Here is a 57,671-nt window from a genome sequence, read left to right as displayed (position 1 = left end):
CGTTACCATCGACGAGCTGCTTTCGGGCGACGAGCTAATCACACTTGCCGTTCGTGAAAACCGATCGAACCTTGAAAAAGTATATGGCTTGATCCGAGGCATATTCGACATCATGGCGCTTTGCTTTATTTTTCTGCCGCTCTACGGCAAGCCGTACGGCGGCTATATTTACGCCGTCAATCTGCTTTCCTTCACCGGAACCACGGGCACATTTCTGGTCACTTATTGGGCCGTCTTTTTCATCCTGATCGGCCTTGGGCTGGCGCAGTTGGCCTTTGCCTATTGGGACCGGCCCGTTTGGCGGGGGCGCGCGGCCAAATGCTCCATCGTTTTTCACGCCGTGGCCATCTGTCTTTTTGCCGCGACCCGGGAACCCTATGTCACCCTTCTGCTGTTCGCGTTTTTTGCCGCAAAGGCATGGATATTGTGGAAGCAAACCCAAATCAAATTATCCTGAATTCCTGTCAAAAGGCCCTGACACAAAACGTGTCAGGGCCTTTTGAGGATTGTGACGGCACGTTTCTTGCCTTTTCCCCTGCCGTGCCACCATAATGGGAGCAGTACTTGCAAGTCGTTTCATGCCGCTAAAAGAAAGGAATATCCATTATGCAAAAGAGATCTACAAAATATTTCATCCTTGCCAGCGTACTATTTTTGTGCTTCGCCCTATTTACCGTGATCGTCGCCACGGTCGACGTACAGCCAATCGGCCCGCAGCAGTCCACGGTAGGGCTTGCCACAGTCAATCAAGCCGTGTTTACGTTTTTCGGTGTGAACCGACTGTGGTATGACGCGACCGACTATCTGGGTATCGCGGCCATCGCCACCGCGCTTGGCTTTGCGATAGGCGGGCTGGCGCAGCTCATCCGGCGCAAAAGCATCAAAAAAGTCGATCCCCGCATTTTGCTGCTCGGCGCGTTTTATGTTGCCGTGCTGGCGTTCTATGTGTTTTTTGAGCTTTGCGTCGTCAATTACCGGCCGGTCCTGCTGTCGCAAGCGCTTGAGGCTTCTTATCCATCCTCCCACACCATGGTCGTCGTTTGTTTGATGGGCGCGGCCATGCTGCAATTCCAGCATGTTCTGCGCAACAGGAAAGGATGGCTCTTGGCCGCGGAGACCGTTTCCGCGTTGGTGATCGTCATAACGGTCGTGGGCAGGCTGCTGTCCGGCGTGCACTGGTTTACCGATATTGCGGCGGGCGTTCTGCTCTCGGTCGCCTTGCTCGCGCTCTACCGCGCCGCGCTGCAATACATAGAGGAACGCGCGGATACCCCAACCGATCCGCAAGAATAAATACCGGAGCCGCTGAAACGTTACGCTTCAGCGGCTCCGGCATTGTAGTGAAAAGTGATTTGTGCTTATTCAGTGGTTTGCCCTTTATCCGCGGTCCCCAGCAACAGCTTGGCGAACTCGGCGCGGGTGAGCACGGCGTTCGGCGTCAGCTTGCCGCCGGAACCCGCGATCAGCTCCTCCCGGACACAGAGCGCGGCAGCCGCGCGGCGCTCCGCGGAAAGGTCGGCCGCGTCCGTAAACGGCGTGAGAATCGCATCGACCTCGTTCGCCTCGGGCGCCTTAATTTCTCTTTTGAGCAGCAGGTTTGCAAACATCTGCATCGCGTCCGCCCGGGTAACCGAAGCGTCCGGCGTAAAGCCCTCTTCCAGTCCAGTAAGCAGGCCCGCGTTCGATACCGCGGTCACTTCGTCCGCATACCACGCATCGGCTTTCAGCGTGGGCAGCAGTTCCTTCGGCGCTTCCAACTTCTCCAGCCGCACGACCGTCGCGCACATCTCCGCGTAAGTGAGCGGCTGATCCGGCTTGAACGTTCCGTTCGCGCCCTGCATCAGGCCGCGGTCCACCACCTCGTCCACAACAGCGGATGCCCAGTGGGTCTTTGGCACGTCGGAGAAGCGCGGCTGATCCGGCCGGCGGTAAGGCGTTTGCAGGGCCATCCAGCATTCGCCCTCGCGGTCGACCACGTCCGCAAGCTGTTCAAAGGTAAGCAAGTAGGTTTCCGTGTAAGCGCGGCGCGTGTCGCTTTGGTATTCATTATAATAGTAGGTCACGCCCTTGGCGCTCATTCGCGGATAGCTGTATAGGTAGATCGGGTGATCATCCGGCAGCAGATCGCGCACCATGTCGCTATAATCACCGATCAGCAAGTCGGAAATTTTGTACTGCTCGCCGGTGTTCAGGTCAAACGCAAGGGAGTTGTTCCAGATCGAGGAGCCTTCGCCCTTGCCGCTGACGCAGTTGGCCGAAACGACCAGCACGGTTCCTTCCAGCGAAACGCCGTAGGTGCCTTCCAGCGCGTCATATTCCGCCGTCACCGAAGGGCCCTTGAGGAAGAAATCGCGTATGGCGGTGTTAATCTTTTTCTGCATAGCCGCATCGGGCAGGCCGTCTATTTCCGGGAAGGAAACATTCCAGCCGTGCTCGCTGCCGTCCGCCTGATAGCCCATGAATTTCTCATAGTGCACGGTCTTGGCCACCAAACCCTGCCCCAGTTCAAACGAGGTGGGCGGTGTAAACAGCACTTGCTCGGTCTCCAAATTGATGTAGCGCACTTCGCCGTCCTGCGTTACGCGGACGACCTTGTCGGAAAGCAAAAGCGGGTCCTCCGCGTTTTTCAGGCTTGCAAAGTAGCCGCCGCTTTTACGGAAAAAGATCAGGCCGCCATCCGCCATACCGTGCCACGATAAGCCGTAGCGCAGTTCCTTGAACCCGCCCACATAGGACGCGGTGCGGTACGCCACATTGCCGTCCGCGTCCACCGCGGCGGCGGAGCCGTCCTGACTGCGGGCGGCGTACAGGCCCTCGCCCATATAGGATAGGTAGTAATAGGTGGGCTCAGTCTTGAGCTTGCCGTTCACGTCGATCATGCCCCAGCGGTTGATCTGGCGCACCATGGCCGCGCCCTCGTGAAACTCGGAAATTTCAGCGTACAGGAAATCGGTCAAATATCCTTTGGAAAGCGAGTAGAGCGCGTATGTTGTGCCGCCGGATACCACGATCGTATCGGTTCCGTAGATCGACATATAGGTCGGCATGATCTCGGCGGGCAGGCGGGCGATCTCCGCGCCGGTCGTGTCGATCACGATATAGGCGTTGTCCTCTGTTTGCACCAGCGCGCGGCCCTCTGAAAAGACGCCCGCCTTCTTGTAAGCGCCCTCAAACGCTTCTTCCCCATCTTCCTTCACATAACGGTAAAGGCCGGAAGCCGGGCTCTTGCATTTTAATAGGCCGTCGGCAAAGAAGCCCTCCGCGCCTACATAGGTGCCGATCTCCTTGCCCTCCACGGTGTAATAGACGCTGCGGTCGCTATAACGGTAGGCGGCGGCGTCCGCCGAAAACTCCACCGATACCGGCGACGCGGTGTAGGGCACGACCAGACGGCCCGTGCGGTCGATCAGCGCGGTCTGCCATTTGTTGTCCTCTACGGCGGCTAGGCCGCATTCCGCGAAATCCCCCGCCGCGTTGTAGGCAAAGGGCAGCACCGTTTGCCCGGCTTCGTCCAGATAGCCGTAACGCGTAACGCCGTCCATATCCGTGCGGGCGGCGGGAAAGACCGACCCCGCGGCCGACGCGCAAACGACCATCGTCAGCATTGCCGCGCAGGCGGCAACTAATTTCTTCAACATTTCCGTATCCATCCTTGGGTCAATATTGTATATCTTGTATGTATATCAAAATTATATCCTTTCGCCCGTCCGGCTACAATAGAATTGCAAAAAGTGTAACAATGGTGACACATGCAGCGCCCTTTTAAGGACTTTGCCCGGCTTTACTTTACCAGAATACTGTGCTAGAATATATTGACTATCAGGCCGATGGAGGGGAGGCGGGCCGCATGGAAAAGACAGAAAAAACGCTCAGGCGGCTATTTCTCGTGCTGTTTACGCTGGCGGCGGCGTCCATTATTCTGCAAAACGGCGCGGTGCTCGCGTTGGCGGCGGCTGTTGGGCTTTTCTATGCCTGCCGCAAATGGGAGATCCCGCATTTTACGCTGTTTTTGCTTGGCGGCGGCGTTCTGCTTCGCGTTTGCATCGTGCTGCTGCTGCGCCCGCCGATCGAATCGGATTTTTCAGCGCTCTACGCCGCCGCATCGCAGGCGGCGGCGGGCGATTTTTCGTTCCAGACCCAGCCGTATTTTTCCATGTGGGCGTATCAAAGCGGCTTTGTCGCGTGGCAGTCCCTTTTTCTGCGCCTGTGGAACGATCCAATGTGTATCAAGCTGGTCAACTGTGTGCTTTCCGCCGGTACCGTGGTATTCCTCTACCGGCTGGCGCTCGATCGGGTGCGCGCGGAAGCGGCGCGCGCGGCGGCCCTGCTGCTCACGCTGTTTCCCGGCGCGCTGCTGCTGCCCACCGTACTGACCAACCAAATCGCATCCGCCTTTTTCCTTGTGCTTGCCGCTTGGCTGCTGACCGGGCGGGACTGCACGCGCCTTGGCTTTTGGCGCTACCCGCTCGCCGGGCTCGCGCTGCAATGCGGCAATCTGCTCCGGCCGGAAGGCATGATCCTGCTTGTCGCGGTGCTTGCTTGGGCGGTGTTTCGGCTGCTCACGCGAAACCGTGCGGAACTGACCAAACAAATCCTTTGCGGCATGCTCGCGCTGCTGGCCGTTTATGGCGCGGCGCACGCGGCGGCTGACGCCGCGATCCGTGAAAGCGGGCTCAACCGCAATGGCCTGCACAACGGCAATCCCCTATGGAAGGTGGTAACGGGTCTCAACCCGGAAACAGACGGCGCCTATTCCGACAGCGACTGGGCCCTGCTCGAAGGCACGATGCAGGAAGGCGCACCCACCGAGGAAACCGAGCGGCTGGAAAAGCAGTTGATCTACGACCGGCTCACCGCTTCGCCCAAAACGCTGATCAAGCTTGTCTATCATAAGATCAATCGCCTTTGGGTAGGCGACGGTCTGGTTTGGATGCTTGGGCCGTTTCTCACCCAGCCGCAGCTCACATGGTATCAGCATCCGGCGGCGATCTTGACCCGGCAGGCGGATCGGGCGCTGTTTTATCTCGCCTTCACCCTGTCGCTTATCGGTCTGCTGCGCCGGGGGCGGCGCTCGGCGGACGAGCTTTTACCCTATTTTATCGTTTTCGCCGCGTTTTCGGCGCTGTTGCTGGTCGAGATCCAGCCGCGCTACGCGTATCTGCCGCAGTTGTTTCTCTTCCTCGCGGCGGCGGGCGGTCTGGACGCACTCATGAAAGGTGTGAAAAAACATGGATGAAAAAAAGCCCTTGATCTCGCTTGTCGTCCCCTGTTATAACGAGCAGGACGCGCTGCCGCTTTTTTATCAGGAAACCAGCCGCGTCACCCATGATATGAGCGAGGCTGATTTTGAATTCGTCTTTATCGACGACGGCTCGAAGGACGATACCCTATCCATCCTTCGTGCGCTCGCGGCGCAGGATTCGCGCGTGCGCTTCGTTTCTTTTTCACGCAACTTCGGCAAGGAAGCGGGCATGCTGGCCGGTTTGGAAGCGGCAAAGGGCGACTATGTCGCCCTGATGGACGCCGATCTGCAAGACCCGCCCGCCCTGCTGCCCGCCCTGCTAAAAGCGGTGCGCGAGGAAGGGTACGACTGCGCCGCCACCCGGCGCACCACCCGCAAGGGCGAGCCGCCTATCCGCTCGTTTTTCGCGCGTCGGTTTTATAAGCTCATCAATAAGATCTCTGACGCGGACATTGTGGACGGCGCGCGCGATTACCGGATGATGCGCCGCACCGTGGTGGACGCGATCCTCTCCATGCGCGAATACAACCGCTTTTCCAAGGGAATATTCGGCTGGGTGGGTTTTAAAACCAAGTGGATCCCCTTTGTCAATGTCGAACGTGTGGCGGGCGAAACCAAGTGGTCGTTCTGGAAGCTGTTTCTTTATTCGCTGGAAGGGATCATCGCTTTTTCCACCGCTCCGTTGGCCATTGCCTCGGTCGCGGGCTTTCTGATGTGCTTGATCGCGTTCGTGCTCATTGTGTTCATCGTCATCCGCACGATGCTTTGGGGCGACCCGGTGGGCGGCTGGCCCAGCATGATTTGCATTATCCTGTTTTTGGGCGGCATTCAGCTTTTCTGCATGGGCATTCTGGGACAATATCTGGCAAAAACCTATTTGGAAACCAAAAAGCGTCCGGTCTATCTGGTGCGTGAAACAGAAGAGGGCGTGAAATGAACAAACTGATCGACAAAAAGCTTTTGAAATTCCTGCTCGTCGGCGTGGTCAATACGCTGGTCGGCACGGCAATCATGTTTGGGCTTTATAATCTGGCGCACTGCTCCTACTGGGTCTCTTCCGCCGCCAATTATATCCTGACCAGTATTTTAAGCTTTTTCCTCAATAAGTATTTTACCTTTGGCAACCGGGAAAACAGCGTGTCTCAGGTTGTGCGCTTTGCGCTCAATATCGCGGTCTGCTATGTGCTCGCCTATGGCATTGCCAAGCCGCTTACCCTGTACCTGCTCGCCGGGGCCGGCACCGCCGTGCGCGATAATGTTTCCATGTTCGTGGGCATGTGCCTGTTCACCGGCTTCAACTACCTCGGCCAGCGTTTTTTCGCGTTCCGGGAGAAGGAAGCACGGTAAGCGTACCCCAAACTATGGATGCAAAAAATACCTTTTTCATGCGCATCCTTCACTAGATCCTCAAACTGAAAACCAATTTATAAAAACGGGAAATGAGTAGCATGTCATAACCCGAAAATATAGCATGTAATAGGCATTTAAGAAAACAGTTGATCTTTTATTGCATTTAATATATAATTACTATATTAGATTCCAAAGAGGTGAAATACTGTGCGAAAGAAAACTGAGTTGTTAACCAAAGGTGAAGAAAGTTTGATGGAATTATTCTGGTCAGCTGAAAAATCATTAACAAGCATGCAAGTCGCAGAAATGACAGATGAATTCAATGATAGCTATATTCACAAATTACTAAAATCCTTATTAGCTAAAAAAATCATTAAAGTCGACGGACTTGTTAGCTCAGGTAAGCAATATGCTAGAGCATTTACTCCCATTTTATCAAAAGAAGAATATGCTGCACGTGTGATGTATTCGTTAGGAATTAGAGATCAGAAGGCGCTTGCTAAAGTTGCGGTTGCAATGGTAAATAAGTCGGAAGATAATGATATCAAGGCTCTTGTGCAAGAATTAGAATGCATTGTTGATAAGCTAAAGGAACAATAGTGCAAGGAGACAAAGTGACACTAACATATTTCTCATTTTTAATGGCAGTTATTTGGAGCAGCCTTATCATTATTTTGTTATATATTAGTCGAAAAAAACGACTCTTAATAAAAAGTTTTGGTATTTCAACACTATTAGCATTATATTGGTTCTGCACCGTTCGGCTACTAATACCCATTGAGCTGCCTTTTACAAGAATTGTAGAAATCTCATGGGGAGTCAATAGACTTTGTAAAATGCTATTTCAAGATAGTGTTAGTATATTAGGTTTTGATATACCTATAGCCCATATTTTTCTTTTTATATGGGTATTTGGAAGCGTATTTTCTTCTGTGAGATGGATAAACCAATATTTGCACGCAAAGAAAAGACTATTATCTTGTAATAATAACTATAGCAAGCGAGACTTTGACACACTTTCACAAATTGCTCAACAATTTAACAGAAAGCTAAAAGTAACTGTGTGTAGAAATCCAAGTATAACTATTCCTATGGGCATTGGCATTTTAAAAAAGACTATACTTCTACCTAGATTTCACTATTCCGATTCCGAGCTGCATTTTATTATATTACATGAATATACACACTTTCAAAACCGAGATATTATTGTAAAACTATTAATACAATTATTTTGCAATCTTTTTTGGTGGAATCCAATAGTAGGTTTACTCAAAAGAGATTTAGATCAAGCATTAGAAATAAAATGTGATTTATCAGTAACTGAAGGCTTGAGCAAAAGCGAAACAGCACAATATTTACAAACTATCGTTAATACAATGCAGTATGCTGACGGTAATTATAAGCAACCATTGGAGCTCGTCGCAACACAACTATTTAACCGGAATAATCAAGCAGAAATCTTAGAAAGATTTAAAATTGTTGCTGCAAGTCAATCAAAAGGCCAAAAGTCTAGATTCTCGCATTTGAGCGGTATCACTGTATTAAGTTTAATAATTTTGCTGTCATACTCATTTCAGATACAATCGAGCTTTACACCACCGGATAATGAAATTTCAGAAGAAAATGAAATGACTCCAAGCAATACTTTTCTCGTTGATAATGAGGATGGAACGTATAGTATTTTTTCAGAGCTTGATGGAAACGACCATGCCAAGACAGATAATTTGAATATCATATATGATATGATAAACCAAGGTTTTAAAGTAGTACATAAAGGAGCATGATGATTTTGAAAAAAAAAGTTCTTATTTTGTTATTAGGTGTTATGATGGGGAACCTTATCTTTATCCCGCAAGCGACCGCTATAGATATCTCCAATTCTGTGCGTGTATGTTATGAGGAAAATAACGATATTCAAACACGTGCCGATGTTATTATAACAAAATATAGAGTTCACAATGGAAAACAGCAGTATAGACGCTGGAATAGGACTATGGGGTATTGGGTCGATTCAAGTTGGATCGATATATAATTTAGAATATCTAAAATTAACGCTCGAGATGATAATATCTCGAGCGTTAATTTATTGCTTCTATAAAATAAGAGTTGACATTCACGAAATTGGCGTTATAATAAGTATATCTAATGTATAAAAAGTATATTAGATATATAAAAATAAAAGGAGAAAAACTATGAACAAAAACATTGTACGACTAGGCGCTATTGCATTGGGGACCTCTCTTCTTGTTCCCACGGCCTTTGCCGCAAATGAAGCACTACCTACCAATGAGGCTGAATCGCCTGCTGCATATATTGCAGAAAGCAACGTAGCAAATACTGATAATAGCAAGTTTGATTTTGTTGTTAGCGAGAACACGGATACTGCTGATAGTAGTATTGAACCTCGATGGTTGCTCACGAAGAAATACGAAGTGACCGGTAGTGACGTTAATGTTAGATCTGGAGCGGGAACAAATTACAAAATTGTTGGTACACTCCAGAGAGGTGATATCATAAAAGTAAAGTCTATTGATAATGGCTGGGCCAAGTTTAAGTATGACGGTGTCTATTGTTATGTATCCTCAGATTATATTCAGGAAGCCTGATAAAACTAATCTCATAGACTACAAAGGCGCTACAAATGTAGCGCCTTTGGATAAACTCAGCTGATGATAAAGCTTACGACCACTCAAGTCAAGGGAATCGCACTGATTAGTATGATCATTGATCACACTGCAAGCGTTTTTTCTACAGTGCTACCAAAATGGATTGTATCGAGCGGCGAGTTTATTGGTGGTTTAGCCTTTCCGTTGTTCGCCTATCTTTTGGTGGAGGGATTTTATCGAACCAGAAATTTTAACCGATATCTGCTTCGCTTAGCGTTGTTTTGGTTAATATCTATAATACCGTTTCATCTTGCCTCTAATGCGGTATTGACATATCCATTAGGATTAGATTGGACATCTATTTTCAACAATGTTCTTTTTACATTGTTTTGTTCATTGCTAATGCTGGGGTTGTTAGGCAAAACTACAAACAAGATCAATTACTTTTTCATTGTTATAGTATTCGCTCTCGTTACTGCTCTATCCGATTGGGGCGTTATCGGTATCGGAGTTACTTTTTTGTATTATTGTTTCCACCAAAAAAAACAGGCAATTTATATAGTACCCTTTTTTATATCTTGCTATAGGTTAATTCATGCTATATGCGAATTTTATATACTGGGATTTAAAGCGGTATCACCTAATCTTATAAACGATACTTTCGTTTATTGTCTATCCTACTTTTTTACTATTCCAATTTTACAAAGTATCACACAAACTGCTCAAAAGCCCAGTCGTTTTTTCCAGATAGCTTGTTACATCTTTTATCCTGTACATTTACTAATTCTATTTTGGATTGCACAGCTATTAAAAACAAAAATCTTTTAAGATTGAAGGGATTTTAAAATGAAAAAATTATCAAGCCTAACTTTAGTCGCCTGTATGTTATTTGCTTTCACATGCTTTGCATCTGCACTTGAATCGGAAAACCCTGTTGTGCTTTCCGAGGCGACTAGAGACGACACGATATCCAACGTATCAAAAGAAAAATTGCTTGATATAAGTTATGGCGACTATAACCCGTCAGATAATCAGTTAGAAATAGATGATTACATGACAGCAGATAGCAAAGCGAGATCTAGTGATATACCATCCTACTCGTCAATCTGGGATTTAAGTAGCGATGGCAAATATGTTGGAAGTTTTAATTTTTCTTATTATACATACTCAAATAAAAACTTCACCAATGTAAGCAAAATCTCTATTTCCACCAATGCTAGCACAACCGAAACCGATCTTATGACCTCTTCTACTTTTACAACAACATTGTATAAGAGAACTCTGCTGGGAAGTTCTACGGTCGGCTCCTTTAAGAGCAAGAGAGATGGATCGTCAACTGGCAGTTTCAGTGTCAATAAATCTGATCGGTATTTTGTGGCTTTGGAAAAGGCCAAAGATGGTTGCTATACCAGTGGAACTCTCACCGTCTCATAATCAAGATATATTAATGATAAAAAAATTATTACAAGGAATTTGGACAACTGCTTTTATTGCAGTAGCCTGTTATATCTGCTATTTGTCAATTTTGCCTACCTTCTTCTTTTCAATATTCGGTTTTTGCTTGCTAATTATAGTGCTTCTGGCAACAAATATGTTGATGTATATAGCCGATAAAGATATTTATAATGATAAACTAAAAAAAGTTTCCATTATTATATGGATCGTTATCAGTTTTATGTTTGTCTTTGATCAGTTATTTACAGATGCATCTGCCGTAACTCTGAGAGTAAATAGTTCTGAACTATCGTTCTCTCAGTATGCAATGTACTATATTAATCTTCAACCTGGCAAAATCATTCTTTCTTGGTTTACAAACCAAGAACTTAGCTCAAATATAATTAAAAATGTAATTATTTTTATTTTACCGAGTTTTTTATTATCTAAAAATTTTCAATACCTATCTAAACTGAAAAATTTCTTAATAGTTGCTATAGTCGGTTCAATAATTATTGCTGTATTAAGATTTTTATCCCACTCCGGTGGACTGTTTCTGGATCAAATAATGCTCTGGATATGCGGCACAGTAATTGGATATTGTTTAAATTTGATATTGCTTAAAATTTTAGATGCAAGAAAGCAAACTATTAGCATATAGTAAAAACACAAAAGTTCGATCCATCTCATAAACAACACCACCGGTGCAGCAGTGCCAGTGGTGTTATTTTGTTAGGTGCAACATAATCTGTCTCTCTGTATACAATGACCTTTGGTTAGTAGTGGATGACAATTATGCGCAACACCACCCAAAAGAATAGTGCGTAACATTACAAAAAATAGGTTACAAATTATAAGGAATGTTTATTAGTCATAGAACATTTAAGTACTGTTATTATAGTAGTACCAGCATTGAAATGTCCGATATAATAAATTTTACCATAGTAATTATATTTATATTAGATTTTTCCGCCCGGCGCGAGCGCTTCGCGGGCGAATTCGATAAACGATTTAAGCGCCGGGTGCTGTCCCAAGCTTTTGTAATATACGCCAAAGGAGACCGGGTTTTTCTTTTCAAACGGAATATAACGCAGCGCGGGATCGCGCAGCTGCGGCAGATCGGGCAGGAGCGTGCATCCAACGCCCGCCTTTACCAACGTCATGGCGCACTCATTATCCTCGCAAAAGTAGACCTGCGAAGCGGGACGCGCCCCGGCGGCTTCGTGCTGCAAAGCGGACATGGCCTGCGGATTGCGGCGCGGATCGAACAGGATCACGCAACCTTCATGGATATCCGCAAACGTGGCTTGCGCACGTTCCGCGAGCGGGTGCTCCGGCGATACGACCAGCGCCGCTTCGGCCCGGGCTAATTCGCTAAAACGGCACGCGGCGTTCTTTTCCTTCCAGCCCAGCACCGCATCCACCGAACCGTCCTCCAAATGGCTGCGCATGACCGATACGGGATCATTTTTCAGCACCGGGTGCAGGTTGGGATACGCCCGCATCAGCCGCCGCAATACCGCGGGTAAAAACCGCGTTTCCCCCGGCGTACGGCAACCGAGGATAAAAGGCAGCGTCTCTTTTTCGGACCGGTGCCTCAGCCGCATTCTCGCCGCCTGCGATATGCCCAGAATGCTTCTGGCGTCGCCAATGAACAGATACCCCTCTTCCGTCAGTTCGACGCTGCGGGTCGTGCGGTGGAAAAGTTCGGCTCCCAGCTCGCTTTCCAGCGAACGGATCTGGTGCGTCACAGCAGGCTGTGTGATATGCAGCGCTTCCGCTGCGCGCGCAAAATTCAAATGCTCGGCCACGGCCAAAAAGCATTCCAACTGAACGGTATTCATTGTCGGCCCTCCTGTTATTAATTTATTTTCTTTATTAATGATAACGCATTTGAATTTCCCTTGCAAGAAAAAGCGCGGTAAAATATAGAAGAGAGGATATCGCCCGGGCGCTATGCCCGGCACTTTTAGGAGGTACAAATGAATCAAAATACCAATGGCTATTTGGCAACCGAACGGATCGGCAAGCTAATGCTTCGGTTTTCCATTCCCTGCATTCTGTCGCTGCTGGTCTCGTCGCTTTACAACATCGTCGATCAGATCTTCATCGGCTGGGGCGTGGGCTATCTGGGCAACGGCGCTACCAACGTCGTTTTCCCGGTCACGGTCATCGCGCTGGCGCTTGCCCTGCTGGTGGGCGACGGCTGCGCGGCCTTTCTCAGCATCTGCCAAGGCAGGCAGGACGCGGAGGGCGCGCATAAATGCGCGGGCAACGCGGTGGTCGTTATCGTCGCGGCCAGTGTGCTGCTCACGGTGTTGCTGGCTGTTTGCAAGCAGGGCGTGCTGCAAAGCTTCGGCGCCACAGAAAACAATCTTGCCTATGCAAGCGAGTACTACGATTATATTTTAATCGGCATTCCCTTTTTCATGTTCGGCAATGCCATGAACTCGCTCATCCGTTCGGATGGCAGCCCGCGCTTTGCCATGCTGTCCACGTTGGCGGGCTGTTTAATCAACGTCGTTTTGGACCCGATCGCTATTTTCGTATTGCATTGGGGCATGCGGGGCGCGGCGCTTGCCACGGTCGCGGGGCAGATCGTTTCCGCGTTGCTGGCGGTCTACTATTTGCGCCACACCAAGGCGTTCCGGCTGAAAAGATCCAGCTTCCGTCCCTCCGGCCGTATGATGGGGCATTTCCTGCCCCTCGGCATCAGCAGTCTGCTCACGCAGATTTCCATTGTCATAATCATGGCGGCGATGAACAACATGCTGGTCATTTACGGCGCGCAGTCCAAGTACGGCGCGGATATCCCGCTCACCGTGGTAGGTATTGTGATGAAGATCTTCCAAATCGTGATCGCCATCGTGGTCGGCATCGCGGCGGGTTGCCAGCCGATCGTGGGCTATAACTACGGCGCGGGCTACGGCAAGCGCGTCAAGCAGTTGTTCCGCACCATGCTGGCGGCCGAGATCATTGTCGGCGCGGTCGCCATGCTGTGTTTTGAATGCTTCCCGATGCAGATCATCGGCATTTTCGGCAGCGAGGATGGATTGTATAACGAATTCGCCGTGCTGGCGTTCCGCGTTTACCTGTGCACCATCGTTCTGTGCTGCATTCAAAAATCGATCAGCATCTTTCTGCAATCGCTGGGCAAGCCGCTGCTGTCCATGGGCCTTTCCCTGCTGCGCGATTTTGTTTTAAGCGTGCCCCTCGTGCTGTTGCTGCCGCGCGTTTTCGGCGTTTATGGCACGCTCTACTCCGCGCCGGTGGCGGATATCGTTTCCTTTATCGCCGCGGCGGCGCTTTCCGTGTATATCGTGCGCCACCTGAACAACCATACGCCCGAAGGGGTGGCCGCGCAAAGATCCGGCCATGCCGCTGACTATACAAAGCCGGTCAACTGCTAAATTTTATGTCGTCAAACACAAAAGGGGCTGTAAAATAAGTTCTCACAAATGAATAGAAAACTGTTGCAAAGCGAAGAATGCTACCAATTTTGTCATTCTGAGGAGCGAAGCGACGAAGAATCTCGTGCCAACGCGCGGAAGTTACGCTGGGAACGCGCGTTCGCGCGAGATTCTTCACTTCGTTCAGAATGACATTTGGGTACTCTTCTATTTTGCAACAGTTTTTTACAGCCCCTTTTGGCGTTATGCTTCATTGAGAAATGCCTGCACGTCATCCGTTCGGATATCGATGTAGCTTTCATTATCGCTCGTACGCACCAAACGAATGTACATGGGCGCCTCTGTTTGACTGCCGCCGCCGATCAGCAAGTAGAAATCATCATCGATCGCATAATGCAGGATGTAAAGCCCGCTGCCAATCTCTTCGCTTTCATATGCCGCGAAATCGTCCCACGAAAGGTTGCTTCCCTTTTCAGCCAGTTCGGTCACCCGGTCCAGCGTCAACACATCACTTTTCTGCTTTTGTTCCTTGGTGCAGCCCGCGCAAAGGAGCAGCAGCCCTAAGGCCATTACCAATACACAGCGTTTTTTCATCAAAGCTTCTCCTTTGGTTTTTTTCCTAAGCCCATTCTAACATATTGCTTCGTGCGCGCCAACCGTTTGCCAAAAAGCGCTCCTCAAAAAACTTGAGGAGCGCTTTGGCTATTTATTGAACTTTAGAAGTCTACTTCTTCATCGTAGAAGCAGCACTTGAGCAGCTTTGCCATCTGCTCCGCATCGATGCCGCGCGGGTTGGAACCGGTGCACGCATCGTCCACGGCGAGCTGCGCCACGGTGGGCAGCTTGTCGAGAAATTCCTTCTCGTCGATGATGCCGCCCTCATAATCGCGGATGCAGGACGGAATTTCAAGCGCCTGATTCATCTTTTTCAGGTGCGCGATCAGCGCGTCCACCAGTTCATCCGTCGAACCACCGGCAAGGCCTAAAAACTTTGCGATCTTCGCATAGCGTTCGGCCGCGGCGGGCTCCTTGGCGTTGAACTTGATCACCTTGGGCAGGTACATCGCGTTTGCGCAGCCGTGCACGATATGGCCGCCCGAGTAGGCCGCGCCGGTCTTGTGCGCCATTGAATGCACAATGCCGAGCAGCGCGTTAGAGAACGCCATACCGGCCAAGCACTGTGCGTTATGCATGCGGTCTCTGGCTTCCATATCGCCGTTAAAGGAGGCAACTAGATCGTCGCTCACCATTTCGATGGCGTGCAGCGCCAGCGGATCGGTAAAATCACAGTGCAGCGTGGATACATAGGCTTCGATCGCGTGCGTCATTGCGTCCATGCCGGTGTGCGCGGTCAGCTTTTTGGGCATGGTCTCGGCCAGCGAAGGATCGACGATGGCAACGTCGGGCGTGATATTAAAGTCGGCCAGCGGGTACTTGATGCCCTTCTGGTAATCGGTGATGACGGAGAACGCGGTCACCTCGGTCGCTGTGCCGGAGGTGGACGAGATCGCGCAGAACTTTGCCTTGGTGCGAAGCGTCGGGAAGTTGAAGGGGATGCAAAGATCCTCGAACGTTACGTCCGGATACTCGTAAAACGCCCACATGGCCTTGGCCGCGTCGATCGGAGAGCCGCCGCCGATGGAAACGATCCAATCCGGCTCGAACGCGCGCATCGCGGCCGCGCCCTTCATCACGGTTTCCACGGAAGGATCGGGCTCCACGCCCTCAAACAGCTTTACTTCCATACCGGCTTCTTTTAAGTAATCCTCTACCTTTTGCAGAAATCCAAAGCGCTTCATAGAGCCGCCGCCCACTACGACGATCGCCTTTTTGCCGGAAAGCGTCTTCAGCGCTTCCAGCGCGTCTTTGCCGTGATACAGGTCTCTCGGTAATGTAAATCTCGCCATACTTTTACACTCCTATTCAGTCGTTCGGTCCATCGGTTTAATTGTTAATTAACTAACGATCTAACACTAACATATTTCAAAAGCATTTTCAATCCATTATTTTAATGTCCAATAAATTTAATTGTTTGTTCACAAATTCAGTGTGTGGGCCGCCCCGTTCCGCGCTCTGTTCACATCACGCCGATGACCGGCGTGGCCCCCTTGGCAATGGATACCTTTTCGATATAGGGCACGTGGGCGTATACGTTTGCCGTGGTGGAAATATCCGAATGCCCCAGCCAATCTTGTATTTGTTTCAGCGAAAAGCCCTGTTGCAGCAAAATGGTCGCCACCGAATGACGCAAATCGTGAAAGCGAATGCGCGGCAGCGCGGCCCCGCGGCACACCCGCTCAAATTCCCGGGTGATATAATCGGGCCGGAGCGGCACGCCGTTTTCGTGGCAGCAAACGTAATCGCTTTTGTGGTAAGCCTTGCCCAGCCTGCGCCGGTTTTCGTTCTGCCGCCGCCGCAGGTCGCTCAAATACCGCTTGAGCGAATCCGAAAGCGGCAGGGTGCGGTAGCTTGATTTGGTCTTTACATTATCGGCATAGATCACGCGCCCGCCCGACTGCACCGCCGTGTGGTTGATGATCATCGTGCGCGCGCGCAGGTCGACCGCGCTCCACCGCAAACCCGCGGCTTCGCTTCGCCGCAGTCCATAGGTTGCGGCAAGAACAAACGCCGCCTCCGCCGGGGAATGCAGCGCCGCCGCGATAAACACGTTGATCTGCGTGCGGTTATACACCTGCCCCCGGAACGCGCGGCGCTTGGGCAGCATCACGTTATCCGCCGGGTTCAGCGGGATAATCTGAAGCGATACCGCATATTTCATACACTTGTGCAGAATCGAATGAAACTTGACGATGGAGGTCGGCGAAAGCCCCTCCGCGAATTTCTGGTTGACGAATTCCTGAAAATCCGCCGGCCGCGCGGTGGCAAGCGTCACCTTACGCGCGCCGAAAAACGGTAGAATGTGTTTTTGATAAATATAACGGTACCCATCCATCGTATTTTCGCGCACCTGCGTTTCCATCAGCGTCAGCCACCGGTCAAAAAAAGTGACCAGCATCGTGCTTGATTCCTCGGAATACCGCAAACGCATCAGCTCCTCAGGGCGCAGAACGAAGTGGATACAGCCATCCTCCTCATAAATTTTTACTTTGTCCATGTTGTCATTTTACCTCACTTTATGTTGTTTTTTGTCGAACGTGACAAAATTAATTGTAGCATAAATAGCCTAATTTATCGCACGGACAAAGGTATTTTTTCAGCGTCTCTATTGGCATTTTTACTTACTGCCCAAAAAACGCTGGTCCTATTTATGCAATATTCCGCTTCTGTTCGGTCAATCTCACAAACTCGCGCAAAACCCCTTGCATTGACACACAGATATTGTATAATTTACATAGTGGCATTGCGCCAAATAAATGGATGAGGTGAACAGCACATGGATTATATGTCGGAATACAGCCGCTGGCTGAGCCGTCCGGAGCTGACGGCGGAGGAACGCGCTGAGCTCACGGCCATCAAAGATAATAAGGAAGAGATCGAAAGCAGGTTCTTCGCGCCGCTTTCGTTCGGCACCGCCGGTTTGCGCGGCGTACTTGGCGTGGGCCTATACCGCATGAACCGCTTTACCGTCGGTCAGGCAACGCAGGGCCTTGCCAATCTGGTCGTCGCGGGCGGCAAACAGCAGATGGAGCGCGGCGTCGCCATTGCGTTCGACAGCCGCCACTTCTCGCCCGAATTTGCGCAGCAATCCGCCTGCATTCTCGCGGCAAGCGGCATCAAGACCCTGCTGTTCGATGAACTGCGCCCCACGCCCGAGCTGTCCTTTGCCATCCGGCACTATGGCTGCATCGCGGGCATCAATATCACGGCCAGCCATAACCCCAAGGAATACAACGGCTATAAGGTCTACTGGGAGGACGGCGCGCAGCTGCCCCCGCAGGAAGCCGACATGGTCGCCCGCGAAATGGCCGCGACCGATCTGTTCACCGGCGTGCGCACCGGCGATTATGACGAATTCGTCAAGAGCGGCATGATCCGCATCCTCAGCAAGGAAACGGACGAGGCTTACCTCAGCGAAGTGCTTAAGGTAGCGGTTAATCCGGACTGCGTGAAGCAGGTTGCGGACGAATTCAAGCTTGTTTACACCCCGTTCCACGGCGCGGGCTACCGTCTGGTGCCCGAAATTTTGCAGCGCCTTGGCTACAAGCATATCATCTGCGAGCCGCACCAAATGGTGATCGACGGTGATTTCCCGACGGTCAAGAGCCCCAATCCGGAAAACAAGGAAGGCTTCAACCTTGCGATCGAGCTGGCGAAGGAAAACGGCGTTGATCTGATCATCGGCACCGACCCGGACGCCGACCGCACCGGCATCGTATTAAAGGATAAGACCGGTGAATATATTTCCCTATCGGGCAATCAGGTCGGCGTACTGCTGACGGATTACATCATCACCGCCAAGAAGCTGACCGGCACCATGCCGCGCCACCCGGCGGTGCTCAAGAGCATCGTCACCACCGAAATGGCGCGCGCCGCCGCCGAACAGAACGGCGTTGCCTGCTTTGAGACCTTCACCGGCTTCAAGTTTCTGGCCGAAAAGATCAAGGAATTTGAAACCACCGGTTCGCACGAGTATATCTTCGCGTTCGAGGAATCCTACGGCTACCTGTGCGGCGACTATGCGCGCGACAAGGACGCTGTCACCGCCTCCATGCTGATCGCCGAAATGGCGGCCTACTACCGCACGCAGGGCAAGACCCTGTATGACGCGATGGAGGAAATGTACGAAAAGTACGGCTATTATTGCGAACAGACCATCTCCATCACCATGCCCGGCGTATCCGGTTTGCAGCGCATGCAGGAGCTGATGGAGGAGCTGCGACAGACCCCGCTGCAGCAGGTCGGCCCGGACAAGGTCGAATTCATCCGCGACTATCAGCCCGGCACCCGTACTTCTCTTGCGGACGGCAAGACCGAACCCATGGAACTGCAAGGCCAAAACGTGCTGTACTACGAGCTTTCGGGCGGCACGATCTTCATCATCCGCCCCTCCGGCACAGAGCCCAAGGTAAAGGTCTACATCATGGCCAAGGGCGCGAGCAAGGCCGACGCCGCCGATAAGGTCGCCGCCCTCGTTTCCGCCGCTAAGGAAATCGTGAAGTAAATAGATACACAATAACCCCGCCCTCGGAACGGCTGACAGCCGAATCCGGGGGCGGGGTTATTTAGCGGTTTACGAACCATCCTCTTGTTGCCGTGTGGTCGCGCGAGATCCTGCGTCGTTTTGCTCCTCAGAATAACAAAAATTTGATTCCTTTTTTATTGCCAGATTCTTAAAAGCAGCCGACAGATTGAGACAAAAATATTTAATTGACAAGTAGCGATGCTGCATATAAAATAAAGTTAACATCAAAACACCTTTAAGGTTAACGGATTATTTTTTAGCAAAACATACAAAGTCAGAAAAATTCATCCCTTGACTTGACGCTCTAATAAACGTAAGGATTCTATGCGACTTCCTACGGCGTCTAACTGGAATCATTTACTTTATTTCATTTTAAGAAAGGGGATTATGTATAATTGCATTAAAAAATCCACATAAAACCGAAAGGCTGGACACCTTGCCGCAGAGCGGCAACTCGGGTTTTTGTGGATTAATTTAATATTATCAAAAATGGAAACAAAAGTCAAGCTAAAGCGAATGAACTTTTTGGTCTGAATTATCGATTGCCCAGTGATCAGAAAGAGCCGGATGAAAATCGCGAAAAGCTCCTGCAAATACTCTGCGATTGCAAGGCGGTCAGCGGCTTTCATTGCAGGCGAATTGCCGGAAACACTCTGCGTCATGGGAAATTCCACCGCATTGTTTAAGATTTGTCCCTTGGCACTGTCAGAAACATATCACACAGAAGAACCGTGTGTGTTGTGTCAATCCATATCAGGCTCTTCCGGCTGATAAGAAGTAAACCAGCAGGTGGAGCCATTTGCTACCGTGGCAATAACCAGTGTCAGCGCGGCTAGCGCACTTGCGCTTTTCAAAAAGAATCCGTAAAGCTTTTTCATGGGGAAGACCTCCTTAAATTTTTTATTTTTCCTGCCGCAAGCGAAAGAGCGGCAAAAAACTCGCCTAAAAACAAATGGAATAGCCATTTAAAAGAAGCAGCGGGCAATAACAGCCAAGTGATTGCAAGTATTAAATAAAGTATGGCTAGAATGAAACTTCGTTTTTTATTCCTTTGTCTCTTTTGCTCATTCACCCTTTTGTTTGGATGCGCTAATGGGGCCAATGGAAGGATCAGGCACAAGCTGATTACCGCCGCTGCAATAGCCGCCACTTTCCAGATGGTTTGCGGCAGCAGCAGTGTAACAGCGAATGCCGCACCGAAAATACCGAGAAAACAGAAAAAACAGCTAAAGTGAGAATCCGCATGATACCCACCTGCCCAAAGGCGAAAGGGAATAAACGCGGCCAAAAAACAAAGGTATCCTAAAAAATCCTTTAGCAGCAGCGAAGCGATACCAACGCCCAAAAGGGAAATCAGCGTTGAAAGCAGCAACTCAAGGCCATAGGAATACACTGCCCGCCGGTCGTCTGTAATAATTTTTTGCCTGATAAAAAAATCCGATATTCGGTCAGAAAAACTCTTTATCAATTTCGGCGCCATCTTCCTATCTCTTTTCAATAGATTATAGCTATATTGGGAATCTTTGTCTATCGTTTTGCAATAACTGGTTGTTATTTTGCAACAACTGGGTGCCACCGCAGTAAAGTGAGGCTATAACAAGTAAGAATGAAGAGGGTTATTATGAATATTGCTATTTGTGATGACGAGAAACAGGAATTACAACACATACAAGCCCTGCTGGCCCAATACGATCCTACACTGCAAGCCGATGTTTTTTATGCAGCCGCAGATCTTCTACAGGCATTTGAAAATAGCTTCTATGACTTGGTACTTCTGGATATTGAAATGCCAGAACCCACGGGCTATCAGGCAGCGGAGCAGCTTAGTCGACGCGCCAAACCTCCGCTTGTTATATTTACTACTAAAAATACGGGTTTTGCGGTTTCCGGCTACGGTGTGGCTTTTCGCTTTCTGGTCAAGCCTATTCAGTTTCAAGAATTTTGCACGGTGATGGATGCAGCGCTTTGCGCTATCGCCCCGGCAACACTCTCCTTTACGCAGGATGGGGAATTGGTTATTCTACCGACAAAGGATATTTACTACATCGAAACTTTTAAGTTTACCGCTATAATCCACAGTAAGGATGAAACCTACGAAACACGCCTTACACTGAAGCAAGCGGAGCGGGAGCTGGCAGCGGCAGGCTTTTGCCGCATCCATAACAGCTATTTAGTCAATTTGCAGTATGTCAGCCGTATTTCTTTGTTCACCACCGTTTTGATCGATGGTACAGAAATACCAATTAGCCGTGCAAGGAAAAAAGACTTTCAGGACACACTACAAAAATATTTGAGGTCACACTAATGCTTCTTATCATTGAAATAGCAGCCGCTTTTTTTGAAACTATTCTTGTTTACATACTGGCGCAAGGCTTATTTGAAAGTAAACCGATTCTTTACCGCCCATTTTACTACGGCGGATTTTTCCTGTGCAATCTGCTTCTTAGCCTGTTTGTTTCCAGCTCAACCATACGGCTTATCTTATTGACCGGTTTGCTTACGTTGTTCGTTTTCCGTTTCTATTTGAGTAAGGTCTGGCAAGCAGTGGGCTTTGCTGTTCTTTTTTCATCTATCGCAATCGTGGTAGACCTGCTTAGTATGGGGCTGCTTTACTTGTTTCATTTGGATAATGCACAGCTTATGACAAGCCCTCAGCACCGCGCAATCTTCATTATTTTAGCAAAAACCGTGCAGTTGAGCATCATTCTGTTATCGGCTTCCCGTGGCAAACACGGGTTGTTTGAAATGCCGTTTTTCCGTATCCTGCCCCTTCTGCTCTGTCAGGTGTTTAGTATCTTTGCCTGTGCCTTGCTATGGCGAACTGCAATGCAGCTTTCTTCTCCACATCCCATTTTCTTAACCGTTTCGCTTATAGGCCTGTTGTATATCAACATTATTCTTTATGCTTATCTGGTTTATATGAAGGCTGGATATGACGCCGCACAAAAGAAAGCGATAGCGGAGCAACAACTGCAAACGCAAATCGAGTATTACAAAATCATGCTGGAAGAGCAGGAACGCACCCGTTCCATGTGGCACGATATCAAAAAGCAGATCAACGCCGTTTCCGCGCTGGTCAGTGCTGATCAGCCGCAGGCCGCGGCCAGCCTGAATGAGCTAAACCATCAGTTTTCCGGCCTTGGCGATTTTGTGCGGCTGGATAACGCGGTAATCAGCGCGATCCTTGATCGCGGTATCCGCGAAGCAAAATCCAAAGGGATCAAAATAAAGCTGGAAGGCTCTACCGCTGCGGATTTAAATATCTCCCCTCTGGATTTAAGCGTCATCATAGGTAATACGCTGGATAACGCGATTCAGGCATGTGAAAATATCAAGGACCCGAAAGCAGAAAAGTGGGTCTCTATTCTGTTTCGGCAAAACGGCAGCTTGCTGCTTTATGAAATTTCAAATACTTACGATCCCCTGTTCGTACCACATCGAGACCCTTCCATACATGGCTATGGTCTGAAAAATGTGCAATATTGCGTTGAAAAAAACAGCGGTATTTACAATGCAACAAAGGAGAACGGCGTTTACACTGTCTCTATCACACTGAATGTCTAGGCAGTATTGTTAGAGGGCAGGCTCCACATGTTTTCCGTGTGGAGCCTGCCCTCTTTTCAACTATGCCTACCAGTTATTGCAGAAAACCGACCGGTTATTGCAAATCTATTGCAAGCGGATTGGGAAGCTGTTAGACTGTGAGGCAACAAGGAAAATACAAAATTTTAGTCGAACGGGTTGAATGGATGAGGAGGGAGTCCGATGCAGTTATAATAAAAGATGTATGCAAATGTTTGCGCCATGCTTATAAACTCATTTAAAAATTACTTTGCGGGCATAGGGTATTTCTAACGAAAATACAAAAGAATAAAAATCTTAAAAACTTGGCGAAAAGAGGTAAAAACATGAAATTTAAGCGATTCTGCATTTTTATGCTAACGCTGTGCTTAACTACGGCAGGTGCTTTTGCGGCTAGTGCTACCAATGAAATTGAAATCCAGCAAGGCACCAATCATAGCTTTACCTATGAAAACGGGAATCTTATCGCAATAGATGATCTTCCTTACAGCGATTCAGCTCCTCAGGTAAGCGCTGAACCTGAAGATATGGATCTCCCTATTCTTCGTGATGGAATTTATGTTCCAAAGCAATGGTGCCTTGAAACTGATAAGGGCACAAATGGTGTTTATCGGTATCATACTAATGAACAAGAGGATACTTATAGCGTGCGAACCGCAGTTAGTACAATTAATCTTGAAAATGCGCATTCTGTAACCGCTAGCATTTCTGGGAGCGTTGAATTTGGTTTTGAAGATTTTGCAAATGCTAATATGTCATACGGAAAAGGTGAAACATACAAAAAAACTGTATCAATTGTTCTTAAAAATCCGGCCGTTGGTTATAAACATTGCTTAAAATCATGGGTAAATATGCAGACCAAATACTATATCTATTTAAAACCTAAAGCTATTGGCAATGGTTATACTATTTATAGGGCATCTACTACAGAACCCTATGGCACTGACTACGATATTTATAAAGTTGCTTTGTAAATAATATTTAAGATCAGCATGTGTTTTAATAAAACACATGCTGATCTTGTAAGGAGCAATTATATGATACGTCTTCTTAAATATAGACGCTGTTCACTAATTATTCTCAGTACAATTTCTTTGCTTATTATTGCATTACTTTCATTTAGCCATAGCCCTCAGATTAACAAAGAATTATTAGAATCCATTAATATAAATAAACACTCGTATTATTATTACAGATCCGGCGTAGGAACAGACATAACACTACTATTTGGTGATGAAATAGAACAAATTCCATTTTCAACAATTGATTTGCTTAATGATAAAGAGATTGTATATTCAAACATTTCTGTTTTGGAGTCTAAGCAAGACTGTATAAAAATTAATATTAAAAAGTATATTGAAGCCTTTAATTCTATTCGATTTAATAACAAAAATGGCGAATACATCGACCTGTATGCAGGCGAATACAATTTTTATTTGATACCCGACATACTAGAGTCAAGTGAAACTTTAAAGACGTCGCCAGAGATAAATGCTACATCATATAACAATCAATTTGTCATAACATTATCTTTAAGCACTGATGAAATGGATATAGCGCAAACTCTGTATTATGATGTTGTTTTTCCAGATGAACTTACTCCATATGTTACATACTCAATAGAACAAGATGAAAATGAAACAAATAAGAGTCATATTACACTTGATTTTACTCCCCATGAAAATTTTCAGACATTAGACTTTGACTTACTTATCACCGAAAATGAACATAATCTGTCGAATTGGATATGCAAAATCCATATTCCGTTTTGGAGTGAATCTACTTAATGCACACAGGGACGGTTAACGTGTCCCCAATGCACACAGGGACGGTTCTTCTGTGTTGACAATCACCCCACTCGTATGTTATGGTGCGAGTGGGGTGATTTTATGCCTAGAGGACCTAGACAAAAAAGTGAAAGCGGCAACTACCATATCATGCTGCGCGGCGTGAATCAGCAAAACATTTTTGAAACCGATGAAGATCGCGAAAAATTTCTGCAAATACTCTGTGATTGCAAAGCGATCAGCGGTTTTCATTTATATGCCTATTGTCTGATGAGCAACCACATTCATCTACTTCTGCAAACCATGCCGAACGCTGAATCACTTGAACAGATTTTCAAGCGCATTGGTGTGCGCTATGTTTCGTGGTATAATTACAAATATATCCGTTCCGGACATTTGTTCCAAGACCGTTTTCGCAGTGAGCCAGTCGATGACGACGCTTATTTCCTTTCCGTCCTGCGGTATATCCACCAGAATCCGGTCCAAGCCAAGCTGTGCAGTCATCCAACGGATTACCGATGGAGCAGTTACTCCGGCTACCTAGGTGCGGACACATTCTGCGACACTGCGCAGGTATTAACCATGCTGGATTATGACCATGCGCGCAGCATTAAAGTTTTGAAAAAGCTACATGCAAAACCGGTTGAAACCACCTGTATGGATATCAGCGACACACATCGGTATTCGGATAGTGATGCAAAAAAGCTGCTAAAAACTCTTTGCGGCACGGACGAACCCGCTACACTGCAAGGTTTGTCCACTGATACGCGCAAATGCGCAATCGCCGCGCTCAAACAAAATGGCGCATCCCTTCGGCAGATCGTCCGTTTAACCGGCTGGTCCCTTGGTATCGTCAGAAATAAATAACACAGAAGAACCGTCCCTGTGTGCATGTGTGCAGAGAAAAAGCAGGTGAAGCCTTTGTGAGAACTACACGTAAATTTCGTTTTTTTATAGTAGCAGTATTAGTATTGTTAGTAGGATATTATATTTTTTCTTGCATTACATTTAAGTACTCGCTTCCCATAGAAGAAGATGTTAAAATTTCTGTCTATTCTTCTGGTCAGTTTTATGATCTTTCTGAAGCTCAGAGTAAAAATTTTTGTGCAAGTATCAACCATTTAAATGTACGTCGACGATTCCCTCTTTTTAATTTTAACTCTTCTTATAAGGATAATTCTGTTCAAGAAATCCGTCTCTCTAGTTCTACTTCACCTATTCATGTCAGCATATACCTATTTAGTGAAGGACAGTCTTCTTTTATAGTAAACGGGCCTAATATGAACGGGCTACAGCTTATTATTCGTGAGGATGGTATGTACAATAAACTATTAGATCAAGTCACGTTATTCATATCGGCAGAACGATCGTCCGTTTAACCGGCTGGTCGCTTGGTATCGTCAGAAATAAATAACACAGAAGAACCGTCCCTGTGTGTTGTGTTTAAATATAAGGAGCAATGACGATGAATGAGAAAATTCTTGTTGTAGATGATGAAAAAGAGATTGCCGATCTGCTTGAAGTCTATTTGACGAATGACAATTATACCGTATACAAGTTTTATAATGGGACTGATGCTTTACAATGTATGCAAGAAACGGAAATTGATTTGGCGATAATAGACGTTATGTTACCGGATACGGACGGGTTTCGTATCTGCCAAAAAATAAGGGAAAATTTCTATTTTCCTGTTATTATGCTAACCGCTAAAATTGAGGACAGCGATAAGATCATGGGATTAACCATTGGGGCAGACGATTATATGACCAAGCCGTTTAACCCATTGGAGGTTGTTGCAAGGGTAAAAACACAATTAAGACGTTGTTCCAAATATAATACCTCTGTTTTAAGACAATCTGTTGAAAAGACGGAATTTGACATCAGAGGTCTTGTGATCAATAAAGATAGCCACAAATGCTTTTTGTATGGAAAGGAATTGTCGCTGACTCCCATTGAGTTTTCGATTCTTTGGTATCTGTGCGAACATCAGGGTAAAGTCATACCTTCAGAAGAATTGTTTGAAGCCGTATGGAAAGAAAAATATCTGAACAATAACAGCACCGTAATGGCGCACATTGGCCGCCTTAGAGAAAAGCTGAACGAACCACCAAAAAAGCCAAGATTTATAAAAACGGTTTGGGGTGTAGGCTATGAAATCGAATAAAGGGGAGAAAAATAATCTGCTGAAAACCCTTTTCAAAAGCTATATCATCCAGTGCGGAATTATATCTGCAATTATCCTAATCGCTTCTAATTTGTTGGGCATGGGTTTACAATGGGTGCTTAGCAAATATGTTCCGCAGTATTATATGGTTTACCGTTCCCTCTATTTAGGAGCCGCGGCTACTATACTATGGGCTGTGTGCATCATCATTCTTACATACCGGCTACTAAAGAAAGTGGTCGCTTATGTGGATGAATTGCAGCAGGCCACTGGCAAATTATTTGATAAAAACGTAGATTACATTGAACTATCGCCGGAGCTTAGCGAGATCGCGTTAAAGATCAACCACTTAAAACAAGAGTCTGAAAATAATGCAAGACTGGCAAAAGAGAACGAACAACGAAAAAACGATTTGATCATGTACCTTGCACACGATCTAAAAACCCCGCTTTCTTCTGTAATGGGCTATTTAATGCTATTGCGCGATGAACCGCAAATTTCAGAAGAACTTAGGACGAAATATCTTTCTATCTCTCTCAATAAAGCGGAACGGCTTGAAGACCTAATCAATGAATTTTTTGAAATTACAAGATTCAATTTATCTAATATTACTTTACAATATACGGAAATAGACTTGACGCGCTTGCTTGAGCAGCTTATATACGAATTCAATCCCATGTTTAAAGATAAAAACCTGCAATGTGATCTTTGTGCCCCGAAAAGTGTAACCCTTCGCTGTGACGCAGATAAAATACAACGTGTGTTTGATAATCTTCTTCGCAATGCGGTTATTTATAGCTTCCACGATACAACCATTACGATTACAGCGGCGCAGCAGGAAGACAGGATGAGCATTGCATTTGAAAATTGCGGTAATACGATCCCAAAGGAAAAGCTGTCGCAGGTATTTGAACAGTTTTATCGCCTTGATACAGCAAGGAGCACAAGCGGCGGCGCTGGTTTGGGCCTTGCCATTGCCAAACAAATTGTAGACCTTCACAAAGGAACCATTATTGCAGAAAGCGAGAATGAAAAAATCAGATTTACCGTTACCCTCCCTCTTTCGTAGGAAAATCGTAAGAAATTCCGTAGTATAAAAGAGGATTCTCTTGTGTACAAACAAAGAAATAAAGACTCCTATTCTGATACAATGAAAACATCAGAGTAGGAGCCTTTTTATTTCTACTTTTTCAAATATAAAATTCGTAGCAACCATTTACGATTGCGGCATTCGCCGCCACGGCACTGCTCGGCGGGTCATTGCCGGCCCTAGCACTTATCAGTATCATTCAAGGAGGATTTATAACATGAAAAAAATGAGTAAGAAAGCCAATGGTGTAAAACAAATTCTTATGGGTATCATGCTGCTTGCCTGTCTGGTGATGGCAGGGTGTTCCCATTCCAACTCGGATGCGAAAGATTTTACCGACTTTGAACATATAGAAGCCGAATATCTGCAATCCATCGACAATTTGAACTGGCCTAAAGGTGTCACTTTGCCGGAAAAACTGGAAGGAGAAGATACCGGCGCGTCTTTCCAGATTGGCTATGGCGATACAAGCGCTTCAAACCTTTGGGAATACTACTGGATGAAAGAATGGCTGGACACCTATAACACTGATCCAAAACGTGCAGAAAAAGCATTGGAAGAATTGGAAAAAGCGTTTGACATGCCCTATATGGGCGCAGATCGCTGTGACGATGCAACCCGTCAATATCTTCGTGATAATATCGACAAAGCAAAGTCGGGTGATCCGTCTGGATTTACGGAGTGTATAAAAGTGAATTATGCCAATTAAATTACTTATGCACACAGGAACGGTTCCTCCGTGTTGACAATCCCCCCATTCGTATGCTATGGTGCGAGTGGGGTGATTTTATGCCCAAAGGGACTAGACAAAAACGCGAAAGCGGCAACTATCCTGTCATGCTGCGCGGCATTAGGCAGCATATATCTTTTTAGTGATGGACGGCCATCATTTATCGTATATGGTCCTAATATGAACGGACTACAATATATAATCAGTGAAGATGGTATGTACGAAAATCTTATCAAGCAAGTCACTTTATTGAAAATAGTATATCGTTTCAAACCGGACACTGGCTGTCAACATTTACACAGATAACGAAAGGCCGAGTAATCGGCCTCCTGTTCATAAAAGGAGTATAAATGAGTTTTAGAAAATCGTTTTGGCTTCCGAAAATTCCTTGTTTATTTGGGGTGATATTGCTTCCCATAAACCTATGGTATGCGTTACTACCCTATTACGGAATAACATGGTTTCACATTCTGTTGACCATAGCATATGCAGTCTTAAATGCTATGCTGATTCCCTATCTTTTTCAAAGCAAAAAAGCTGAATCGCTGGTCTATGCCGCTTTACATTGGCTAACCGTATTTGCAATTTCAGTTTTTATGTTGGCGTTTCACGATTCGTTCTATACGATTTCACTTGAATTAATGCTTATTCTTCTTCCAGTGATTGGACAGTTTATACCTTTGGGGTACTTCGATCATGCAATGGTAGTGGGGATTGCTTTGACAATTTACGCCGGAGTATTGTTTATTTGTTGTTTGATTGGAATTTATATGATCAAACACCGTTCTGCGGTTGGAAATTAAGTCACGTTTGGACGGCAATTTATTAGAAAAGCCGTCGAGTTTATCAGCATTTCGCGTATAAAAAAACAAGGCCATTGGCGCACGGATTCATTTGGCCGGTTCAAACATTGTATGCTGCACCGGCATCCGGTTACCAATAGCCTTGCTTTTTTATTTTTGCTGAAGTGTAATGCTATTTTTCTCATAATACTGCGCCATACAGAGATTCTTCCAATCATTTGGGTCCTCAGTAATATCCATATAGGCCAATACATAAGGCGCCGCAGAAAGAGGAGACAAAACAATATCGCGTTCTTCACTTGACCGACAAAGTTGATCGCGTTCCAGCATTTCTGTATAAAATGCTTTTGCTTCGCCGTTGAGCAATGATTGCGCCGCGCTCACACCAGCCGGCAAATGGGCAACCGCCGGACTGCCATCCACACCTTTTGTAATCGTACATACCCCCACGCAAGAAGCAGTGAAAATGAGACAAAATGCGATGAATACTGTGTCAAACCGGCGCTTATAAAAGTTGCAGAGTTCATCCAGTGCGTTCAATAAACGCGGCAATCGTGCGCTTTGTCGTGAGAGATAGCCTAAACAATAGAACAGCGCCAACAGTACAACAAGATAATAGCTAAAATAAATCAAATTGATATTTCGCTCTGGAATAGAGAACCCTAGCGCATAAAAACAAGGGGCGCCAAGCGACGAATAAAGTCCAAATAAAAGCAGCATTGCCCAAAGCGGATGTGAAAAGCGGAAACTACTGCCCTGCGCAAGACGATACAGAAGCGGGATCAAAAAGAGGAAGCAGACCACGGCAGGCAGGGTAGTTGCATTTGCAAAGCTGTAAGCACCGTACACAAGGGCAAGTATAATGCCGCGCGGAATACTCGACGCGCCAACCTGCGATTGCCGCAGCGCATTTCCAGGCGCCATCATGCTGATTAACAAACAAATGGCCAGAATGGCAAAAATAATCGAAAGGAAAACGGTCTGTTTGCGTTGGCGTTGTAATCCACAATATATAGCAAGCAACAGGCTGACCAAAACACAAAGTAGAACAGTTGAATAATTGCTTCCGCCAACGGCTATGGAAAGAAAAACAGCAAGAGCAAAGATCACGATCTGCATACCGGCTCGCTCTGCTTTTATCAGCAGTAAAAGCAAGGCGAGCAGCACCAGACCCAGAGCATAGAAGAAAGTATATGAAATCGCGCCGGGATGCCAATAGAGCCCCTCAACCGGAGAGTACATATACTGTACGGATAAAAACAGCAGCGGCAAACTAACGAGCCAAAAATCAACCTTTGAAGCGCCCATGTAGTTACGAAGCACCACTTTACAGAAGAATAAAAATGCCGCGCAAAAAATCGTGAGAACGAACACCGGCGTTACGCCATAAAGCGCTTGTCCAAACGCAGCCGGATGTAAAAAGGTAAGAAAAATAAAAGAAAAATTACCCTGCCACTCAAAATACCGCTGTACCGTGGCACTGGCTGACGCATGCACAACTTCACCGATGGAATGTGTGGCATCCCATACGGGTGCGGTCGTGGCCAGATATGAGAAGTCATCAGCGGAAAGGTAGGCATAGCGGGAAATCAAATATAGCGGTAAAATCGAGAGCAATATTACGATCCCCATCGCTATCGCGCATCGGTATTTGCACCGATTGTGCAAGTCGTTATGTTGTTGCATTGCAAACTCTCCATTATTGAAATATAAAGCTATTATAGCACATTAGGAAAAGAGTTCCAAGAAGCGCCTAACGAATAGTTCTTCTGTTTTTTCCTTAGGCACTTAAAAAATGTATTCCTTCACACAAAAGAACCGTCCCTTTTGTGTTATATCAAACAGACCCGTGTTCCTGCTTTGGTGGCAGGAACACGGGTCCTTGTATTTACGCTTGAACGATAAACGCGTCCAGCTCGGTTTGGGCCTGCTCTCGGGATGCTTCGCAGGCGCTTTTCATTTCGTTCAGTTGATTGAGCACGGTTTGGATCTGGGCGGTCACGCTGTTTACCTGCTCCTGCGAGTTATGTATGTGGTCCAACACCGCCCAATCGGTAAACAGATTATCGAAAAAGTAATCGGCAAAGCGCAGAAAACCGTCGATCTGTATCTGCATATCCGCGTAAATCGTCACATCGCTCAGCTCGGTTTTGAAGCGGCGAAGCTGCATTTGCAGTTCTTCCACCTTTGTTTGCGCTTCGTCCAAATGGCTGTGCTTGACCATGTCGGTAACAAGGCCGCCGCCCAGTATATCCCAAGTGCCCCAGCTTTCGGCGCTGTTCAGGCTGGACGCAATGCCGTTTGCGGTGGAAAGCGCGTTCTGCCCGGCGTCGGCCGCTTCGCGAATCTCTTTCAGTTGGCTGCTGCACGCCGCAATGCGCCGTTCCAGCTGCAAGATCTGTTCCCCGCGCACCGGGTCGCTGTGTTTCAGCGCTTCGGTCTTTGCAGCCAGCACGTCCTGATACTGCTTTTCACAACCGTTCAGCGCGGCAAGCTCATTCTCCCACGAACGGATATCCTGCTTTACCGCCGCAAGCTCCCGCACCACGCTGTCGTGCTTGACGGCAGCCGCATAAGCTTCCCGCTGCTCCTGATCGAGCTTTTCCTCCTTCTTGCCCAGCATACCGTAAAAAAACGCAGCCAGACTGCGGCCCTCTAAACGGTCCACATCCTTCTGTTCCTCGGCCCGGCGGGCCGCAAGCTCGGTTTCCCGCGCTTCCAGCTCGCGCTGTTGGCTGTAAAGATCCTGCAGCATGGCGCGCAGTTTCTTTTGCCGCGCGATCTGCCCGCTTAATAGATGGAGCTGCTGATCAAATTCGGTCATCTCTATGTACCTCCCGCTTTCACTGCCCTTATTATAGCATAACCCCTGCCGCCACTAAAGAAATATATTGTGTAGACAGCCCCTCATTTTCTCGGATCGCCTTGTTCCTTTTTGTTTGCGGGTGTATACTGTAGGTGAAAAATCATCCACGCTCGACCCTTTAAAAAGAGGTATGTACATGAAGCTGCCGGAAAAAAAGCCGCGTTGGCTGGCCGCGGTCAGTATCTGTTTGATCGTGATAATATTGCTCATCAACCTATTTCAGGCACATTGGCCGCTTCCGTTTTGGATCCGTATCCCCGTGCTTATTATCATTACAGCCGACGCAGTGGTGGAAAGCATCTACGAGATTCGACAAGGGCAGGGATATGTTATGCTGCTGCTTTATCTGTTATTTTTTGCACTGGGTTTGTTTGTATTGTTTGGCCAAAATGTTCTAGACTGGAGTTTTTTACCGGGACAGTGAGAGTGAACAAACAGCCGCGCGGCGAATCTTGTATTCACCGCGCGGCTGTTTGTTTCCATTATTCCGCAAGCTTGAAGATTTGGGTCAGTTCGTCCTTGCCTAGCGGGATATGGCTTTTGACCGGACCACCCACGGTATGCATGGCGTTTTCAGCCAACTTCTCATATTCCCCGGGAACAATTCCAAGCTGGGACATGTGCACCGGCATGTCGATCTCTTCAAAAAAGCGCTTGATCGTTTCGATGCCTTCGGCCGCGGTGCGTTCCGGGCGGTCAAAATCCATTTCCACGCCGAAAACACGGTTCGCAAGCTGCGCAAACCGGTTCACATCATGCGGCATGACGAATTTAGCCCACGCGGGGAATAGTACCGACAGGCCCGCGCCGTGCGCGATCTCATCGTGCAGGGCGGAAAATTCATGTTCGATCTTGTGAACCGGGAAGAACTTATTGACGCGGCCCAGCTCGGTCAGGTTGTTGTGGGATAGGCTGCCCGCCCACATCAATGTGGCGCGCGCTTCATAATCGCGCGGGTTCGCGATGGCGCGGCGGCCCGCGTCGCGCACGGCGATGAGCAGTCCTTCGGCCAGACGGTCGGTCAGATCGGTATCCGCGTTGCCCGGCATAAAATAACGCTCGAACGTATGCATCATAATATCGACCACGCCGCAGCCGGTCTGGAACTTGGATACGGTGTAGGTATTCTCCGGATTTAAAAAGCTGATGCACGGACGGTTGGTCTGGCTGGTGATGCCGCGCTTCTCCATGGTTTCCTCATTGGTGAGAACGCAGGAGTTGCTCATTTCGCTGCCCGCTGCCGCAAGCGTAAGCACGGTGCCGATGGGCAGGGTGGAATCGGGCGCGGTGCCGGCGCAGGCAAATTCCCACGGGTCGCGCCCGGTGGCGACGCCCATGCCGATGCCCTTCGCCGAGTCGATGACCGAGCCGCCGCCCACGGCCAGAATAAAATCGACCCCTTCGCGCTTTGCCATTTCGATCCCCTCGCGCACAAGCGAAAGCTTCGGGTTGGGTGAAACGCCGCCAAGCTCAATAAACGTCAAGCCTGCGCGGCCAAGGCTTTCCTCGACGCGGCCCAGCAGGCCGCTTCCGCGCGCGCTGGAACCGCCAAAGTGCACCATGACGCGCCGCGCGCCAAGCGCCCCCAGCTTTTCTCCAATCTGGTCCTCGATTGCCCGGCCAAACACGATCTCAGTCGGCAGCTTAAGCGTAAAATTTTGCATGTTATGTTCCACCCCTTCATCTTTCGTCGCCAATAGCTTCTGTATTACTTTGTATTATACCCATGTACTTGCCAAAAGTCAAAATATCCGATACAATAAAGAGGCACTATTTTCAAAGAAAGAGCGGGCATTGATTACTGTGTACGAGTATTCCTTTTTGCAATGGCTTTTGATATTTTATATTTATTGTTTCCTCGGCTGGTGCTTTGAATCGACGGTTGTTTCGGTCCAGCAGCGGCACGCGGTCAACCGCGGCTTTTTGCGGGGGCCCATGCTGCCGATCTACGGCTTTGGCGCGACCATGCTTCTGCATATCTCGCTGCCGCTGCATGACCGCCCGATCGCGCTTTTCCTTTGGAGCATGATCGCCGCGACGATTTTTGAATACCTTGTCGGCTGGCTGATGGAGACCATGTTTAAGGTAAAGTACTGGGATTATTCCGAGCACCGGTTCCAGTTTCAGGGACGCATTTGTCTGCAAAGCTCGATCTGCTGGGGCTTTATGGGGCTTATTCTCGCCCGGTTCATCCACCCGCCGATCGAGACCCTCGTCATTTGGCTGCCGCAGCTGACGCTGATCTTGGTCTGTGTGGCGCTGACCGCGATGTTTGCTTCCGATGTGGCTGTTTCCGTGCGCACCGCGCTCGATCTGGCCAAGGTGCTGGAAGAGCTCGACAAGCTGCGTCAGCAGGGCGAAGAGCTGCGTGAGCAGCTTTCCGAAACCGCTATGGTCAAGCTGACCAACCTATCCTACCGCGTGGACGAAGCGCGCGGCGAGCTGAACGAGCGCCTAGACGACGCGATGGAAAAAGCCACGGACGCCAAAGAAGAGATCCTTGCCCGGCTGGACGAGGTGCGCGCCCGCTTTGACGAACGCGCGGAAGGCCTGAAACGCACCCGGAAAAGCCTGCTGCGCGGCAACCCGACGGCCCGTTCGGCGCAGTATGACGACGTGCTTCAAAAGCTGAAAAAACACGTACAAACGAAGAAGCGCGGTTAAATACACATAAAATGCACAAAATGATGGAAAAGAATATATTTGAGCCCATCCGTTTTGGCAGTTTTTCGCTTGCTAAACTGCCCGCTCCGGGTGTATATTTAAAGAGGTAAAAAACCAAGCTTTTTTAGTGTTAGAAAGGCAGAAACGCCATGAAAAAATTTGTTTATGCAGATAACGCGGCAACCACGCCGCTCTCCACGCACGCCTTTGAAGCGATGAAGCCGTGGCTGACCGAATATTACGGCAACCCCTCTTCGCTTTACCGCATCGGCCGCGCGGCCAAGGAAGCGCTGAACGAAGCGCGCATACAGGTCGGCCGGGCGCTGAACGCGGCCTTCCCGGTCAATGAGCAAAATGATTTCGCCCCCGGCGAGATCATCTTCACCGGCGGCGGTTCGCAGGCGGACAACCTCGCCATCCGCGGCTTCATGCACGGCCCCGGCGCCAAGGGAAGAAAACACCTGATCACCTCCAAGATCGAGCATCACGCCGTTTTATACACCTGCGAGGCGCTTGAAAAGGAAGGCTTCACCGTGACCTACCTCGATGTGGATAACGAGGGCCATATCGATTTGGAGCAGCTGAAAAACGCGCTTTCCAAGGATACCGCGCTTGTCACCATTATGGCGGCAAACAATGAGATCGGCACGATCCAGCCCTTGCGCGAGATCGCCGAGCTGACGCACGCGGCGGGCGCTGTGTTCCATACGGACGCGGTGCAGGCCGTTGGCCATATGAAGATCGACGTGCAGGAGATGGGCATCGACATGCTCTCTCTTTCGGCGCATAAGTTCCGCGGACCGCGCGGCGTGGGCGCGCTGTACCTGAAAAAGGGCATCGCCTTGGAGCCGCTGGTCTATGGCGGCGGACAGGAGCGCGGCCTTGTATCGGGCACGGAAAACACGGCGGGCTGCATCGGCCTTGCCGCCGCGATTACCGACGCGATAGACGGCATGGAAGAAAAGATGCGCTACGTCCGCGGGCTGACCGACCGGCTGAAGGACGGCATCATGAAAATCCCCTATACCCACTTTACCGGCGACCCGGTGAACCGTCTGCCGGGCACGGCTTCGTTCGTGTTCGAGGCGATTGAGGGCGAAGGCCTGATTCTGCTGCTGGATAACGAGGGCGTGTGCGGCTCGACCGGCTCGGCCTGCTCGACCGGCTCCTTGGACCCCAGCCACGTGCTGATGGCAATCGGCCTGAAGCACGAGATCGCCCACGGCTCGCTGCGCCTGACCCTTGGCGAGCAGAACACCGAAGAGGACGTCGACTATATCATCGCGGCTGTCACAAAGGTCATTGCCACGCTGCGTTCGATGAGTCCGGTTTGGGAAAACGGCAAACCCAATCTCACCGCGGCAAGCGATTTGCACGCGCACTGATTAAAGGAGATAGAAAAGTATGCAATACAGCGAAAAGGTACTCGACCATTTCACCAACCCGCGCAACGTGGGTGAAATTGAAAACGCCAACGGTGTGGGCGAGGTCGGCAACGCCAAGTGCGGCGACATCATGAAGATCTACCTCAAGGTATCGGACGACGGCGTGATCGAGGACGTCAAGTTCAAGACCTTCGGCTGCGGCGCGGCAATCGCCACCAGCTCCATGGCGACCGAAATGGTCAAGGGCAAGACGCTTGAGGAAGCGCTGAAGCTGACCAACAAGGCGGTCGCCGAAGCGCTCGACGGCCTGCCGCCGGTCAAAATGCACTGCTCGGTATTGGCCGAGGAAGCGCTTCGCTCCGCGATCGCGGACTACTATAAGCGGCAGGGCAAGGACCCGACCGAGCTGCTCGGCTGCAGCATGGACTGTGCCGCGTGCCACGCGCATGATCATCACGAGCATTAAATCCAAGAAAAATTCATATACCAGTAGGGCAGATTGCAAAATCTGCCCTTTTGGCATGCGCCCATAAAAAAAGACAGGCCGAAGCCTGTCTTTTGCAGCGCGTGGATGGGGGAAGGTTTATGCTTGCTTTTCGGTGAAGGTGGTCAACGCGGCCTGTACGGCGCTGACGTTTGCATCATACGCGTCCGCCGTACCGGTCAGGATGCACACGTAGTAGGCCTTATCCGTGCCGAAATAGCTGACAAGCGCCTTGGCCTTCTGGCCGCTCTGCTCCACTTCATAAGCGTCCGACTTGACGCCCTCGATCGCGGGATCGCCGATCACGACCTCCGCGGCGGTCGGGTCTCCAAACGAGCCGAGCGTGGTTTGACGGTACAGATCGATCAGGCCGTCCAAATCTTTGATCGTGGTTTGCGCCTGCTCCATCGGCAGCGCTTGGATCATCACGGTAAAGCTCCGATCACTGTTGTCCAGCACCAGATGGTACTCATTGCCGCCGTCGGTCGTGGTCCAGCCGCCCTCGATCTCGGGCATGGATACCGAAAATGTACCGCTCGGCGCGTCATAGGCGGTCAGCGCGGCGACGTCCGGCGCGTCCGAAGCGCTGCTTGAGGCGTCGCCGCCGCACGCGGCAAGGCTCAGGGTGAGAAGTGCGGCGGTGAGTGCGGCAGCCAGCCGCTTCATGGTTTTCTGCATAGTTATGATCTCCTTCGTTCCTTTCAATTTCCCAAACGGGCAAACACAGTATAGCATGAATTAGTAAATATTTCAAATTATTTCTTATCGCACAGTAGGGATGGTGAACACATGATCGAAATAACAAAAAGCATATCGGCGCTTGCCGAATACCGCGAGGTCCGCGCGGCGATCAAGGCCGGGCAAACGCCGGTGCTCGCGGTGGGTCTTTCGCCGATCCATAAGGCGCATATCGCGGCGGCCCTACAGCTCGACCTGAACCGCCCGGTGGCCGTGCTGACTGCGGACGAATCGGGCGCGACGCGCATGGCCGCGGATATCGCGGGTTTTGCCGAACGGGACGTGCTTACCGTTTCCTACCGCGACCTCGTGATGGTAAACGTGGCGGGCGTTTCGCGCGGCTATGAGCAAAAACGGATCGCGGCGCTCTGCCGCCTAGCCGATGCGCCGCTGTCGGTGCTCTCCGCGCCGGCTGCGTTGCAGCGCACGCTGCCGCCCGATATCCTGCGCCGCGCAACGCTCACGCTGGAGGCCGGGCAAACCGCGCCTTTGGAAGGCCTGACCGCCCGCCTGACCGAGGCGGGCTACGAGCGCTGCATTCAGGTGGAGGGCACGGGCCAATTCTCCGTGCGCGGCGGTATTTTGGACGTATTCCCGGCAAACGCCGAGCACCCCTTCCGCGTTGAATTTTGGGACGACGAGATCGATTCGATCTCCACCTTCGACGTGGGCAGCCAGCGGCGGTTGGACAACGTTTCCTCTCTTACCTGCCTGCCGCGCATGGAAACGCTGGTGCATCTGGCCCCGGGCGGCGCGAACGGGCTGGCGGACGCGATCGAGCAGCTGCTGAAAACGCGCCGCAAAAAGCACCCCGATCTGGCCGCTCATATCGCGCGGGACGCCGAACGCCTGCGCGAGACCGGCTCGCTGCCCAGCGCGGATAAATATCTGCCGCTTATTTACCCGGAAATGACGACCGCGCTCGATTATCTGCCCGAAAACGCGGTTTTGCTGATTGAGGACACGCCCCGCCTGCATGAAGCCGCGCGGGATTTTGACGCGCGCGTGGGCGACGATATCACGGCCCTTTTGGAGCGCGGCGAAATGCCGCCCGACCCCGGCGATTTCACGCTTGATTTCGCGGGTCTGTGCCGTCTGCGCCGCCCCATCGTGCGGCTGGACAGCTTTTTAAACACGGTGCCCGAGCTGGCCCCGGCCGTTCTGCAAAATTTTACGGCCAGCCAAATGAACGCCTACGGCGGCAACCTCGATCTGGCCGCGGCCGATATCGCGGGCTTTATCCAGCAGGGCAAAGCGGTCGCCGTTGTGTGCGGCAGCGAGCTTCGGTGCAAAAACATGCTGGACGCGCTTTCCGGCGCGGGCGTCAAGGCGGCGCTGAGCGATCTGTTGCCCAAGCCCAAGCAAGTCGCTATTTTAGAGGGCACGCTATCCGCCGGCTTTGAATACCCGGAAACCGGCCTTGTCGTCATGACCGAAGGGCAGGTATTGGCCCGCCGCAAAAAGGTGGCGCCCCGTCGCGGGGGCCGCGACAGGGTAAAAAGCTATACCGATTTGACGCCGGGCGACCTTGTCGTGCACGAGCACCACGGCATCGGCCGCTTTGTCGGCATGGAGCGCATGGAGGTGGACGGAGCCGACCGCGATTTTATCAAGATCGCTTTCGCGGGCACGGATTTTCTCTATGTGCCCGCGACCAGCCTAGACCTGATCTCCAAATATATCGGCGGCGGCGATTCCGAGCGCACCCGGCTGAACAAGCTGGGCGGCGCGGATTGGTCGCGCGCCAAGGCGCGGGCCAAGGCCGCCGCCAAGGAACTGGCCGAGGGGCTGATCCAGCTATACGCCGCGCGCGCCAAGCTAAAGGGGTTCTCCTTCCCGCCGGACGACGAGTGGCAGCGCGAATTTGAGGACGCCTTCCCCTACGAGGAGACCGAGGACCAGCTGCGCTGCATCGCGGAGATTAAAAGCGATATGGAATCCGACCGGCCGATGGACCGCCTGCTCTGCGGCGACGTTGGCTTTGGCAAGACCGAGGTCGCGCTGCGCGCGGTGATGAAGTGCATCCTCGCGGGCAAGCAGGCCGCGATCTTGGTGCCTACCACCGTACTGGCCCGCCAGCATTTTCTGACCGCTTTGCAGCGCTTTCAGGGGCATCCGATCACCATCGAACTGCTGACGCGGTATAAAACGACCTCCGAACAGAAAAAGATTCTGCAAAAGCTGGAAGCCGGTTCGATCGATCTGGTCATCGGCACGCATAAGCTGTTCCGCAAGGATCTGAAATTCAAAGACCTTGGCCTGCTGGTCGTGGATGAGGAGCAGCGCTTCGGCGTGAGCCATAAGGAAACGCTCAAGGAAATGTCCAAGCAGGTGGACGTGCTAACGCTTTCGGCCACGCCCATTCCGCGCACGCTCAATATGGCGCTTTCCGGCATCCGCGATATGTCGGCCATCGAAGAGCCGCCTTTAAACCGCCACCCCGTGCAAACCTTTGTTTTGGAACAGAACGAAGGCGTGCTGCTGGACGCGATGCGCCGCGAGCTTTCGCGCGGCGGGCAGGTGTATTATCTGCACAACCATGTTGAATCCATCGCGCGGTGCGCGCTGCGCCTAAAGCAGCACCTGCCGGACGCCGAGGTCGGTATCGTGCACGGCAAAATGACGCAAAAGGAAATCGCCTCGGCCATGAACGCCATGGCGGACGGCGAGACCGACATCCTTGTCTGCACCACGATCATCGAGACCGGCATCGACATTCCCAACGCCAACACGCTGATCATTGAAAACGCGGACGCCATGGGTCTGGCGCAGCTGCACCAGATCCGCGGCCGCGTCGGCCGTTCCAGCCGCCACGCCTATGCCTACCTGACATACCGGCGCGGCAAGGCCCTCAGCGAGATCGCGCAGAAACGCCTTTCCGCCATTCGCGAATACGCGGCCTTTGGCTCGGGCTTCAAGATCGCCATGCGCGATCTGGAGATACGCGGCGCGGGCAACGTACTGGGGCCGGAGCAATCGGGCCACATGATGAGCGTGGGCTACGACCTGTACCTCAAGCTGCTGGAAGAAGCCGTGACCGAGGAAAAGGGCGAGACCCCGCGCGCCCGCGTCGACTGCGCGGCGGAGCTGCTGCTTTCGGCAAACCTTCCCGCGGACTATGTGCCGGACGCGGGCCAGCGTGTCGACCTGTACCGCCGCATCGCGCTTATCCGCACCGAGGAACAGAAGAGCGACATGCTGGACGAAATGATCGACCGCTTTGGCGAACCGCCGGAGCAAGCGGTCGCGTTGCTCGATATCGCGCTATTGCGCGCCAAGGCTTCGGAGCAGGGCATTTCCGAGATCAAGCAGGCGGACGGACGGCTGCTCATGACCTTTGCGGACGCGGATTTCCGCCGCCTGTCCGCCCTGTGCGGCGATAAGACCTATCGCGGGCGGCTGCTGCTCAACGCGGGGTCGACCCCCTATGTCTCCCTGCGTCTGGAAAAGGGCGAGGTGCCGATCGAAATGGCGGGCGAACTGGTCGAACGCTATGCCGAAACAGCCGAGAAGGCCGTTTCCATACACACCTGATAACCAAAATCACGTGGAAAGATTTGCCCACCACCCATGAGCATGTTATAATGATAAGGTATCATCTATAATTGGAGAACTCCCGCGCCGGAGCGCGCCATTAAATGGGGAATTGAAGCAAAGCTTCAATTTGACGAAAAACCGGCTTCGACGCGTGCCTGAAAGGCGCGCTCCGAAACCGGAATGCTCGATCGAAATGGGGCTTTGTTTCGATCGAAAAATATCATCATCGATTCTTAAGGCCATCGGTGATTCTTGAGGAGGAAGGGTATGACTCATCGTTTTAAAATACGGGCTTTGGCCGCGCTCCTTTGCGCGGGGCTGCTGCTGAGCGGCTGCGGCAAGGACAAGGTTAAAACCGCGCGGCTCGATCCGAACAATCCGGTCACCGTTACCGTGTGGCACTATTATAACGGCACCCAACAGGAAGCGTTCGACCAGCTGGTGACGGAATTCAACCATACCGAAGGGCTCGACCAAGGCATTATCGTCGAAGCGTCCAGCCTTGGTTCCGTTGTCGATCTGCAAACGAGCGTGCTGGATTCCGCCAATAAAAAGGTGGGCGCCGCCGAAATGCCCAATATTTTCGCGGCCTACGCCGATACCGCCTACGCGGTGGACGGCCTTGGCCTCGCGGCCGACCTGAACCCCTATTTTACCAAGGATGAGCTGAACGAATATGTGGACGGCTACATCGAGGAAGGGCGTTTCAGCACGGACGACAGCCTGAAGATTTTTCCGATTGCAAAATCCACGGAAATTTTCATGCTCAACAAGACCGATTGGGACGCGTTCGCCAAGGCCACCGACGCCGAACTGAGCCAGTGCGAGACCATCGAGGGCGTGACCGAGCTGGCGGAGCAGTATTACAACTGGACCGACAGCCAGACCGAAAAGCCGGACGACGGCAAGGCCTTTTTCGGCCGCGACGCGATCGCCAACTACTTCCTGATCGGCGCGGAACAGCTCGGCATGGAGATCTTCGCGCAGAAGGACGGCAAGCCCGCCCTGCATTTTGACGAAGACATCGTGCGCAAGCTGTGGGATAACTACTACGTGCCGTTTGTGCGCGGCTATTTCGCAGCAAACGGACGCTTCCGCTCGGACGACGTCAAGACCGGCAAGGTCATTTCGTTTGTGGGTTCGTCCTCCGGCGCGACCTTTTTCCCCAGCAGCGTCATCATAGACGACGATCACCAGTATCCGATCGAGGTAGAGGTGCTCCCCGCGCCGCAGTTCGAGGGCGGACAGCCCACCGCGGTGCAGCAGGGCGCGGGCATGGTCGTCACGCAGGCGGAGGAGAGCGAGGAATACGCCTCCGTCCTTTTCCTCAAGTGGTTTACCGATAAACAGCGAAACAGTAAATTTTCGATCGAATCCGGCTATTTGCCGGTCAAAAAGGAAGCAAACGACATCGAATACATACGCGAACAGGGTGCGACAAGCGACGGCGATATCGTCGACCGCATCGTATCGGTCGCGATCGACACGGTAAACGGAAATAAGCTATATACCCCCAAGGCATTTGCAAACGGCACCGAAGCGCGCAATGTACTGGAATACGCCATAACGGACGCCGCCGCGGCCGACGCCGCCGAGGTACAAAAGCTGGTGGACGCGGGTACGCCGCGCGCGCAGGCCGCCGCCCGCTTTACCACGGATGAACGCTTTGAAGAATGGTATCAGGCCACCAAAACCGAGCTGGAAGCGTTGGTGCAATAACGTATTTCCCCGGGAAAGACAGGTGAGACAGCTCCCATGAACAACCATAAACAGCGTGTCCGGCGCAGCGGCTCGATTGTGCAAAAGCTGTTTCGCCCGCTCAGTATCCTGTTGCTCGTTCTGATCGTCGCCATGGTCAGCGTGCTTTTCTTTGGGGGCGTGCTGCGCCAGCTTGACCAAAACGCGCTCGATATTTTGGGCGAGCAGGTCAAAAACCGCAAGGGGTATCTGGAAAATGAAATGGTCTCCGGCTGGACCGATCTGGGCCTTACCATTGATTCCATCAACGGCAAGGTAGAGCAGCTGCGGGACGGCAAGCAGATAGACCTTGCCCATATCGGCACGGATGAAGCCAGCTATAACGTCATGCTCGGCGCGGTAGCGGAGGATCTGATCAGCGTGATCCGCAAAAACTCGGTCACGGGCGCTTTTCTGATTTTAAACACAGACGACCTTTCGGAGGACGACGTACAGGACAAATGCGGCCTGTATCTGCGCGATCTGGACCCCGTGTCGAGCGCTTCGGACGATAATCGCGACCTGCTGCTCAAGCGCGCGCCGACCGCGCTGGTGGACAAGCTCGGTATCGCGACGGACAGCGATTGGCGAACAAAATTCACCTTTGAGCAGCAAAATAAATACGACGACCTGTTTTACCTGCCCTACCGCACCGCCGTTTCCCACCCGGAGCTTGGCTGGTCCGATCTTGGCTATTGGAGCGAAGCCTACCGCCTGCCGGACGACAGCCGTTCCGCGATCTCCTATTCGGTCCCGCTTCGCCTTGCGGACGGTACCCTGTACGGGGTCGTCGGCATCGAGCTGACGCTCGACTATTTGAGCAAGGTCATCCCCAACCGCGAACTGCTGGACGGTTCCAACGGCTCTTATCTGCTGGCCGTGACCGAGGACGGCGAGCATTTCCGCACAGTGTTTGCGAGCGGCCCCTACCAGTCGCAAGGCGTCAACGGCGCGGCGGCCGCGCTCACGCTTTACGGCGAAAGCAAAAACAACACGTTCCGTGTGGAAAGCGATTCGGAAAAGCTTTACGCGGCCGTGCAGTACTTATCCCTTTATAACTCCAACGCGCCGTTTTCCGGCACGCGCTGGGCCTTGATCGGCATAGCGGACAGCCACCATATTTTCCAGTTTTCCCGTTCGGTGCAGCGCACCGTGCTGTCGCTCGGCGTGATCCTGCTCGTTTTGGGCCTTTCCGTGGTCTGCGTGGTCAGCTATGCGATCTCCGAACCCGTCACCACGCTGACGCGCGATCTGGAACGCGCGGCGAAGGATAAGCCCCTTCGCTTTCAAAAGACCCATATCAAGGAGATCGACCTGCTGACCAGCAAGATCGAGTCGCTCAGCGACGATGTGTTTGAAACCTCGCTGAAATTCACCAAGATCCTTGAAATGGCCAGTATCCGCATCGGCGGGTTTGAGGTCAACAAAAAGACCGGCGCGCTTTTCGTGACGGATGATTTCTTCATGGTGTTCGGCCTGCCGAACATCGACGCGCACACGTTTTCCGTCAACGAATTTGGAGATAAGCTCGATTCGCTGCGCGATTATGTCGAGCAGCACGAAACCTTGTCGGACGGCGCCACGGAAAGCGTTTTCTGTATGCCGGGCACGCCGCGCAGCGTGTATGTGCGCCTGCGCTGCATTGAATCGGAGGAACGCGTCATCGGTCTGGCCGAGGATATCACCGCCGCCACGCTGGAACGGCAAAAGGTGGAGCATGAACGCGACCACGATTTGCTGACCGGGCTGCTCAGCCGCCGCGCGTTCCACCGCGTCATGAACGATTTGTTCACATTCCATCCGGAATCGCTCGGCATCGCCGCGCTTTTGATGGTCGATCTGGACAATCTCAAGTTCATCAACGATACCTACGGCCATGATTACGGCGATAAGTACATCCGCTGTCTGGCGGACAGCCTAATCCATTCCGCGCCGCCCGGCACGCTGGTCTGCCGCCAGTCGGGCGATGAAATGTTCGTTTTCTTCTACGGCTATGATTCCGAGCAAAAGATCCGCAACCTCATCCGCGCGCTCAAGCAAAACCTGAATACGCAGAGCGTGCCCTTGCCGGACGGCGGTAAATTCCCGATCAGCGCGTCGGGCGGCATCGCCTGGTATCCGCGCAACACGACCGACTTTACCGAGCTGGTGCGATATGCCGACTTTGCCATGTACGAGGTAAAACGCAACGGCAAGGGCGACCTTTATGATTTCGACATGCTTTCCTACCGCTCGGCCACCCGGCTGCAGAAGTGCCGGGAGGAATTCAACCTGCTGCTTGGCGGCGATCATTTGATTTATTACTGGCAGCCGATTATCAGCACCCGCACCGGCGATATCTTTGCGTATGAAGCGCTGATGCGCTCCGACCTTGAAACGCTGAAAATGCCCAAGGACATTTTGGAGATCGCGCAGCAGGAAAGCCAGCTCAACCGCATTGAATCCATGACGCTGTTCAGCGCCATGGGCAGCTTTGTTTCGCACTGTGAAAACGGGCGCATCGCGCCGGGCGTGCGCGCCTTTATCAACTCCATCCCCAACCAACTGCTCACGCAGGAGGATTCCGAGCAGTTTGAAACGCGCTTTGCCGATTATCTGCCCCGCTTTGTGGTGGAGATCACGGAAAACGAGCGCGTGCGCGAGGGCGTGTTGGAGGAAAAGCGCCGCTGGAACCGGCGCTGGAACGCCGCATTCGCGCTGGATGATTACGGCAGCGGATACAACAGCGAATATGTGCTGCTGACGCTCGCGCCAGAATACGTCAAGATCGATATGTCGCTTGTGCGCGATATCGATATCGACCGCGATAAACAAAAAATCGTCGGCAACCTGATCTCCTACGCCAGTGAGCGCGGCATCCGTCTGGTGGCGGAGGGCGTGGAAACGAAGGCCGAGCTGGAAACGGTCATCCGCATGGGCGTGGATTATGTGCAGGGCTATTTTCTTGCGCGCCCGGCGTTCGAGCCGCCCTTGGTGCCGGAGGAGCTCGTGCGGCTCGTCCGTTCGATCAGCGCGCAAAGCGGCCTGCCTACTAACGGCAATGGGCGCACTTGACTTTGCGCTTCGCGCTTGCTATACTGGTTTCACAATAAAAAATAGCGTATCGTTGCGAAGAAGGGAAAGAGTACCCGTTTTCGCCCGCTTCAGAGAGGGGCCGTCTTGCTGCAAAGGCCCTGCGGGGGAACGGCGAACGTGCGTCCCCGAGCATCGGGGGCAATGCCCCGCGGGTCTCGCCCGTTACAGCGGGCAAAAAGCGAGAAACTTAGAGTGGAACCGCGGAAAACGGATGTTTGCCGCCTCTTAAGGGAAACCTTGAGAGGCGGCATGTTTATTAAACTGTAAAAATTGATATAAAATAAAGAATCAAGTAAGGAGAACTGCTATGAAACTATTCAATACCCTGACGCGCCAAAAGGAGGAGTTTGTGCCGCTTACCCCGGGCGAGGTTAAAATGTACTCCTGCGGACCGACGGTGTACAACTATTTCCATGTCGGCAACGCCAGACCGTTCATTGTGTTCGATATCCTGCGCCGCTATTTTGAATACCGCGGCTACAAGGTGGATTTTGTGCAGAATTTTACCGATATCGACGACAAGGTTATCAATAAGGCCAATGAGGAAGGCGTTGATTTCAACACCATCGCGGAGCGGTATATCAAGGAATACTACGTCGACGCGGAGGGCCTCGGCATTGGCCGCGCGACCTACCACCCGCGCGCGACCGAGACCATGGACGCGATCATCGACATCGTACAGAAACTGCTAGATAACGGCCACGCCTATCTGGCCGATAACGGCGATGTATACTTCCGCGTGAAATCCGATCCCGGCTACGGCAAGCTGTGCCACCAGCCGATGGAGGACTTACAGGCCGGCGCGCGTATCTCGGTTGGCGAAACCAAGGAAGACCCCATGGATTTCGCGGTCTGGAAGGCCGCCAAGCCCGGCGAGCCCGCGTGGGACACGCCGTGGGGCTCCAAGGGCCGTCCGGGCTGGCATATCGAATGCTCGGCCATGGCGACCAAGTACCTCGGCCCGACGATCGACATCCACTCCGGCGGGCTTGACCTGATCTTCCCGCACCATGAAAACGAGATCGCCCAGTCCGAATGCGCCAACGGCTGCGATTTTGCGCGCTACTGGCTGCACAACGGCTTCCTGACCATCGATAATGAGAAAATGTCCAAATCCAAGGGCAACTTCTTTATGGTGCGCGACGCCGCGAAGGAATTTGGCTATGAGACCATCCGCATGTTCATGCTTTCCGCCCACTACCGTACGCCGCTGAACTATTCGGTCGATTCGCTGAATATGAACAAGGCCTCGCTCGCCCGCCTGTACGAGGCGCGGAATAATTTGGAGTTCCGCATCCAAAAAGCCGCCGGAGACGCCATGACCGCCGATGAAACCGAAAAGCTGACCGCGCTTTCCGCCTACAAGCAAAAGTTTATCGACGCGATGGACGACGACCTGAACACGGCCGACGCGCTTTCCGCCGTATTTGAGCTCACGCGCGAGATCAACGCCTACACGGGCGCGCATCAGGACGCCACCCGCGCGTTTTTGCAGGCCGCGCACGCCCTGTTTATGGAACTGACCGGCGTACTGAACATTGCGCAAAAGCGCGAGGACGCCGCCGCCGACCCGGACGCGGAGAAGATCGAAGCGCTGATCGCCGCGCGCGCGGAAGCAAAGAAAAATAAGGATTTTGCCGAAGCCGACCGCATCCGCGGCGAACTGTCCGATATGGGCGTTACCATTAAGGACACCCGCCAAGGCACGCAGTGGACGAGGGAATAATATAAAAAAGCGCCTATTGCTTCCAATAAGCAATAGGCGCTTTTTTTATCACGTGCTTATTCCACGAGTCCAATCTCGCGCAGCATTTGCTCGGCCGCCGCCGGGTCGGCTTTGGCCGGGTCCAGCGGGATCGTGAACAGGGCGTGCGGGCCCTTGATATCGTTTGTGAACGAAATGGTCCCGTCCTCATGCATTTGAAATTCCTTGTTGGAGGGCGCATCACCCTCATATGCGGCCAGATACACGGTGTGGTCGGCAAAAACCTCCAGATTTGCGCAGTCAAACAGATAATACGCCACGCCGTCCTTTGTAAAGGACGCGGCGGAGCCGCCCAGCGTCCATGCGTTGACCTGCCACGGTAAATAGCCCGAGACCAGCGGCGTGAATACCGTGTTCAGATTATTTGCAGGATCGCCCATCGCCGCGCCGTCCGTACGCGCGATCGAGGCGACCACATACGTGCGCTCCTCGTCCACTTCCTGTGCATAATCCGATAGTCCCGCGCCGCTCACCATGCCGGCAAGCGTAAAGGTATATCCTTCTGATTGCACGCTTTGGTCGATCCGGGTCGCGCCCACGCTATCAAAGGCCGATTGCAGCGTGGAATCGGACAGCTCCCCCGCTACCTGATTCGGACTGAGCAGCGTCGCCGCCGCCGCTGCCGAAACGATTAGGGCGGCCGCCGCCGCGGTGGCCGCGATGGTATGCTTTAAAGAACGTCTGGTTTTCATCAATTCGATCTCCTTTTCCGTTCGCCCGCCTGTCACACGTGTGAGCTTCTCAATGGTTTCCTTACGAAAGTCCTCCCTCAGCTCTGTGGCGTTCAGGGCGGCGCGGTATTTTTCGCGGTTCATTCGAAGTCCTCCTTTATGATTTCTTTCAGTCTGGCCCGGCCTCGTGCCAAGCGGGACCCCACGGTTGATGCAGGCAGTCTCAATAATTTCGCTATTTCCTTAATGGAATAGCCTTCGTAATAGTACAGATGGATGACAGCGCTGTATTTGCCGGGCAAGGTGCGCACAGCGGAAAGAAGCTGGGCTTCGTCTTCCCGGGCCGGCAGTTCAAGCTGGTCGATCGGAACGGTGGCTTTGGCCGCCGCGCGGCGAAAATCGCAGGCGCGGTTCATCGTCGCACGGATCAGCCATGCCTTTTCATGCTCCTCATCGCGGAACTTGGGAAGCGTTGTCATCAGCTTGATCAGAACTTCTTGCACAACGTCCTCCGCATCCGTGGGTGAAAGCCGCGTAAGGGCCAGCTTATGCAGCATACGGCTATACCGGTCGACGATGCGGCAAATGTATTCATTGGTACCGGACGAACACACATGCTCAACTCCTTTCACCTACAACACGTTTGACAGGCCCGATATTTCCCACGCAATCCAAAAAAATTTTGCAAACAAAGAACCTATCGCCTTTTTACAAGCGATAGGCTCTTTTTCAGTCTCTTTCCGGGCGCTTGCCGCAAAAATGCACCTGATAGCGCTCAAGGCAATCCTCGATCACCTTGACCGCGTCGTCGCGGGGCAGCGCGTCCGAGGTGGTGGTCTGCTTGTGCTCCAGACCCTTGTACACCTCGAAAAAGTGCGCGATCTCGTTGGCGTAATGGGGCGGCAGCTGATCGATATCATGGTAATAGTTCCAGTTTGGGTCTTCACAGGGGATGGCGATGATCTTATCGTCCACCTCGTCGGAATCGATCATGCGAATGACCCCGATGGGGTAACAGGTCACTTCGATCAGCGGATCGAGCGTTTCCGAACAGAGCACCAGCACATCGAGCGGATCGCCGTCGTCCGCGTAGGTGCGGGGAATAAAGCCGTAATTGGCAGGATAATGGGTCGAGGTATAGAGGATACGGTCGAGCCGCAGCAGCCCGGTTTCCTTATCCAGCTCATACTTCTTTTTGCTGTATGCGGGGATCTCGATGACGGCCACGAATTTATCGGGCGTCACATAGCGGGGATCGATGTCGTGCCAAATGTTTCGCATGCGTTTCATTCCCTTCTTCTTTCTCTGGTAAGCCTAGTTTAGCAGATTCTAACTGCCGCCGCAATAGAGCTGGCAAAAAGGTTTTTCCGTTCTTTTTACAAAAAACTCATTGTTACCATGGAGAAATGCGATATAATATCCGTAAGACAGCTATTATGATGGCGTATAAAATTTTACAACCAGCGGCGCCCAATGGGCTGATGGGACCTTTTTTTTCTCAGCCGCTGTGGTATAATAGCCGTAAAACGGCTATTATACCCGGATCAAATTCATTATACCATCAGCGGCGCATAAGCGTGTTTTAACACTTCGAAAATGCTTGCCGCTGTGGTATAATAAAGATATACCGCTGCATAGAGGGGGATCAGACATGCCGGATGTGATATGGGATCAGGGCTTCACGCAGAACCGCGAGCTCTCTTGGCTGCAGTTCAACGCGCGCGTACTCGCCGAGGCGGAGGATGAGACCGTGCCGCTGCTTGAGCGGGTCAAATTTCTTGCGATTTTCACCAGCAATCTGGATGAATTTTTTATGATCCGCGTCGGCAGCCTATGCGACATGGCCGCTGTGGACAAAAACGGGATCGATAACAAATCCGGTATGACCGCCAAGGAGCAGCTGCGCCGTATTTACGCCGCCGTACCCCCGCTGTACGAACGGCGCGACCGCGCGTTTGCCGACGTTGAGACACGTTTGAGGGACGAAGGGCTGGAACGCCTTGATATCGCCGACCTTGTGCCGCACGAGCAGAAGTTTATCAAGCAGTACTTTAAAAATGTGGTCGCGCCCGTTCTGTCCCCGCAGATCGTCGACGGGCACCATCCCTTCCCCCATCTGGAAGGCAAGGTGCTGCATATCGGCGCGCTGCTCAGCCGTAAAAAGAACGAGGTGCTTGGCCTGCTGCCCGTGCCCGCCTCGCTGCCCACGCTGGTGTTTATGCCGGACAGCAAGACCCGTTACGTGCCGATCGAAGCTATTTTGCTTGAATACGCCGGCCATGTGTTTGAAATGTACGATGTGCTGGAAAAAACCGTGTTCTGCGTCACCCGCAACGCAGATATCAACCCGGACGACGAAGCCTTTGAATACGAAACGGATTTTCGCAAAAAAATGGAGAAGCTGCTGCGCCAGCGCCGCCGCCTTGCGGTGGTCCGGGTCGAGATTTCACGTCCCATCAGCGACCATTTTACCGAGTATTTCCGCCGCCGGTTGGATGTGACGGATAACCAGATCTTCATTTCGCGCACCGCGCCGCTGAAAATGGATTATGCCGATACGCTGGGCGACTGCCTTTCCTCCACGCGCCGCGCCGCCCTGTCCGATCCGCCGTTTTCGCCCCAGCAGCCCGCCATGCTGCCCGCGGGCCAAAGCCTTTTAAAGCAGGCGCTCCGGCGCGATATCCTGCTTTCCTATCCCTATGAATCGATGGAGCCGTTTTTGCAGATGATCCGCGAGGCCGCGAACGACCCCGCCGTTGTTTCCATCCGCATTACGATCTACCGCATCGCGCGCAAGGCAAAGCTGGTCGAATACCTGTGCGCCGCCGCCGAAAACGGCAAGGACGTGACCGCGCTGATCGAGCTGCGCGCCCGGTTTGACGAACAGAACAATATTGACTGGTCCGAGCGCTTGGAGGAAGCCGGCTGCAAAATCATCTACGGCTTTGAGGATTACAAGGTACACTCTAAAATATGCCTGATCACCCGGCGCGAAAAAGGCGCGGTCCGTTATATCACGCAGGTCGGCACGGGCAACTACAACGAAAAAACCGCGACGCTCTATACCGATGTGTCCCTCGTCACCTCGTCCGAATCCATCGGCGTGGATGCGAACACGTTTTTCAACAATATGGCGCTCGGCAATCTGGAAGGGCGGTACGACCGCCTGCTTGTCGCGCCGAACGGCTTTAAACCGCGCATACTGGGGCTGATCGACGAACAGATCGCGCGCGGCGGCGACGGCTATATTCTCTTAAAGTTCAATTCGCTGACCGATATCGACATCATCGCCAAGCTGCGGGAAGCCTCGTGCGCGGGCGTAACCGTGGAAATGATCGTGCGCGGCATCTGCTGTCTGCTGCCCGGCGTGCCCGGCAAGACCGACCGCATCACCGTGACCAGCATCGTGGGCCGTTATTTGGAGCATTCGCGCATCTTTGTATTCGGCCGCGACGACGCGGAGAAAATGTATATTTCCTCCGCCGATTTGATGACTCGCAACACTGAGCGCCGCGTCGAGATCGCCTGCCCCATCGATTCGCCCGAGGTGCGCGCCCGTCTGCACGGCGTTCTGCGCGCCATGCGCGAGGACACCGTCAAGGCCCGCCTGCTCCAGCCGGACGGCGGCTATATCAAAAAGCCCGCCACTTCCCTTGGTCCGACGAGCGCGCAGGTCCAACTCATGCGTGAAGCCATGGAAAACGCGCACAACCAGCCCGAACGAAGCGCACCCGAACCCGCCGGATGGCGTAAATTCTTCAATAAGCTGCTGGGCAAGGTGGAGGAGTAAACGCTTCCCCTCCGGCGGCTCATATCCCCTTTTTAGAGAGGAAACAACCATGTTTGAAAAAATAGAAGCCCTTGCGGCGCGACTCGACGAGCTCGAGGCGCGCCTTTCCGCGCCTGACCTGTACGACGACCCGGCGCGGGCCGCGAAGCTCCTCAAGGAACGCGGCGATCTGGAACCCATCGTGACCGCGTACCGAAAATATCAGGCCGCGCACACAGCCATAGAGGAAGCGACCGAGCTGCTGAACGACCCCGATATGAGGGAGCTGGCTCAGGAAGAACTGGCTACCGCGAAAAACGACGTGGCCCTGCTGGAAAACGAGCTGAAACTGCTGTTATTGCCGCGCGACCCGAACGATGAAAAGAATATTTTCGTTGAGATCCGCGGCGGCGCGGGCGGTGAGGAATCCGCCCTGTTCGCGGGCGACCTGTACCGCATGTACACCATGTACGCGGCGCGGCGCGGCTGGGAAACCGAGATCATGAGCGCGAACGAGACCGAGCTTGGCGGCTATAAGGAGATCATATTCCGGGTCGCGGGTGAAAAAGTCTATTCGCGGCTTAAATTTGAATCCGGCGTGCACCGTGTGCAGCGCGTGCCCGAAACCGAAAGCCAAGGCCGCGTGCACACCTCCACCACGACGGTGGCCGTGCTGCCCGAAGCCGAAGAGGTGGACTTTTATCTCGATCCGGGCGATCTGCGCGTCGATACCTTCCGTTCCAGCGGCGCGGGCGGCCAGCATATCAATAAAACAAGCTCGGCCATCCGCATCACCCACATCCCGACCAACACCGTGGTCGAATGTCAGGATGAGCGCAGCCAGCATAAAAACCGGGACAAGGCCATGCGCGTGCTCCGTTCCCGGCTGTATGAAGCCGAGGTGGAAAAGCAAAACGCCGCCATCGCGGCTGACCGCAAAAGTCAGGTCGGCACGGGCGACCGGTCTGAGCGTATCCGTACCTATAATTTCCCGGAGAATCGCGTGAGCGATCACCGCATCAAACTGACGCTTTATAAGCTCGATCAGTTTTTGAACGGCGACATGGACGAGGTGCTGGACGCGCTGATTGCCGCCGACACCGCCGAAAAGCTGCGCGCGCAGGGCGAAATGTAAATACAGAAATAGGAGGCGGATGATCATCGTAAATTTTCTCATTTTGGCTCGATTTTTGTTGGTGGATACCGGTATCCTTTTCATTTTCGCGAGCGTCGCCTTTGCGATCTTTTGTTTTTACTGTCTTTCCAAGAAAAAAATGCGCCATAAATCTTGGATGTTGATCAGTGTCGCTCTTTTTGCTATCGCAATTTATCAGTCCAATAACTTTTTTGATCTGGGCATTGGCATTCCGCGAAAATTTTCAGCAGAAAACTGGGCCAAAACGGAAGCCGTTGAACGACACTTTATGGTGGACGATCTACTCCAATCAACAAACATCATTGGTTTGACCGAGGAAGATGCGCTTGCTTTGCTTGGCACGCCTGATTATATTCATACCGACGATCTGCTCAGCTACATCATTGATCAGCCCTTCGATGAATCCACACTTGATTTTCATTTAAATCAGGGAATTATCACCACTTACGAAATCATTCCAGAGCATTAATTATTATTTGGAAGTGTAAATTTAATGAAAACCGTTATACTTTCCCCACAATCCGATAAAACCGCAATGCAAACCGCCGCTACTCTGATAAAAGCGGGCGAAGTGGTGGGTATGCCCACAGAAACGGTGTATGGACTGGCGGCAAACGCGCTGAATGGCGCGGCAGTGGAAAAAATCTTCCGTGCCAAAGGCCGGCCGCAGGATAATCCGCTGATCGTCCATATCGCGGATTTTCAGCAGATCTACGATCTGTGCCCCCATGTGCCAGATAGCGCGGCCCGTTTGGCGGAGGCCTTTTGGCCCGGCCCGCTGACCATGATCGTGCCCAAGGGGGATTGTATCCCGAACGAGGTCTCCTGCGGGCTGGACACGGTGGGTATCCGCCTGCCCTCGCACCCAGTGGCGCGCGAATTGATCCGCGCGGCGGGCGTTCCGCTGGCCGCGCCCAGCGCCAATACCTCGGGGCGGCCCTCCACCACAACGGCGGAGCATGTTTTGAACGATATGGACGGAAAGATTGCCGCTATTTTGGACGGCGGCGCTTGCGGCGTCGGCGTGGAATCGACCGTTGTTTCGCTCGCTGGAGAAAAGCCGCGCTTGCTCCGTCCGGGCGGCATAACGCTTGAACAGTTGGATACCGTGCTGGGCGAAGTGGAAGTGGACCGCGCGCTTTACGAAAAAATAAGCGATGATACGCGCGTTTCCGCGCCTGGCATGAAATACCGTCATTACGCGCCCAAAGCGCCTGTGACCGCTGTGCGCGGCGCGCCGGCGGAAAGCGCCGCCTATATTCTCGCGCATGCGGCGCGGGCGGACGGCGTATTATGCTTTGACGAATGCGCGGCCGCATTTGCAGGGCTTTTCGTTGTTTCCTTCGGCCGGTCGGACGATCTTCCCACGCAGGCGCGCGAGGTTTTTGACGCGCTGCGCGCGTTTGATGAAACCGATGTACATACGATTTGGGCACAGTGCCCATCGGACGAGGGCTTGGGACTCGCGGTTTCCAACCGCATCAAAAAAGCCGCCGGCTTCCATATCATCGAGCTTTAAATTTTTGTTCCGCATATCCCTAAAAGGACTGGTTACAATGAAAATAATAGGATTAACAGGCGGAAGCGGTACGGGAAAGGGCACGGTTGCCGGTCTGCTCTGCGAGCTGGGCGCCGCCTCGGTGGACGCGGACGCGGTTTACCGCCGTCTGTGTGAATCGGATACCGCCATGCTGGACGCGCTGCAATCCGCCTTTGGCGATATTTTGTTGCCAAACGGCGCGCTCGACCGCCCCGCTCTCGCGCGTATCGTCTTTGCCGACCCGGATCAGTTGGCGTTGCTCAACGATATTACCACGCCCTATATCCGCGCCGCTTCGATCCAAGCGCTGGAGTCCTTTTCCGACCATCCCATTGTGCTGTACGACGCGCCGACCCTGTTTGAGACCGGCGCGGAAGTACTGTGCGAGCGCGTGATCGGTGTGATCGCAGGGCGGGAAACCCGCGTGGAACGCATCATGGCGCGCGACGGATTATCCGAAACAGCCGCCCGCGCCCGCATCGACGCCCAGCCGGATGATGCATATTACCGCGCGCGCTGCGACTATCTGATCGATAACAGCGGCGATCTGGAAAACCTGCGCCGCCAAACAAAGCAGCTATACGACACCTTACTAAAGGAGAATGCAATATGAAAGCAGAAGACCTGTTCTACGACAAAAAAGCCGGTTTTGACCGCCTGACCCGAAGCGACAAGACCGCCATGCAGACCTATGCCGAGGGTTACAAAGCCTTTTTGGACGAAGGCAAAACCGAACGCGACGCTGTGACGGAGCTTGTCCGCATGGCGGAAAGCAAGGGCTTTCGCGCCTATACGCGCGGCGAAGCCGTTGCCGCGGGCGACCGCCTGTACCGCGTCAACCGCAATAAGGGCGTAACGCTTGCCGTAATCGGCAAAAAGAGCCTAAAGGACGGCGTGCGGCTGACTGCCGCGCATTTGGACGCGCCCCGGGTCGATATCCGCACCGTGCCGCTCTATGAAGACAGCGGCATGGCCTATTTCAAAACCCATTATTACGGCGGCATCAAAAAGTACCAGTGGACCGCCATCCCGCTGGAGCTGCGCGGCGTTGTCTGCGTTTGCCACAATGGCCGCGTCAAAACGGTCAATATCCGCGTCGGCAGCGGGCCGAACGATCCGAAATTCGTCATTACCGATCTGCTGCCCCATCTTGCCAGCGAGCAAATGGCCAAAAAGGCCACCGAGATCGTTAAGGGCGAGGGATTGAACATTCTGATCGGCTCTGTCCCGTCCGAAACCGAGGATGAAAAGGTGACCGAAAAGGTAAAGCTCGCGGTGATGGAGCATTTGAACCATGAATACGGCATGACGGAAGCCGATTTCCTTTCGGCGGAGCTGTGCTGTGTACCCGCCTTCCAAGCCTGCGATATCGGTTTCGACCGTTCGTTCATCGGCGCTTACGGTCATGACGACCGCGTTTGCTCTTATACGGCGGCGACAGCGCTGCTCGATCTCAAGGGCACGCCCGCGCACACCTGCGTCGCGCTGCTGGTGGATAAGGAAGAAACCGGCTCGGACGGCGTAACGGGCATGCAGTCCCGCGCGTTTGACACCTTTATGGCCGATCTTTGCCGCGCGCAAGAGGTATTGCCCGAGGAATGCTATGAAAACTCTATCTGCCTTTCGGCGGATGTGTGCAACGCCTTCGATCCGAATTTCCCGGAAGTTTCGGAAAAACGGAACGACGCGCGCGCCAACTGCGGCTTCGCGCTGGTAAAATACACGGGCGCGCGCGGTAAATCCGGCACATCGGATGCGACGGCCGAGCTGATGGCCCGTATCCGCTGCATTTTTGATAAGTCCGATATCATCTGGCAGACCGGCCAGCTTGGCCGCGTCGATCAGGGCGGCGGCGGCACGGTCGCCATGTATCTGGCCAATCGCAACATCGATACGGTGGACGCAGGCGTGCCCGTTCTCTCCATGCACGCGCCGTTCGAGCTAATCGCCAAGCTGGACCTTTATATGGCATATAAGGGCTTTGGAGCGTTTTATAAGGATTAAAGTCTGCTTTTTATGTGATAAACTGATATTTCTGTACGGTCTACTCGTCAGCAAGGCTGAAAAAGAGTATAATGGTGTCGAAGTATGGGGGAACTCATTCCCTCTGACAAAAAAGGAGATCGATACCGATGAAAAAAAGAATTCTTGCCGCCGGCCTGTCCGCTGTCATGGCATTGTCCATGGGCGCCACCGCGCTTGCCGCCGATGACCAGATGGACATTGCGCCCAACCAGACCGCGCCCGTTTCTTCCGGCGTTCCGGATGATGTGGCTGATACCGCATGGTACAAGGCGGCGGTAGACTATGTGCTGAAATACAATCTGATCGATCTGTCCGCCGCTATGGGCGGCAAGGTCAACTTTGAACCCGAGGTTGCCATTACCCGTGAGGAAGTTGCGGAAACAATCTTCCGCGACGCGAAACTGCGCAACGTGAGCGACGTGGAGAACGCGGGCAACGCGCTGAAAGAAATGGCGGATTACAATGAGATCAGCGCACCCTTCCTGCAGGGCGTTTCCTTCTGCTATTATTCCGATATTATGAAGGGCGACGAGCAGCACAAGATCAACCCGAACGCCAATATCACCCGGGAAGAGCTGGCCGCTGTGTTAGAGCGCTACTATAAGTATCTGGTGCCGACCTCGGCGGACGCATCCTCCGGCATGGCGATAGAAGAGTTTACGGACGCCGCTTCGATCAGCAAGTTTGCGGTAGAGCCCGTGCGCTTCTGCATTGCGAACGATCTGCTGCGCGGCAACGCAAACGGCTCCTTTAACCCCAAGGGCAACGTGACCCGCGCGGAAATGGCGCGGATCGCGTTTAATATGGAACAGCGCTTTGTGGCCAAAGCCTACGAAGGCCTGAAATTGATTACCAAGTAAATCAAAAAGGGGCTGAAAATAAGTTCTCACAAATGAATAGAAAACTGTTGCAAAGCGA

At 51.8% G+C, this 57,671-nt stretch carries 54 protein-coding genes (1 of these 54 running past the window's edge); 39 read left to right on the top strand and 15 right to left on the bottom strand.

What is annotated here, in order from left to right:
* Both NE562_RS09785 and NE562_RS09780 read left to right on the top strand, forming a co-directional pair.
* A protein-coding gene (locus tag NE562_RS09785; protein WP_280962229.1) for a helix-turn-helix domain-containing protein crosses the window boundary here: on the top strand, window positions 1-457 show its 3' portion. 164 nt of this gene lie to the left of the window's left edge; the window shows 457 of its 621 coding nt (coding positions 165-621); its start codon lies off the left edge, out of view; the stop codon is at window positions 455-457.
* A 149-nt stretch (window positions 458-606) separates the two neighbouring features.
* A complete protein-coding gene (locus tag NE562_RS09780; protein WP_280962228.1) occupies window positions 607-1,293 on the top strand; it encodes a phosphatase PAP2 family protein in 687 nt (228 codons plus the stop codon).
* Window positions 1,294-1,358: 65 nt separating this feature from the next.
* Here the strand turns inward: NE562_RS09780 and NE562_RS09775 are convergent, their stop codons facing one another.
* Window positions 1,359-3,638, bottom strand: a complete 2,280-nt coding sequence (locus NE562_RS09775; RefSeq protein WP_280962227.1) for an S-layer homology domain-containing protein — start codon at window positions 3,636-3,638, stop codon at window positions 1,359-1,361.
* A gap of 209 nt (window positions 3,639-3,847) precedes the next feature.
* On the opposite strand from NE562_RS09775, the gene NE562_RS09770 reads away from it, so the two are divergent.
* From NE562_RS09770 to NE562_RS09730, 10 genes are all read left to right on the top strand, one after another.
* Window positions 3,848-5,236 carry a glycosyltransferase family 39 protein gene (locus tag NE562_RS09770; RefSeq protein WP_280962226.1) on the top strand — a complete coding sequence of 463 codons (1,389 nt, stop codon included), beginning with the start codon at window positions 3,848-3,850 and terminating at the stop codon, window positions 5,234-5,236.
* Window positions 5,229-6,179 (top strand): glycosyltransferase family 2 protein, encoded by a 951-nt coding sequence (locus NE562_RS09765; RefSeq protein ID WP_280962225.1) that lies wholly within the window; start codon window positions 5,229-5,231, stop codon window positions 6,177-6,179. Before NE562_RS09770 ends, NE562_RS09765 begins: the two co-directional genes overlap by 8 nt.
* On the top strand, window positions 6,176-6,589 hold the full coding sequence (locus tag NE562_RS09760; protein WP_280962224.1) for a GtrA family protein: 414 nt from the start codon (window positions 6,176-6,178) through the stop codon (window positions 6,587-6,589). Before NE562_RS09765 ends, NE562_RS09760 begins: the two co-directional genes overlap by 4 nt.
* Before the next feature lie 210 nt (window positions 6,590-6,799).
* Window positions 6,800-7,192, top strand: coding sequence for a BlaI/MecI/CopY family transcriptional regulator (locus NE562_RS09755; protein WP_280962223.1), 393 nt, complete (start codon window positions 6,800-6,802; stop codon window positions 7,190-7,192).
* A 41-nt stretch (window positions 7,193-7,233) separates the two neighbouring features.
* Window positions 7,234-8,376 (top strand): M56 family metallopeptidase, encoded by a 1,143-nt coding sequence (locus tag NE562_RS09750; protein WP_280962222.1) that lies wholly within the window; start codon window positions 7,234-7,236, stop codon window positions 8,374-8,376.
* The gene (locus tag NE562_RS09745) at window positions 8,373-8,624 is read left to right on the top strand and encodes a hypothetical protein (RefSeq protein ID WP_280962221.1); all 252 of its coding nucleotides are present in this window, start codon (window positions 8,373-8,375) and stop codon (window positions 8,622-8,624) included. The genes NE562_RS09750 and NE562_RS09745 overlap by 4 nt, the downstream gene beginning before the upstream one ends.
* A 160-nt stretch (window positions 8,625-8,784) precedes the next feature.
* Entirely contained in the window at window positions 8,785-9,198 is a 414-nt protein-coding gene (locus tag NE562_RS09740) for an SH3 domain-containing protein (RefSeq protein WP_280962220.1), read from the top strand.
* A 63-nt stretch (window positions 9,199-9,261) separates the two neighbouring features.
* Complete coding sequence (locus NE562_RS17895) at window positions 9,262-10,026, top strand: TraX family protein (protein WP_419196002.1); 765 nt, start codon at window positions 9,262-9,264, stop codon at window positions 10,024-10,026.
* Window positions 10,027-10,044: 18 nt separating this feature from the next.
* Window positions 10,045-10,632, top strand: a complete 588-nt coding sequence (locus NE562_RS09735; RefSeq protein WP_280962219.1) for a hypothetical protein — start codon at window positions 10,045-10,047, stop codon at window positions 10,630-10,632.
* Entirely contained in the window at window positions 10,523-11,293 is a 771-nt protein-coding gene (locus NE562_RS09730) for a hypothetical protein (protein ID WP_280962218.1), read from the top strand. The genes NE562_RS09735 and NE562_RS09730 overlap by 110 nt, the downstream gene beginning before the upstream one ends.
* Window positions 11,294-11,591: 298 nt before the next feature.
* On the opposite strand, the gene NE562_RS09725 is transcribed toward NE562_RS09730, so the two are convergent.
* The gene (locus NE562_RS09725; protein WP_305147433.1) at window positions 11,592-12,476 is read right to left on the bottom strand and encodes a LysR family transcriptional regulator; all 885 of its coding nucleotides are present in this window, start codon (window positions 12,474-12,476) and stop codon (window positions 11,592-11,594) included.
* A 138-nt stretch (window positions 12,477-12,614) separates the two neighbouring features.
* Between NE562_RS09725 and NE562_RS09715 the strand changes: the two genes are divergently transcribed.
* Window positions 12,615-14,042: an MATE family efflux transporter gene (locus NE562_RS09715; RefSeq protein ID WP_280962217.1), complete on the top strand. Its 1,428-nt coding sequence runs from the start codon at window positions 12,615-12,617 to the stop codon at window positions 14,040-14,042.
* A 243-nt stretch (window positions 14,043-14,285) separates the two neighbouring features.
* Here the strand turns inward: NE562_RS09715 and NE562_RS09710 are convergent, their stop codons facing one another.
* The 3 genes from NE562_RS09710 to NE562_RS09700 form a co-directional block, all read right to left on the bottom strand.
* Window positions 14,286-14,636 (bottom strand): hypothetical protein, encoded by a 351-nt coding sequence (locus NE562_RS09710; protein ID WP_280962216.1) that lies wholly within the window; start codon window positions 14,634-14,636, stop codon window positions 14,286-14,288.
* A 122-nt stretch (window positions 14,637-14,758) separates the two neighbouring features.
* A complete protein-coding gene (locus NE562_RS09705; protein ID WP_280962215.1) occupies window positions 14,759-15,949 on the bottom strand; it encodes an iron-containing alcohol dehydrogenase in 1,191 nt (396 codons plus the stop codon).
* Between the two features lie 170 nt (window positions 15,950-16,119).
* Window positions 16,120-17,157: a tyrosine-type recombinase/integrase gene (locus NE562_RS09700; protein WP_280962214.1), complete on the bottom strand. Its 1,038-nt coding sequence runs from the start codon at window positions 17,155-17,157 to the stop codon at window positions 16,120-16,122.
* A 279-nt stretch (window positions 17,158-17,436) separates the two neighbouring features.
* Between NE562_RS09700 and NE562_RS09695 the strand changes: the two genes are divergently transcribed.
* Window positions 17,437-19,164, top strand: coding sequence for a phospho-sugar mutase (locus NE562_RS09695; RefSeq protein ID WP_280962213.1), 1,728 nt, complete (start codon window positions 17,437-17,439; stop codon window positions 19,162-19,164).
* A gap of 383 nt (window positions 19,165-19,547) precedes the next feature.
* On the opposite strand, the gene NE562_RS09690 is transcribed toward NE562_RS09695, so the two are convergent.
* From NE562_RS09690 to NE562_RS09680, 3 genes are all read right to left on the bottom strand, one after another.
* Window positions 19,548-19,847, bottom strand: coding sequence for a hypothetical protein (locus NE562_RS09690; RefSeq protein ID WP_280962212.1), 300 nt, complete (start codon window positions 19,845-19,847; stop codon window positions 19,548-19,550).
* An 81-nt stretch (window positions 19,848-19,928) separates the two neighbouring features.
* Complete coding sequence (locus tag NE562_RS09685) at window positions 19,929-20,063, bottom strand: cyclic lactone autoinducer peptide (protein ID WP_280962211.1); 135 nt, start codon at window positions 20,061-20,063, stop codon at window positions 19,929-19,931.
* Window positions 20,060-20,665, bottom strand: a complete 606-nt coding sequence (locus NE562_RS09680) for an accessory gene regulator ArgB-like protein (RefSeq protein WP_280962210.1) — start codon at window positions 20,663-20,665, stop codon at window positions 20,060-20,062. Before NE562_RS09680 ends, NE562_RS09685 begins: the two co-directional genes overlap by 4 nt.
* Before the next feature lie 141 nt (window positions 20,666-20,806).
* On the opposite strand from NE562_RS09680, the gene NE562_RS09675 reads away from it, so the two are divergent.
* The 10 genes from NE562_RS09675 (at window position 20,807) to NE562_RS09630 (ending at window position 29,341) form a co-directional block, all read left to right on the top strand.
* Entirely contained in the window at window positions 20,807-21,490 is a 684-nt protein-coding gene (locus NE562_RS09675) for a LytR/AlgR family response regulator transcription factor (protein WP_280962209.1), read from the top strand.
* Complete coding sequence (locus NE562_RS09670; RefSeq protein ID WP_280962208.1) at window positions 21,490-22,749, top strand: ATP-binding protein; 1,260 nt, start codon at window positions 21,490-21,492, stop codon at window positions 22,747-22,749. Before NE562_RS09675 ends, NE562_RS09670 begins: the two co-directional genes overlap by 1 nt.
* A gap of 344 nt (window positions 22,750-23,093) precedes the next feature.
* Window positions 23,094-23,741 (top strand): hypothetical protein, encoded by a 648-nt coding sequence (locus tag NE562_RS09665; protein WP_280962207.1) that lies wholly within the window; start codon window positions 23,094-23,096, stop codon window positions 23,739-23,741.
* A gap of 63 nt (window positions 23,742-23,804) precedes the next feature.
* Entirely contained in the window at window positions 23,805-24,554 is a 750-nt protein-coding gene (locus NE562_RS09660) for a hypothetical protein (protein ID WP_280962206.1), read from the top strand.
* Between the two features lie 75 nt (window positions 24,555-24,629).
* Entirely contained in the window at window positions 24,630-25,421 is a 792-nt protein-coding gene (locus NE562_RS09655; protein ID WP_330645892.1) for a transposase, read from the top strand.
* A 26-nt stretch (window positions 25,422-25,447) separates the two neighbouring features.
* Window positions 25,448-25,933 carry a hypothetical protein gene (locus tag NE562_RS09650; RefSeq protein ID WP_280962205.1) on the top strand — a complete coding sequence of 162 codons (486 nt, stop codon included), beginning with the start codon at window positions 25,448-25,450 and terminating at the stop codon, window positions 25,931-25,933.
* An 86-nt stretch (window positions 25,934-26,019) separates the two neighbouring features.
* A complete protein-coding gene (gene vanR, locus NE562_RS09645) occupies window positions 26,020-26,718 on the top strand; it encodes a VanR-ABDEGLN family response regulator transcription factor (protein WP_280962204.1) in 699 nt (232 codons plus the stop codon).
* Window positions 26,705-27,787 carry a sensor histidine kinase gene (locus tag NE562_RS09640; RefSeq protein ID WP_280962203.1) on the top strand — a complete coding sequence of 361 codons (1,083 nt, stop codon included), beginning with the start codon at window positions 26,705-26,707 and terminating at the stop codon, window positions 27,785-27,787. Before vanR ends, NE562_RS09640 begins: the two co-directional genes overlap by 14 nt.
* Window positions 27,788-28,025: 238 nt before the next feature.
* Entirely contained in the window at window positions 28,026-28,517 is a 492-nt protein-coding gene (locus tag NE562_RS09635) for a hypothetical protein (RefSeq protein ID WP_280962202.1), read from the top strand.
* Between the two features lie 371 nt (window positions 28,518-28,888).
* Window positions 28,889-29,341 carry a hypothetical protein gene (locus NE562_RS09630; protein WP_280962201.1) on the top strand — a complete coding sequence of 151 codons (453 nt, stop codon included), beginning with the start codon at window positions 28,889-28,891 and terminating at the stop codon, window positions 29,339-29,341.
* A gap of 150 nt (window positions 29,342-29,491) precedes the next feature.
* Here NE562_RS09630 and NE562_RS09625 read toward each other — a convergent pair whose 3' ends face one another.
* Together NE562_RS09625 and NE562_RS09620 are read right to left on the bottom strand one after the other, a co-directional pair.
* Window positions 29,492-31,027 carry a DUF6056 family protein gene (locus NE562_RS09625; RefSeq protein WP_280962200.1) on the bottom strand — a complete coding sequence of 512 codons (1,536 nt, stop codon included), beginning with the start codon at window positions 31,025-31,027 and terminating at the stop codon, window positions 29,492-29,494.
* 202 nt (window positions 31,028-31,229) lie between these two features.
* Window positions 31,230-32,165 (bottom strand): hypothetical protein, encoded by a 936-nt coding sequence (locus NE562_RS09620; RefSeq protein WP_280962199.1) that lies wholly within the window; start codon window positions 32,163-32,165, stop codon window positions 31,230-31,232.
* A 178-nt stretch (window positions 32,166-32,343) separates the two neighbouring features.
* Here NE562_RS09620 and NE562_RS09615 point away from each other — a divergent pair, with 178 nt between their 5' ends.
* The gene (locus NE562_RS09615) at window positions 32,344-32,631 is read left to right on the top strand and encodes a hypothetical protein (protein ID WP_280962198.1); all 288 of its coding nucleotides are present in this window, start codon (window positions 32,344-32,346) and stop codon (window positions 32,629-32,631) included.
* A 58-nt stretch (window positions 32,632-32,689) separates the two neighbouring features.
* Here NE562_RS09615 and NE562_RS09610 read toward each other — a convergent pair whose 3' ends face one another.
* On the bottom strand, window positions 32,690-33,871 hold the full coding sequence (locus NE562_RS09610) for an iron-containing alcohol dehydrogenase (protein ID WP_280962197.1): 1,182 nt from the start codon (window positions 33,869-33,871) through the stop codon (window positions 32,690-32,692).
* A 169-nt stretch (window positions 33,872-34,040) separates the two neighbouring features.
* Between NE562_RS09610 and NE562_RS09605 the strand changes: the two genes are divergently transcribed.
* The 3 genes from NE562_RS09605 to nifU all read left to right on the top strand — a co-directional run bounded on the left by NE562_RS09605 (window position 34,041) and on the right by nifU (window position 36,722).
* Window positions 34,041-34,871, top strand: coding sequence for a putative ABC transporter permease (locus NE562_RS09605; RefSeq protein ID WP_280962196.1), 831 nt, complete (start codon window positions 34,041-34,043; stop codon window positions 34,869-34,871).
* 149 nt (window positions 34,872-35,020) lie between these two features.
* The gene (locus NE562_RS09600; RefSeq protein WP_280962195.1) at window positions 35,021-36,256 is read left to right on the top strand and encodes a cysteine desulfurase family protein; all 1,236 of its coding nucleotides are present in this window, start codon (window positions 35,021-35,023) and stop codon (window positions 36,254-36,256) included.
* Window positions 36,257-36,275: 19 nt separating this feature from the next.
* Window positions 36,276-36,722, top strand: coding sequence for a Fe-S cluster assembly scaffold protein NifU (nifU, locus tag NE562_RS09595; protein ID WP_280962194.1), 447 nt, complete (start codon window positions 36,276-36,278; stop codon window positions 36,720-36,722).
* Window positions 36,723-36,839: 117 nt separating this feature from the next.
* Here the strand turns inward: nifU and NE562_RS09590 are convergent, their stop codons facing one another.
* Window positions 36,840-37,418 carry a hypothetical protein gene (locus NE562_RS09590; protein ID WP_280962193.1) on the bottom strand — a complete coding sequence of 193 codons (579 nt, stop codon included), beginning with the start codon at window positions 37,416-37,418 and terminating at the stop codon, window positions 36,840-36,842.
* A gap of 111 nt (window positions 37,419-37,529) precedes the next feature.
* Between NE562_RS09590 and mfd the strand changes: the two genes are divergently transcribed.
* The 4 genes from mfd (at window position 37,530) to cysS (ending at window position 47,553) form a co-directional block, all read left to right on the top strand.
* On the top strand, window positions 37,530-41,012 hold the full coding sequence (gene mfd / locus NE562_RS09585; protein WP_280962192.1) for a transcription-repair coupling factor: 3,483 nt from the start codon (window positions 37,530-37,532) through the stop codon (window positions 41,010-41,012).
* Between the two features lie 270 nt (window positions 41,013-41,282).
* Window positions 41,283-42,734 carry an extracellular solute-binding protein gene (locus tag NE562_RS09580; protein WP_280962191.1) on the top strand — a complete coding sequence of 484 codons (1,452 nt, stop codon included), beginning with the start codon at window positions 41,283-41,285 and terminating at the stop codon, window positions 42,732-42,734.
* A 36-nt stretch (window positions 42,735-42,770) separates the two neighbouring features.
* Window positions 42,771-45,806: an EAL domain-containing protein gene (locus tag NE562_RS09575; protein ID WP_280962190.1), complete on the top strand. Its 3,036-nt coding sequence runs from the start codon at window positions 42,771-42,773 to the stop codon at window positions 45,804-45,806.
* 328 nt (window positions 45,807-46,134) lie between these two features.
* A complete protein-coding gene (cysS, locus tag NE562_RS09570) occupies window positions 46,135-47,553 on the top strand; it encodes a cysteine--tRNA ligase (RefSeq protein WP_280962189.1) in 1,419 nt (472 codons plus the stop codon).
* 56 nt (window positions 47,554-47,609) lie between these two features.
* On the opposite strand, the gene NE562_RS09565 is transcribed toward cysS, so the two are convergent.
* From NE562_RS09565 to NE562_RS09555, 3 genes are all read right to left on the bottom strand, one after another.
* Window positions 47,610-48,407 (bottom strand): hypothetical protein, encoded by a 798-nt coding sequence (locus NE562_RS09565; protein ID WP_280962188.1) that lies wholly within the window; start codon window positions 48,405-48,407, stop codon window positions 47,610-47,612.
* A complete protein-coding gene (locus NE562_RS09560; protein ID WP_280962187.1) occupies window positions 48,404-48,877 on the bottom strand; it encodes an RNA polymerase sigma factor in 474 nt (157 codons plus the stop codon). Before NE562_RS09560 ends, NE562_RS09565 begins: the two co-directional genes overlap by 4 nt.
* A 115-nt stretch (window positions 48,878-48,992) precedes the next feature.
* On the bottom strand, window positions 48,993-49,544 hold the full coding sequence (locus NE562_RS09555; protein WP_280962248.1) for an inorganic diphosphatase: 552 nt from the start codon (window positions 49,542-49,544) through the stop codon (window positions 48,993-48,995).
* A 370-nt stretch (window positions 49,545-49,914) separates the two neighbouring features.
* Here NE562_RS09555 and ppk1 point away from each other — a divergent pair, with 370 nt between their 5' ends.
* From ppk1 to NE562_RS09520, 7 genes are all read left to right on the top strand, one after another.
* On the top strand, window positions 49,915-52,053 hold the full coding sequence (ppk1, locus tag NE562_RS09550) for a polyphosphate kinase 1 (RefSeq protein ID WP_280962186.1): 2,139 nt from the start codon (window positions 49,915-49,917) through the stop codon (window positions 52,051-52,053).
* 49 nt (window positions 52,054-52,102) lie between these two features.
* Window positions 52,103-53,167 (top strand): peptide chain release factor 1, encoded by a 1,065-nt coding sequence (gene prfA, locus NE562_RS09545; RefSeq protein ID WP_280962185.1) that lies wholly within the window; start codon window positions 52,103-52,105, stop codon window positions 53,165-53,167.
* A gap of 19 nt (window positions 53,168-53,186) precedes the next feature.
* Window positions 53,187-53,657: a hypothetical protein gene (locus NE562_RS09540; protein WP_280962184.1), complete on the top strand. Its 471-nt coding sequence runs from the start codon at window positions 53,187-53,189 to the stop codon at window positions 53,655-53,657.
* Between the two features lie 24 nt (window positions 53,658-53,681).
* Window positions 53,682-54,707: an L-threonylcarbamoyladenylate synthase gene (locus tag NE562_RS09535; protein WP_280962183.1), complete on the top strand. Its 1,026-nt coding sequence runs from the start codon at window positions 53,682-53,684 to the stop codon at window positions 54,705-54,707.
* A gap of 37 nt (window positions 54,708-54,744) precedes the next feature.
* The gene (coaE, locus tag NE562_RS09530; RefSeq protein ID WP_280962182.1) at window positions 54,745-55,341 is read left to right on the top strand and encodes a dephospho-CoA kinase; all 597 of its coding nucleotides are present in this window, start codon (window positions 54,745-54,747) and stop codon (window positions 55,339-55,341) included.
* Entirely contained in the window at window positions 55,338-56,732 is a 1,395-nt protein-coding gene (locus tag NE562_RS09525) for an aminopeptidase (RefSeq protein ID WP_280962181.1), read from the top strand. Before coaE ends, NE562_RS09525 begins: the two co-directional genes overlap by 4 nt.
* 128 nt (window positions 56,733-56,860) lie before the next feature.
* Window positions 56,861-57,613, top strand: a complete 753-nt coding sequence (locus tag NE562_RS09520) for an S-layer homology domain-containing protein (RefSeq protein ID WP_280962180.1) — start codon at window positions 56,861-56,863, stop codon at window positions 57,611-57,613.
* The last annotated feature ends 58 nt before the right edge of the window (window positions 57,614-57,671 follow it).

It is taken from the genome of Butyricicoccus faecihominis (assembly GCF_024462775.1).
Taxonomy (GTDB): Bacteria; Bacillota; Clostridia; order Oscillospirales; family Butyricicoccaceae; genus Agathobaculum; species Agathobaculum faecihominis_A.
This window is presented reverse-complemented; position numbering and strand designations above follow the sequence as displayed.

What these genes read in the sequence shown, in the direction of transcription:
- mfd (WP_280962192.1), top strand. Translation starts at nt 37,530, where the DNA reads ATGATCGAAATAACAAAAAGCATATCGGCGCTTGCCGAATACCGCGAG.
- NE562_RS09680 (WP_280962210.1), bottom strand. Translation starts at nt 20,665, where the DNA reads ATGGCGCCGAAATTGATAAAGAGTTTTTCTGACCGAATATCGGATTTT.
- NE562_RS09580 (WP_280962191.1), top strand. Translation starts at nt 41,283, where the DNA reads ATGACTCATCGTTTTAAAATACGGGCTTTGGCCGCGCTCCTTTGCGCG.
- NE562_RS09780 (WP_280962228.1), top strand. Translation starts at nt 607, where the DNA reads ATGCAAAAGAGATCTACAAAATATTTCATCCTTGCCAGCGTACTATTT.
- NE562_RS09745 (WP_280962221.1), top strand. Translation starts at nt 8,373, where the DNA reads ATGATGATTTTGAAAAAAAAAGTTCTTATTTTGTTATTAGGTGTTATG.
- coaE (WP_280962182.1), top strand. Translation starts at nt 54,745, where the DNA reads ATGAAAATAATAGGATTAACAGGCGGAAGCGGTACGGGAAAGGGCACG.
- NE562_RS09610 (WP_280962197.1), bottom strand. Translation starts at nt 33,871, where the DNA reads ATGCAAAATTTTACGCTTAAGCTGCCGACTGAGATCGTGTTTGGCCGG.
- NE562_RS09520 (WP_280962180.1), top strand. Translation starts at nt 56,861, where the DNA reads ATGAAAAAAAGAATTCTTGCCGCCGGCCTGTCCGCTGTCATGGCATTG.
- NE562_RS09725 (WP_305147433.1), bottom strand. Translation starts at nt 12,476, where the DNA reads ATGAATACCGTTCAGTTGGAATGCTTTTTGGCCGTGGCCGAGCATTTG.
- NE562_RS09555 (WP_280962248.1), bottom strand. Translation starts at nt 49,544, where the DNA reads ATGCGAAACATTTGGCACGACATCGATCCCCGCTATGTGACGCCCGAT.
- NE562_RS09715 (WP_280962217.1), top strand. Translation starts at nt 12,615, where the DNA reads ATGAATCAAAATACCAATGGCTATTTGGCAACCGAACGGATCGGCAAG.
- cysS (WP_280962189.1), top strand. Translation starts at nt 46,135, where the DNA reads ATGAAACTATTCAATACCCTGACGCGCCAAAAGGAGGAGTTTGTGCCG.
- NE562_RS09625 (WP_280962200.1), bottom strand. Translation starts at nt 31,027, where the DNA reads ATGCAACAACATAACGACTTGCACAATCGGTGCAAATACCGATGCGCG.
- NE562_RS09765 (WP_280962225.1), top strand. Translation starts at nt 5,229, where the DNA reads ATGGATGAAAAAAAGCCCTTGATCTCGCTTGTCGTCCCCTGTTATAAC.
- NE562_RS09760 (WP_280962224.1), top strand. Translation starts at nt 6,176, where the DNA reads ATGAACAAACTGATCGACAAAAAGCTTTTGAAATTCCTGCTCGTCGGC.
- NE562_RS09675 (WP_280962209.1), top strand. Translation starts at nt 20,807, where the DNA reads ATGAATATTGCTATTTGTGATGACGAGAAACAGGAATTACAACACATA.
- NE562_RS09600 (WP_280962195.1), top strand. Translation starts at nt 35,021, where the DNA reads ATGAAAAAATTTGTTTATGCAGATAACGCGGCAACCACGCCGCTCTCC.
- NE562_RS17895 (WP_419196002.1), top strand. Translation starts at nt 9,262, where the DNA reads ATGATAAAGCTTACGACCACTCAAGTCAAGGGAATCGCACTGATTAGT.
- NE562_RS09695 (WP_280962213.1), top strand. Translation starts at nt 17,437, where the DNA reads ATGGATTATATGTCGGAATACAGCCGCTGGCTGAGCCGTCCGGAGCTG.
- NE562_RS09655 (WP_330645892.1), top strand. Translation starts at nt 24,630, where the DNA reads ATGTTATGGTGCGAGTGGGGTGATTTTATGCCTAGAGGACCTAGACAA.
- NE562_RS09750 (WP_280962222.1), top strand. Translation starts at nt 7,234, where the DNA reads ATGGCAGTTATTTGGAGCAGCCTTATCATTATTTTGTTATATATTAGT.
- NE562_RS09665 (WP_280962207.1), top strand. Translation starts at nt 23,094, where the DNA reads ATGAAATTTAAGCGATTCTGCATTTTTATGCTAACGCTGTGCTTAACT.
- NE562_RS09670 (WP_280962208.1), top strand. Translation starts at nt 21,490, where the DNA reads ATGCTTCTTATCATTGAAATAGCAGCCGCTTTTTTTGAAACTATTCTT.
- NE562_RS09710 (WP_280962216.1), bottom strand. Translation starts at nt 14,636, where the DNA reads ATGAAAAAACGCTGTGTATTGGTAATGGCCTTAGGGCTGCTGCTCCTT.
- prfA (WP_280962185.1), top strand. Translation starts at nt 52,103, where the DNA reads ATGTTTGAAAAAATAGAAGCCCTTGCGGCGCGACTCGACGAGCTCGAG.
- NE562_RS09540 (WP_280962184.1), top strand. Translation starts at nt 53,187, where the DNA reads ATGATCATCGTAAATTTTCTCATTTTGGCTCGATTTTTGTTGGTGGAT.
- NE562_RS09640 (WP_280962203.1), top strand. Translation starts at nt 26,705, where the DNA reads ATGAAATCGAATAAAGGGGAGAAAAATAATCTGCTGAAAACCCTTTTC.
- nifU (WP_280962194.1), top strand. Translation starts at nt 36,276, where the DNA reads ATGCAATACAGCGAAAAGGTACTCGACCATTTCACCAACCCGCGCAAC.
- NE562_RS09565 (WP_280962188.1), bottom strand. Translation starts at nt 48,407, where the DNA reads ATGAACCGCGAAAAATACCGCGCCGCCCTGAACGCCACAGAGCTGAGG.
- ppk1 (WP_280962186.1), top strand. Translation starts at nt 49,915, where the DNA reads ATGCCGGATGTGATATGGGATCAGGGCTTCACGCAGAACCGCGAGCTC.
- NE562_RS09690 (WP_280962212.1), bottom strand. Translation starts at nt 19,847, where the DNA reads ATGACGCAGAGTGTTTCCGGCAATTCGCCTGCAATGAAAGCCGCTGAC.
- NE562_RS09635 (WP_280962202.1), top strand. Translation starts at nt 28,026, where the DNA reads ATGAAAAAAATGAGTAAGAAAGCCAATGGTGTAAAACAAATTCTTATG.
- NE562_RS09660 (WP_280962206.1), top strand. Translation starts at nt 23,805, where the DNA reads ATGATACGTCTTCTTAAATATAGACGCTGTTCACTAATTATTCTCAGT.
- NE562_RS09730 (WP_280962218.1), top strand. Translation starts at nt 10,523, where the DNA reads ATGGATCGTCAACTGGCAGTTTCAGTGTCAATAAATCTGATCGGTATT.
- NE562_RS09705 (WP_280962215.1), bottom strand. Translation starts at nt 15,949, where the DNA reads ATGGCGAGATTTACATTACCGAGAGACCTGTATCACGGCAAAGACGCG.
- NE562_RS09685 (WP_280962211.1), bottom strand. Translation starts at nt 20,063, where the DNA reads ATGAAAAAGCTTTACGGATTCTTTTTGAAAAGCGCAAGTGCGCTAGCC.
- NE562_RS09615 (WP_280962198.1), top strand. Translation starts at nt 32,344, where the DNA reads ATGAAGCTGCCGGAAAAAAAGCCGCGTTGGCTGGCCGCGGTCAGTATC.
- NE562_RS09630 (WP_280962201.1), top strand. Translation starts at nt 28,889, where the DNA reads ATGAGTTTTAGAAAATCGTTTTGGCTTCCGAAAATTCCTTGTTTATTT.
- NE562_RS09620 (WP_280962199.1), bottom strand. Translation starts at nt 32,165, where the DNA reads ATGACCGAATTTGATCAGCAGCTCCATCTATTAAGCGGGCAGATCGCG.
- NE562_RS09525 (WP_280962181.1), top strand. Translation starts at nt 55,338, where the DNA reads ATGAAAGCAGAAGACCTGTTCTACGACAAAAAAGCCGGTTTTGACCGC.
- NE562_RS09740 (WP_280962220.1), top strand. Translation starts at nt 8,785, where the DNA reads ATGAACAAAAACATTGTACGACTAGGCGCTATTGCATTGGGGACCTCT.
- NE562_RS09575 (WP_280962190.1), top strand. Translation starts at nt 42,771, where the DNA reads ATGAACAACCATAAACAGCGTGTCCGGCGCAGCGGCTCGATTGTGCAA.
- NE562_RS09735 (WP_280962219.1), top strand. Translation starts at nt 10,045, where the DNA reads ATGAAAAAATTATCAAGCCTAACTTTAGTCGCCTGTATGTTATTTGCT.
- NE562_RS09775 (WP_280962227.1), bottom strand. Translation starts at nt 3,638, where the DNA reads ATGTTGAAGAAATTAGTTGCCGCCTGCGCGGCAATGCTGACGATGGTC.
- NE562_RS09590 (WP_280962193.1), bottom strand. Translation starts at nt 37,418, where the DNA reads ATGCAGAAAACCATGAAGCGGCTGGCTGCCGCACTCACCGCCGCACTT.
- NE562_RS09535 (WP_280962183.1), top strand. Translation starts at nt 53,682, where the DNA reads ATGAAAACCGTTATACTTTCCCCACAATCCGATAAAACCGCAATGCAA.
- NE562_RS09770 (WP_280962226.1), top strand. Translation starts at nt 3,848, where the DNA reads ATGGAAAAGACAGAAAAAACGCTCAGGCGGCTATTTCTCGTGCTGTTT.
- vanR (WP_280962204.1), top strand. Translation starts at nt 26,020, where the DNA reads ATGAATGAGAAAATTCTTGTTGTAGATGATGAAAAAGAGATTGCCGAT.
- NE562_RS09700 (WP_280962214.1), bottom strand. Translation starts at nt 17,157, where the DNA reads ATGGACAAAGTAAAAATTTATGAGGAGGATGGCTGTATCCACTTCGTT.